At 58.9% G+C, this 46,023-nt stretch carries 43 protein-coding genes and 1 rRNA gene (1 of these 44 only partly in view); 29 read left to right on the plus strand and 15 right to left on the minus strand.

Going from position 1 to position 46,023, the window contains the following annotated elements; all coding sequences use genetic code 11:
- The 4 genes from crcB to ftsK all read right to left on the minus strand — a co-directional run.
- Nucleotides 1–301, minus strand: the 5' portion of a protein-coding gene (gene crcB / locus P406_RS03890; RefSeq protein ID WP_003317947.1) for a fluoride efflux transporter CrcB. It extends 74 nt beyond the left edge of the window; the window shows 301 of its 375 coding nt (coding positions 1–301); it begins with the start codon at nucleotides 299–301; the stop codon falls past the left edge of the window.
- Nucleotides 301–1,623 carry a replication-associated recombination protein A gene (locus P406_RS03895; protein WP_003405078.1) on the minus strand — a complete coding sequence of 441 codons (1,323 nt, stop codon included), beginning with the start codon at nucleotides 1,621–1,623 and terminating at the stop codon, nucleotides 301–303. The genes crcB and P406_RS03895 overlap by 1 nt, the downstream gene beginning before the upstream one ends.
- 18 nt (nucleotides 1,624–1,641) lie before the next feature.
- Nucleotides 1,642–2,265 carry an outer membrane lipoprotein periplasmic chaperone LolA gene (lolA, locus tag P406_RS03900; RefSeq protein ID WP_003371767.1) on the minus strand — a complete coding sequence of 208 codons (624 nt, stop codon included), beginning with the start codon at nucleotides 2,263–2,265 and terminating at the stop codon, nucleotides 1,642–1,644.
- Nucleotides 2,266–2,341: 76 nt separating this feature from the next.
- A complete protein-coding gene (ftsK, locus tag P406_RS03905; protein ID WP_003343466.1) occupies nucleotides 2,342–4,747 on the minus strand; it encodes a DNA translocase FtsK in 2,406 nt (801 codons plus the stop codon).
- Between the two features lie 468 nt (nucleotides 4,748–5,215).
- On the opposite strand from ftsK, the gene aat reads away from it, so the two are divergent.
- The 3 genes from aat to infA all read left to right on the plus strand — a co-directional run bounded on the left by aat (nucleotide 5,216) and on the right by infA (nucleotide 6,980).
- Nucleotides 5,216–5,905: a leucyl/phenylalanyl-tRNA--protein transferase gene (aat, locus tag P406_RS03910; protein ID WP_046235391.1), complete on the plus strand. Its 690-nt coding sequence runs from the start codon at nucleotides 5,216–5,218 to the stop codon at nucleotides 5,903–5,905.
- A gap of 47 nt (nucleotides 5,906–5,952) precedes the next feature.
- Nucleotides 5,953–6,660, plus strand: coding sequence for an arginyltransferase (locus tag P406_RS03915; protein ID WP_003371761.1), 708 nt, complete (start codon nucleotides 5,953–5,955; stop codon nucleotides 6,658–6,660).
- 101 nt (nucleotides 6,661–6,761) lie between these two features.
- Entirely contained in the window at nucleotides 6,762–6,980 is a 219-nt protein-coding gene (gene infA, locus P406_RS03920; protein WP_002553999.1) for a translation initiation factor IF-1, read from the plus strand.
- A gap of 117 nt (nucleotides 6,981–7,097) precedes the next feature.
- Here infA and clpA read toward each other — a convergent pair whose 3' ends face one another.
- Both clpA and clpS read right to left on the minus strand, forming a co-directional pair.
- Entirely contained in the window at nucleotides 7,098–9,371 is a 2,274-nt protein-coding gene (clpA, locus tag P406_RS03925) for an ATP-dependent Clp protease ATP-binding subunit ClpA (RefSeq protein ID WP_003371759.1), read from the minus strand.
- A gap of 30 nt (nucleotides 9,372–9,401) precedes the next feature.
- The gene (clpS, locus tag P406_RS03930; RefSeq protein WP_003405085.1) at nucleotides 9,402–9,764 is read right to left on the minus strand and encodes an ATP-dependent Clp protease adapter ClpS; all 363 of its coding nucleotides are present in this window, start codon (nucleotides 9,762–9,764) and stop codon (nucleotides 9,402–9,404) included.
- A 218-nt stretch (nucleotides 9,765–9,982) separates the two neighbouring features.
- On the opposite strand from clpS, the gene P406_RS03935 reads away from it, so the two are divergent.
- Together P406_RS03935 and P406_RS03940 are read left to right on the plus strand one after the other, a co-directional pair.
- Complete coding sequence (locus P406_RS03935; protein ID WP_046235421.1) at nucleotides 9,983–10,267, plus strand: cold shock domain-containing protein; 285 nt, start codon at nucleotides 9,983–9,985, stop codon at nucleotides 10,265–10,267.
- 617 nt (nucleotides 10,268–10,884) lie between these two features.
- Nucleotides 10,885–13,110, plus strand: coding sequence for an NADP-dependent isocitrate dehydrogenase (locus tag P406_RS03940; RefSeq protein WP_046235392.1), 2,226 nt, complete (start codon nucleotides 10,885–10,887; stop codon nucleotides 13,108–13,110).
- 153 nt (nucleotides 13,111–13,263) lie between these two features.
- Here the strand turns inward: P406_RS03940 and P406_RS03945 are convergent, their stop codons facing one another.
- Complete coding sequence (locus P406_RS03945) at nucleotides 13,264–14,145, minus strand: alpha/beta fold hydrolase (RefSeq protein ID WP_046235393.1); 882 nt, start codon at nucleotides 14,143–14,145, stop codon at nucleotides 13,264–13,266.
- A gap of 303 nt (nucleotides 14,146–14,448) precedes the next feature.
- Here P406_RS03945 and P406_RS03950 point away from each other — a divergent pair, with 303 nt between their 5' ends.
- The 22 genes from P406_RS03950 (at nucleotide 14,449) to nuoN (ending at nucleotide 38,997) form a co-directional block, all read left to right on the plus strand.
- Entirely contained in the window at nucleotides 14,449–15,354 is a 906-nt protein-coding gene (locus P406_RS03950; protein WP_046235394.1) for a LysR family transcriptional regulator, read from the plus strand.
- A gap of 42 nt (nucleotides 15,355–15,396) precedes the next feature.
- On the plus strand, nucleotides 15,397–15,843 hold the full coding sequence (locus P406_RS03955) for an NUDIX hydrolase (RefSeq protein WP_046235395.1): 447 nt from the start codon (nucleotides 15,397–15,399) through the stop codon (nucleotides 15,841–15,843).
- Nucleotides 15,844–15,903: 60 nt separating this feature from the next.
- Nucleotides 15,904–17,034 carry a tRNA 2-thiouridine(34) synthase MnmA gene (gene mnmA, locus P406_RS03960; RefSeq protein WP_024649772.1) on the plus strand — a complete coding sequence of 377 codons (1,131 nt, stop codon included), beginning with the start codon at nucleotides 15,904–15,906 and terminating at the stop codon, nucleotides 17,032–17,034.
- The gene (hflD, locus tag P406_RS03965; protein ID WP_003417603.1) at nucleotides 17,034–17,654 is read left to right on the plus strand and encodes a high frequency lysogenization protein HflD; all 621 of its coding nucleotides are present in this window, start codon (nucleotides 17,034–17,036) and stop codon (nucleotides 17,652–17,654) included. Before mnmA ends, hflD begins: the two co-directional genes overlap by 1 nt.
- A 131-nt stretch (nucleotides 17,655–17,785) precedes the next feature.
- A complete protein-coding gene (gene purB / locus P406_RS03970; RefSeq protein WP_046235396.1) occupies nucleotides 17,786–19,156 on the plus strand; it encodes an adenylosuccinate lyase in 1,371 nt (456 codons plus the stop codon).
- Nucleotides 19,157–19,216: 60 nt separating this feature from the next.
- Nucleotides 19,217–20,383 (plus strand): ribosomal protein uL16 3-hydroxylase, encoded by a 1,167-nt coding sequence (locus tag P406_RS03975; RefSeq protein WP_003405098.1) that lies wholly within the window; start codon nucleotides 19,217–19,219, stop codon nucleotides 20,381–20,383.
- The gene (locus P406_RS03980; RefSeq protein ID WP_003317965.1) at nucleotides 20,376–20,798 is read left to right on the plus strand and encodes a GNAT family N-acetyltransferase; all 423 of its coding nucleotides are present in this window, start codon (nucleotides 20,376–20,378) and stop codon (nucleotides 20,796–20,798) included. The genes P406_RS03975 and P406_RS03980 overlap by 8 nt, the downstream gene beginning before the upstream one ends.
- A 186-nt stretch (nucleotides 20,799–20,984) precedes the next feature.
- Complete coding sequence (locus P406_RS03985; RefSeq protein ID WP_046235397.1) at nucleotides 20,985–21,728, plus strand: secretin N-terminal domain-containing protein; 744 nt, start codon at nucleotides 20,985–20,987, stop codon at nucleotides 21,726–21,728.
- A 528-nt stretch (nucleotides 21,729–22,256) separates the two neighbouring features.
- Nucleotides 22,257–23,582, plus strand: a complete 1,326-nt coding sequence (aceA, locus tag P406_RS03990) for an isocitrate lyase (RefSeq protein WP_016568452.1) — start codon at nucleotides 22,257–22,259, stop codon at nucleotides 23,580–23,582.
- 463 nt (nucleotides 23,583–24,045) lie between these two features.
- A complete protein-coding gene (locus tag P406_RS03995) occupies nucleotides 24,046–24,459 on the plus strand; it encodes an NADH-quinone oxidoreductase subunit A (protein WP_002554011.1) in 414 nt (137 codons plus the stop codon).
- A gap of 10 nt (nucleotides 24,460–24,469) precedes the next feature.
- The gene (locus tag P406_RS04000) at nucleotides 24,470–25,144 is read left to right on the plus strand and encodes a NuoB/complex I 20 kDa subunit family protein (RefSeq protein ID WP_002554012.1); all 675 of its coding nucleotides are present in this window, start codon (nucleotides 24,470–24,472) and stop codon (nucleotides 25,142–25,144) included.
- Between the two features lie 74 nt (nucleotides 25,145–25,218).
- Nucleotides 25,219–27,000, plus strand: a complete 1,782-nt coding sequence (nuoC, locus tag P406_RS04005) for an NADH-quinone oxidoreductase subunit C/D (RefSeq protein WP_046235398.1) — start codon at nucleotides 25,219–25,221, stop codon at nucleotides 26,998–27,000.
- Nucleotides 27,001–27,002: 2 nt separating this feature from the next.
- Nucleotides 27,003–27,500, plus strand: coding sequence for an NADH-quinone oxidoreductase subunit NuoE (gene nuoE / locus P406_RS04010; protein WP_002554014.1), 498 nt, complete (start codon nucleotides 27,003–27,005; stop codon nucleotides 27,498–27,500).
- A complete protein-coding gene (gene nuoF / locus P406_RS04015) occupies nucleotides 27,497–28,855 on the plus strand; it encodes an NADH-quinone oxidoreductase subunit NuoF (protein WP_003395689.1) in 1,359 nt (452 codons plus the stop codon). Before nuoE ends, nuoF begins: the two co-directional genes overlap by 4 nt.
- 136 nt (nucleotides 28,856–28,991) lie before the next feature.
- Nucleotides 28,992–31,709, plus strand: a complete 2,718-nt coding sequence (nuoG, locus tag P406_RS04020; protein WP_003417610.1) for an NADH-quinone oxidoreductase subunit NuoG — start codon at nucleotides 28,992–28,994, stop codon at nucleotides 31,707–31,709.
- Entirely contained in the window at nucleotides 31,706–32,713 is a 1,008-nt protein-coding gene (nuoH, locus tag P406_RS04025; protein ID WP_003411662.1) for an NADH-quinone oxidoreductase subunit NuoH, read from the plus strand. The genes nuoG and nuoH overlap by 4 nt, the downstream gene beginning before the upstream one ends.
- A gap of 11 nt (nucleotides 32,714–32,724) precedes the next feature.
- Nucleotides 32,725–33,273, plus strand: a complete 549-nt coding sequence (gene nuoI / locus P406_RS04030) for an NADH-quinone oxidoreductase subunit NuoI (RefSeq protein WP_002554018.1) — start codon at nucleotides 32,725–32,727, stop codon at nucleotides 33,271–33,273.
- Between the two features lie 10 nt (nucleotides 33,274–33,283).
- Nucleotides 33,284–33,793 carry an NADH-quinone oxidoreductase subunit J gene (gene nuoJ / locus P406_RS04035; RefSeq protein ID WP_003317979.1) on the plus strand — a complete coding sequence of 170 codons (510 nt, stop codon included), beginning with the start codon at nucleotides 33,284–33,286 and terminating at the stop codon, nucleotides 33,791–33,793.
- Complete coding sequence (nuoK, locus tag P406_RS04040) at nucleotides 33,790–34,098, plus strand: NADH-quinone oxidoreductase subunit NuoK (protein ID WP_003317980.1); 309 nt, start codon at nucleotides 33,790–33,792, stop codon at nucleotides 34,096–34,098. The genes nuoJ and nuoK overlap by 4 nt, the downstream gene beginning before the upstream one ends.
- Nucleotides 34,095–35,948, plus strand: a complete 1,854-nt coding sequence (gene nuoL / locus P406_RS04045) for an NADH-quinone oxidoreductase subunit L (RefSeq protein WP_046235399.1) — start codon at nucleotides 34,095–34,097, stop codon at nucleotides 35,946–35,948. Before nuoK ends, nuoL begins: the two co-directional genes overlap by 4 nt.
- Nucleotides 35,949–35,987: 39 nt before the next feature.
- Nucleotides 35,988–37,520, plus strand: a complete 1,533-nt coding sequence (nuoM, locus tag P406_RS04050) for an NADH-quinone oxidoreductase subunit M (RefSeq protein ID WP_002554022.1) — start codon at nucleotides 35,988–35,990, stop codon at nucleotides 37,518–37,520.
- A 7-nt stretch (nucleotides 37,521–37,527) separates the two neighbouring features.
- Nucleotides 37,528–38,997 carry an NADH-quinone oxidoreductase subunit NuoN gene (gene nuoN / locus P406_RS04055; RefSeq protein WP_046235400.1) on the plus strand — a complete coding sequence of 490 codons (1,470 nt, stop codon included), beginning with the start codon at nucleotides 37,528–37,530 and terminating at the stop codon, nucleotides 38,995–38,997.
- A 68-nt stretch (nucleotides 38,998–39,065) separates the two neighbouring features.
- Here the strand turns inward: nuoN and P406_RS04060 are convergent, their stop codons facing one another.
- Complete coding sequence (locus tag P406_RS04060; protein ID WP_046235401.1) at nucleotides 39,066–40,022, minus strand: AraC family transcriptional regulator; 957 nt, start codon at nucleotides 40,020–40,022, stop codon at nucleotides 39,066–39,068.
- A gap of 120 nt (nucleotides 40,023–40,142) precedes the next feature.
- On the opposite strand from P406_RS04060, the gene P406_RS04065 reads away from it, so the two are divergent.
- Nucleotides 40,143–41,066, plus strand: a complete 924-nt coding sequence (locus tag P406_RS04065; RefSeq protein WP_046235402.1) for an alpha/beta fold hydrolase — start codon at nucleotides 40,143–40,145, stop codon at nucleotides 41,064–41,066.
- A 107-nt stretch (nucleotides 41,067–41,173) separates the two neighbouring features.
- On the opposite strand, the gene P406_RS04070 is transcribed toward P406_RS04065, so the two are convergent.
- The 6 genes from P406_RS04070 to P406_RS04090 form a co-directional block, all read right to left on the minus strand.
- Nucleotides 41,174–42,238, minus strand: a complete 1,065-nt coding sequence (locus P406_RS04070) for an AI-2E family transporter (RefSeq protein WP_003411676.1) — start codon at nucleotides 42,236–42,238, stop codon at nucleotides 41,174–41,176.
- A 127-nt stretch (nucleotides 42,239–42,365) separates the two neighbouring features.
- On the minus strand, nucleotides 42,366–42,491 hold the full coding sequence (locus tag P406_RS29665) for a hypothetical protein (RefSeq protein ID WP_370737586.1): 126 nt from the start codon (nucleotides 42,489–42,491) through the stop codon (nucleotides 42,366–42,368).
- Nucleotides 42,492–42,550: 59 nt separating this feature from the next.
- On the minus strand, nucleotides 42,551–43,870 hold the full coding sequence (locus P406_RS04075; protein WP_046235403.1) for a sensor histidine kinase: 1,320 nt from the start codon (nucleotides 43,868–43,870) through the stop codon (nucleotides 42,551–42,553).
- A complete protein-coding gene (locus tag P406_RS04080; protein WP_003395667.1) occupies nucleotides 43,867–44,535 on the minus strand; it encodes a response regulator transcription factor in 669 nt (222 codons plus the stop codon). Before P406_RS04080 ends, P406_RS04075 begins: the two co-directional genes overlap by 4 nt.
- Entirely contained in the window at nucleotides 44,535–44,843 is a 309-nt protein-coding gene (locus tag P406_RS04085; RefSeq protein WP_003411684.1) for a PepSY domain-containing protein, read from the minus strand. Before P406_RS04085 ends, P406_RS04080 begins: the two co-directional genes overlap by 1 nt.
- Nucleotides 44,843–45,151 carry a PepSY domain-containing protein gene (locus tag P406_RS04090; RefSeq protein WP_046235404.1) on the minus strand — a complete coding sequence of 103 codons (309 nt, stop codon included), beginning with the start codon at nucleotides 45,149–45,151 and terminating at the stop codon, nucleotides 44,843–44,845. The genes P406_RS04085 and P406_RS04090 overlap by 1 nt, the downstream gene beginning before the upstream one ends.
- Before the next feature lie 211 nt (nucleotides 45,152–45,362).
- Between P406_RS04090 and queD the strand changes: the two genes are divergently transcribed.
- A complete protein-coding gene (queD, locus tag P406_RS04095) occupies nucleotides 45,363–45,719 on the plus strand; it encodes a 6-carboxytetrahydropterin synthase QueD (protein ID WP_003317991.1) in 357 nt (118 codons plus the stop codon).
- A 182-nt stretch (nucleotides 45,720–45,901) separates the two neighbouring features.
- Here queD and rrf read toward each other — a convergent pair.
- Nucleotides 45,902–46,017, minus strand: a 5S ribosomal RNA gene (rrf, locus tag P406_RS04100).
- Between the last annotated feature and the right edge of the window lie 6 nt (nucleotides 46,018–46,023).

Consider the following 46,023-nt stretch of genomic DNA (forward strand, 5'->3'; position numbering starts at 1 on the left):
GGGCCAGCGGTACCTGCCCGCTTTCCAGCAGGCGCAGCGTATCCAGTGAAAAGGATGAAAAGGTCGTCAGACCGCCTACAAAGCCGACAAGCAAGCCGGCACGAATTTCGATGGGCACTTCCGGACGCAGCAGAAACAGTCCGTACAGTACACCGATGATCAGGCACCCGACGATGTTGACCGCCAGCGTCGCCGCATAAAAATAACGTGGCCAGTTGGCGCTGACCCAGGTACCTGTCGCAAAGCGCAATAATGTACCAGCGATCCCGGCAATCGACACCGCAAGAATAGTCTGAATCATCACTTTCTCCGCTTACGAGGGCTGGCATCGTCCAATGCGTTCAGATGCCTGAGCTTTTCACCGATCTTGAGCTCCAGACCGCGAGGCACAGGCTGGTAATACTGCCGTGGCTCCAGCTCGTCTGGAAAGTAGTCTTCGCCAGCTGCGTAAGCATCAGGCTCATCATGGGCATAGCGATATTCTTCGCCGTAACCGAGCTGCTTCATCAGCTTGGTAGGCGCATTGCGCAAATGCAGCGGAACCTCCAGCGAACCGTGCTCGCCCGCTTCGCGCATGGCCGCCTTGAACGCCATGTAGACCGCGTTGCTTTTTGGCGCGCAGGCGAGATAGACAATGGCCTGTGCGACCGCCAGCTCGCCCTCGGGGCTGCCAAGGCGTTCCTGTACATCCCAGGCGGACATGCACAACGGCAGCGCACGAGGGTCGGCATTGCCGATATCTTCACTGGCCATGCGCACCACGCGGCGCGCCAGATACAGTGGGTCACAGCCACCGTCGATCATCCGCGCAAACCAGTACAGGGCCGCGTCGGGATTGGAACCGCGAATCGACTTGTGCAACGCCGATATCTGGTCGTAGAACGCCTCGCCCCCCTTGTCGAAGCGGCGTCGACTGTCACCCAACAGGCTCTGCAGCAGCCCGACATCGATTTCGCTGCCGTCTTCGGCCAGGTCCGAGGCGTTCTCCAGCAGGTTGAGCATGCGCCGACCGTCGCCATCGGCGGCGGACATCAGAATCGCAAACCCCTCATCGCTGAGGGTCAGCTGCCGCTTGCCCAGCCCGCGCTCTTCGGTCAGGGCACGATTGACCAGCTTGCGCAGCGCCGCCTCGTCCAGGCTTTTGAGCACGTAGACACGCGCCCGGGACAACAAGGCGTTGTTGAGTTCGAACGAGGGGTTTTCGGTCGTCGCGCCGATAAAGATCAGCGTGCCGTCCTCGACGTAAGGCAGGAAGGCATCCTGCTGTGACTTGTTGAAGCGGTGCACTTCGTCAACGAACAGGATGGTGCGCTTGCCGTACTGTCCGGCCTGCTGCCGGGCAACTTCGACGGCCTGACGGATTTCCTTGACCCCGGCCAGCACCGCCGAAACCGTTTCGAAGTGCGCGTCCGACACTTTGGCCAGCAGCTTCGCCAGCGTGGTCTTGCCAACGCCGGGAGGGCCCCAGAAAATCATCGAGTGCAGTGCGCCCTGCTCCAGCGCCTCACGCAGAGGCTTGCCGTGGGCAAGCACATGTTCCTGACCGACATATTCATCCAGGTTGGTAGCACGCAAACGTGCAGCCAGAGGCTGAGCTATCGGTTCGCGGCTAAACAGATCCATGGTCAGAAATCGGCCCTTTTACTCTTGAATGACATCAGCGCCCTTGGGAATCTGGAACTGAAACTTGCTGGCTGCGATCGACTCGTTGGCCTTGACCCCGGTGAACAGGATATTGGTCCGCTGACCCACGCTGTCGATCAATTGCATGTCGTTGATGATGCCGTTGCGAAACGACAGGCGCAGGCTGTCGAACAGCGTGTCCTTGGTCTTGGGCTTGAGCACGAAATCGATCACGCCACCCGCCTCTTTCGCGGTGATGTCGAAGCTTTCACTGATCTTCGATACATCACCGGACAACAGCAAGGCTGGAGTCTGGGTCAGGCGCTGGTCGAGCTTCTTGATCGTGACCTGCTCCAGATCAGGGTCCCACAGCGAGACTTTCTTGCCGTCCGAGACCATCAACTGCTCCTGTGGCGCATCGGTATGCCAGTTGAACAGGCCGGGACGCTGCAAGGCCATTTCGCCGGTGGTTTCCTGCAACTGGGTACCGCCACCGTCCAGCGTCAGTTGCGAGAAGCGCGCGGTCAGGGTCTGGGATTTCTCCAGCAACTGAGTCAGGCGCGCCACGTCTTTGCTGTCGGCATGGGCGGGGATCATGGAGAAGGTCAGTGCGGTGGCCAACAGCATGCGGATAAGGCGCATGGGATTCCTCTTTGAAGTCGATGATGATGCGACAGCGTGGCGTGCACGCCGTCGCCGCAATACGGGGTGATAAAAATCAGTCGCGCACCGGCCCGGGGGCCAGGACTTCGCGCGAACCGTTGGTATTCATGGAGGTCACGACCCCTGCCATTTCCATCGCTTCGATCATGCGCGCTGCGCGGTTATAGCCGATCTTCAGTTTGCGCTGTACGGCAGAGATCGAAGCGCGACGGCTTTCCAGCACGAACTTGACGGCCTCATCGTAAAGCGCGTCGCTTTCGCTGTCTTCACTGCCTTCGCCGCCACCGCCATCGAAGCCGCTGCCGGGCTCTTCGACGCCAGCGAGAATATCGTCGTTGTAGTCCGGGGAACCTCGCAGCTTCCAGGCTTCTACCACACGATGCACTTCTTCGTCGGAAACGAACGCGCCATGCACACGAATCGGCAGGCTGGTGCCTGGCGGCATGTACAGCATGTCGCCGTGGCCCAACAGTTGTTCTGCACCGCCCTGGTCGATGATGGTCCGCGAATCGATCTTGCTCGACACCTGGAACGCCATACGCGTCGGAATGTTGGCCTTGATCAGACCGGTGATCACATCCACCGACGGACGCTGGGTCGCGAGAATCAGGTGGATGCCCGCAGCACGCGCTTTCTGGGCGATACGCGCGATCAGCTCTTCGACCTTTTTGCCGACGATCATCATCATGTCGGCGAACTCGTCCACCACCACGACGATGGTCGGCAGCTTGCTTAGCAGCGGCGCTTCGTCATGAATGCTTTCGCGCTTGTACAGCGGATCGGCAAGCGGCTCACCGGCGTCCTGGGCTTCCTTGACCTTCTGATTGAAGCCGGACAGGTTACGCACGCCCATCTTCGCCATCAGCTTGTAGCGGCGCTCCATCTCGGCAACGCTCCAGCGCAGGGCATTGGCGGCGTCCTTCATGTCGGTAACCACCGGGCACAACAGGTGCGGAATACCTTCGTAGATGGACAGCTCGAGCATTTTCGGGTCGATCATGATCAGCTTGGCGTCTTCCGGGCCGGACTTGAACAGGATCGACAGGATCATCGCGTTCACACCCACCGATTTACCGGAACCGGTCGTACCGGCCACCAGCAGGTGGGGCATCTTGGCCAGATCGGTAATCACCGGCTTGCCGCCGATGTCGTGGCCCAGCGCCAGGGTGACGGGCGACTTGGCGTTATCGTATTCGGGTGTGGACAACACCTCGGAGAAGCGCACGATCTGGCGATCTTCGTTAGGGATCTCGATACCGACGGTGGTCTTGCCCGGAATCACCTCGACCACACGAACGCTGGTCACGGCGAGCGAGCGCGCAAGGTCCTTGGCGAGGTTGGAAATGCGGCTGACCTTGACGCCGGCGGCTGGCTGGATCTCGTAGCGGGTAATGACCGGACCGGGGTGGATGGAGTCTACCGAGACCTCCACACCGAATTCCTTGAGCTTGATTTCCAGCAAATGACCGACGGCAGCCAGAGACTCTGGCGAATAGTTGAGCTGCTTCTTCTCTGCCGGGTCGAGGATGGAAATCGGCGGCAGCGTGCCTTCCACTGCGCTGTCCACGAACAGCGGGGCCTGCTTTTCCTTCATGACGCGCTTGCTGGGCTCTACAGGCTTCGAAGGCGCTGGCGCGATGACCGCTGGCACGTGTTTTTCGCGCTCGGTCATGTGTTTGCTCAACGACGCTTCACGCTCCACCAGACGTTCTCTGGCCTTGGCCTGCTCGCGACGATCGGGAGCCACAGGCGCCACCACATCGTTGACGCGCATGTCCACCTCACGCAACTGCGCAACCATCTGCTTGCGTTCGGCGCGGGCGGTCCACCAGCGGTTCGCAGCGCCCTGAAACAGTTCGAACAGGTCGAGGGTGATCTTGCCGGTGACATCCATCACCTTGAACCAGGACAGGTCGGTAAACACCGTCAGGCCAAACAGAAACAGGGCGATGAACAGCAAGGTGCTGCCTTGAATATTCAGCGCTTTCTTGGCCAGATCGCCGAGCACTTCGCCCAGCACACCGCCTGCCGAGCCTGGGAAGCCTGCCGAGAAATGAAAGTGGATATGCGCCAGCGCAGCGCCCGCGAGGATCAGGAACACCAGCCCGATCAGACGCCAGGAAAACAGCCAGCCGCTCCACTGCCAAGGCTCATGGCGATGGCGAAAGACCTGCCAGGCCTTGATCGCCAGCAACAGCGGGAAGATGTAGGCGAAATAGCCCAGAATCATGAACAGAATATCGGCACAGAACGCACCTGCACGCCCTGCGGCATTCTGCACCTGTGCCGCATTGCTGCTGGTATGGCTCCAGCCGGGATCGCTCTGATCGTAGGTCAGCAAGGCCATCATCAGATACAGGCACAGTGCGCCAAAGGCGATCAGGGCCCCTTCCTTGAGCCGGTAGTGCAATTGCTGCCGCCAAAGCGGGACAGCGCTGGGTGCTGGGGTGGATTTCTTCAAAACGCTTTATTTCCTGCGCAATAGCGCGAACATCTCGTTGATTGACCAGAAACGGCTGTCGGACGGCACTGACTACTCCCGCATGGACAGGGAGCGCAGACAGCGGGAAAGCCTGTCGACAGACGCTTGAATGATAACGCCCAAAACAGGCATTGTACGGTTTTACAGCCACTTGAGTCTGTACGAAAACACACCAGATCCACTTCAGACGGTTCCGCAAGACGGAACACGCTTTCACCTTCACTGACGATGTTCAATTTGAGCATGCATTACGTTTTGTGACAAAGGCTTATGGCGTGTTTCTGTCAACGGCCCGCAACATGAACGACCACATGACCGCTGCGAGGCTCGCGCCCTACCGCATGCACAAGGTACGCGCCATAATGACAACCGCTTGTGACCACGCCTGTCGCACAGAGTTGCACACACAGACAGGTGCGCCCTCCCCTTCCGTAAAGTTGTGATGCCATGCTGACCTGGTTGACCCGCAACAGCCTCGATTTCCCCCCACTGGAAAAAGCCCTTCGTGAACCCAACGGTTTACTTGCCGCAGGCGGAGACTTGTCGGCCGATCGCCTGATCAGCGCCTATCGACACGGCTGCTTTCCCTGGTTTCAGGACGGTCAGCCGATTCTCTGGTGGTCTCCCGATCCGCGCACCGTGCTGTTTCCTGAAGAACTGCACATCTCGCGAAGCCTCGGCAAGGTTCTGCGCCAGTCGCGCTATCGGGTGACCTTCGATCAGGATTTTGCCAGCGTGATCAAGGCCTGCGCGGCGCCTCGCAGCTACGCCAACGAAACCTGGATAACCGGCTCGATGCAGGCGGCCTACGTTGAGTTGCACCGCCGTGGCCACGCGCACAGCGTCGAGGTCTGGGATCAGGATGAACTGGTCGGCGGACTGTACGGCCTGGCAATGGGCCAGCTGTTTTTCGGCGAGTCGATGTTCAGCCGGGCAGACAACGCCTCGAAAGTCGGCTTTGCCACCCTGGTAGAGCATTTGACTGACTGGGGATTTGTGTTGATCGATTGCCAGATGCCCACTCAACATCTGCATAGCTTCGGCGCGCGCGCCATTCCTCGGCAGACTTTTGCCGATTACCTGTCCCGCCATCTGGATCAGCCGACCGACGCCGACTGGTCAGCTAGGCGAGTTTGACAGGCTGGCATACACTCATGGTAAGGATTCACCATTAGGCGACGACCATGACAGAGCTGGCGAGGCTGAAGTTTTATGCCACTCAACCGCACACTTGCAGTTACCTGCCCGAAGAGCAGGCGACGACCCTGTTTCTGGACCCCAGCCAGCCGATGGATGTACAGGTCTATGCCGACCTGTCGGACATGGGTTTTCGCCGCAGCGGTGATCACCTCTATCGCCCGCACTGCCAGAACTGCAGCGCCTGTGTACCTGCACGCATTCCGGTGAGCCTCTTCGTTCCCGACCGTCAGCAAAAACGCATTCTGAAACGCAATGCCGACATTCAGGTGCAAAGCGCCAAACCGGTGTTTACCCAAGAATATTTCGATCTTTATCAGCGTTATATCGAACAGCGTCACGCTGACGGCGACATGTTTCCGCCAAGCCGTGAGCAATTTTCGACATTTCTGGTTCGCGACCTGCCTTTTTCGCGCTTTTACGAGTTTCGGGTCGATCAACGCCTGCTGGCAGTTGCCGTCACCGACCTTCTGCCCAATGGGCTTTCAGCGGTCTATACGTTCTATGAACCCGATGAAGAACGCCGCAGTCTGGGCCGTTACGCGATTTTGTGGCAGATCGCCGAAGCGGCCAGACTGCAACTGCAGGCGGTGTACCTCGGCTACTGGATCAAGAACTGCAAAAAGATGAATTACAAGACCCAATATCGCCCCATCGAGCTGCTCACCAATCAAAGATGGGTCACTCTGTATTGAACCCCTTGGCTTAAACTGGTTTTTTCGGGCACAATGCACGCCGCTTTTGCCTGGCGCCACTTGCACCGGGCCACTCATTTGTATACCGAGGGCTTTACTGCATGTCGAAAGAAGACAGCTTCGAAATGGAAGGCACTGTCGTCGACACCCTGCCCAACACCATGTTTCGCGTGGAGTTGGAAAACGGGCACGTCGTAACCGCGCATATCTCCGGCAAGATGCGCAAGAATTACATCCGTATTCTGACCGGTGACAAAGTGCGCGTAGAGCTGACGCCCTATGACCTGAGCAAAGGGCGCATCACCTACCGCGCTCGCTAAACAGGTATTAACGAAAACGCCCGGCATAAGCCGGGCGTTTTTGTATGCCTGTTTTTTACAGTCGATGTCTTCGACCTGCCCCGCATCCATCAATGATGCGGGGCGAGGCGTCGGCTATCAGGCCATTTCTGCCGTGGTCTCGAAATCGAAGGTGATCTCGCCATCCTTGATATCGATGTGAACCACGCCGCCATGTTCTGACAGTTCGCCGAACAGGATCTCTTCGGCGAGAGGCCGTTTGATCTTGTCCTGAATCAGGCGAGCCATCGGTCTGGCACCCATTGCCGCATCGTAACCACCCTGCGCCAGCCAGCTTCTCGCCGCCTCGGACACTTCGAGCAGTACGCGCTTGTCTTCCAGCTGGGCCTGAAGCTCGGTGAGGAACTTGTCGACCACGCTCTTGATGACTTCGTGGCTGAGGCGACCGAACTGAATGATGGTATCCAGACGGTTGCGGAACTCCGGCGTGAAGCTCTTCTTGATCACTTCCATCGCGTCAGACGAGTGGTCCTGATGCGTGAAACCGATCGAAGCGCGCGCAGCAGACTCGGCCCCGGCGTTGGTAGTCATGATCACGATCACATTGCGGAAGTCCGCCTTGCGTCCGTTGTTGTCGGTCAGCGTACCGTGGTCCATCACCTGCAGAAGCAGATTGAAGACTTCCGGGTGAGCCTTTTCGATTTCATCGAGCAACAGCACGCAATGCGGCTGACGGGTAATGGCCTCGGTCAGCAGACCGCCCTGATCGAAACCGACGTAGCCCGGAGGCGCACCGATCAGACGGGAAACGGTATGCCGCTCCATGTACTCGGACATGTCGAAACGGATCAACTCGACGCCCAGCGCCTTGGCCAGTTGACGAGCCGCCTCTGTCTTGCCGACGCCCGTAGGACCGGCGAACAGGAACGAACCGACCGGTTTGTCAGGCGACTTGAGACCTGCACGAGACAGTTTGATCGCCGTCGACAACGAGTCGATGGCCGCATCCTGTCCAAACACCGTGAGCTTGAGATCGCGCTCCAGATTACGCAGCAGCTCCTTGTCGGAACTGTTGACGTGCTTTGGCGGAATGCGCGCGATCTTGGCGACAATGTCTTCGACCTGAGGCACGTCGATACGCTTGACGCGTTGTTCGACAGGCTGCAGACGCTGATAGGCACCCGCTTCATCGATCACATCAATGGCCTTGTCAGGCATATGACGGTCGTTGATGTAGCGAGATGCGAGTTCGGCGGCAGCGCGCAGGGCCTCGTCGCTGTACTCGATGCTGTGATGCTGCTCGAAACGGCTTTTCAGGCCACGCAGGATGCCGATGGTGTCCTCGACCGAAGGCTCGGACACGTCGACTTTCTGGAAGCGACGCGCCAGAGCACGATCCTTCTCGAAAATCCCGCGAAACTCCTGAAAGGTGGTCGAACCGATACAACGGATCTCGCCGGACGACAGCAGCGGCTTGAGCAGGTTGGAAGCATCCATCACCCCGCCGGAAGCTGCGCCAGCACCGATGATCGTGTGGATCTCGTCAATGAACAGGATCGCCTGAGGACGCTTGCGCAGCTCGTTGAGCAACGCCTTGAAGCGCTTCTCGAAATCGCCGCGGTATTTCGTCCCGGCCAGCAATGCGCCCAGGTCGAGCGAGTAGACGACGCTGTTGGCAAGCAGGTCAGGCACCTGATTGTCGACGATGCGCTTGGCCAGACCTTCGGCGATGGCGGTTTTACCGACACCCGCTTCGCCGACCAGCAAAGGATTGTTCTTGCGACGACGAGCCAGAATCTGTGCCACCCGCTCGACTTCGCTTTCGCGGCCGACCAGTGGATCGATGCGTCCCTGACGCGCCAACTCGTTCAGATTGCTGGCATAGGCATCCAGAGGATTGCCTGAGGAAGATGCTTCACCGCCCTCGTCGTCCTGCATATCCTGTTCACCTTCAGAAGAGTGTTCGCCATGCCCTGGAACCTTGGAGATACCGTGGGCGATGTAGTTGACGACATCGATCCGGGCCACGCTCTGCTGCTTGAGCAGAAATACGGCCTGGCTTTCCTGCTCACTGAAAATCGCAACCAGCACATTGGCGCCGGTCACTTCGCGCTTGCCTGAGCTCTGCACGTGGAAGACTGCCCGTTGCAGCACACGCTGGAACCCGAGCGTCGGTTGTGTCTCGCGGTCCTCGTCATGAACGGGGATCAGCGGAGTGGTGGAGTCGATGAACTCCTGCAGATCATGCTTGAGTTTATCGAGGTTTGCGCCGCAGGCACGCAGGACAGTGGCTGCAGCCTCATTATCCAATAGAGCCAGCAGGAGATGCTCGACCGTCATGAACTCATGACGCTTCGAACGTGCCTCCTTGAAGGCAAGATTGAGGGTGACTTCGAGCTCACGGTTTAACATAGCTTCACCTCATACCCAAGTGGTCGGCGTTTAACCGTCCTTCTCGATCTCACAGAGTAGCGGATGCTGGCTCTCCCTGGCGTATTGATTGACCTGCATTGCCTTGGTCTCGGCGATGTCGCGGGTAAACAATCCGCAGACTGCCCGTCCCTCTGTATGGACGGCCAGCATGACTTTGGTGGCCAGCTCACGATTCAGGTTAAAAAACACCTCGAGTACTTCTACGACGAAATCCATCGGGGTGTAGTCATCGTTGAATAAAACCACCTTGTACATCGGTGGCGCCTGCAGGGTCGGCTTGGCGTCCTGCACCGCAATGCCCGCCGAGTCGTCCTCGTGCGACTGCGGATCATCCTGATTGAATGTTAGTCGAATCTTGCTGAATGCATGCATGGAAAGAAATGTTCGTTTGAGGGCGGATTGAGCAATTTAGTCGCAGTCTGGACGGTTTTTAAATGGGCTGCCACATGACCTTGACTATCAGCTAAACGGTGTTACAAACAATAGAGCCCACATTGGGTAAAAAGGGTCCGCGCAGTCAACCAAAATTTTTTTGGGTGGCAGCGGATTGAAGTGGATGATACTCCTGACGGAGTCCTTTGCAGAGGGAGATGGTGATGATTGAAGGAAAAGTCAAGTGGTTCAACAATGCAAAAGGGTTTGGGTTCATAAACGCTGAAGACAAGAGTGACGAGGATCTGTTCGTTCATTTCTCGGCCATCGAAATGGACGGTTACAAAACTCTAAGGGCTGGCCAGAAAGTCAGATTTGAACGCATACACGGTCCAAAAGGGCTTCAGGCGGTAAAAATCAGCAGTTCGGAAGAAAAAAAGCTGGATCCGGCAAAAGAAACACATCCGCTGCACCAGCAGGACCACGCTCACGCGGACGCCTGATACTCATGTTGAAAAAGTGATTAGACGTATAGTGGCAGCCATCAGAGCCAGCCGAATTAATAGAAACATGCAATGAGCTTTGCCGGAGACGTAAAAAGACAGGGACATTGGTCTGCTTTATATCCGTCACGCTCCACAGGGTGTCGAATTAGCGGTTATTGCACCGCGGATGCCCAGACTCCAATTCAGGATGTTCCGCTCGTCTGCTCCAAACCCTTCTGAGCAACGAAAATCGCCCTTCCCATCCCATCCCCCGCCTCAGCGCTTGCCAAGCCCACATGCAGGCATTCCAGACACCTGTATGGAAGACTGCGCGTTCGACCAACGGCGGATATTCATTTTTCGATAGCTCGCATAGCATTAATGCTTGGTGCCAATGGTTTGATATACTCACGCCGTGACCGCAGAGTCATCAAGGCCGACCCGTCCGAATTCTGACCCTCGGCCTTCCTTATGCGTCGGGCTGCTACCTGACCCGACAGCTTGACGCTCGACTGATGCACCCAACATCACCGCGAATAAACCTCGACCTGGCTCATGGCCGAACCGTGGGCAAGCGCGCTTAGAATGCGCGTATCGAGATTTTGTGCATGCTCAGCAAAAGAGAGTTAATACGAATGTCCAACCGCTCGAAGATCATCTACACCTTCACCGACGAAGCTCCGGCCCTCGCCACCTACTCCCTGCTGCCTATTATCAAAGCGTTCACGGCAACCTCCGATATCGACGTGGAAACACGCGACATTTCTCTGGCGGGCCGTGTTCTTTCCAGCTTCCCGGAGTCGCTTGGCGCCGATCAACAAGTGCCGGATCATCTCGCCGAGCTGGGCAAACTGGCCACTACGCCAGAAGCCAACATCATCAAGCTGCCTAACATCAGCGCCTCGGTCCCGCAATTGAAGGCGACCATCAAGGAGCTTCAGGATCAGGGCTACAAGATTCCTGACTACCCTGAAAACCCTGCCACTGACGCGGAAAAAGAAACCCGCGCACGCTACGACAAGACCAAGGGCAGCGCCGTGAACCCGGTTCTGCGCGAAGGCAACTCCGATCGCCGTGCCCCACTGTCGGTCAAGAACTACGCGCGCAAGCACCCACACAAGATGGGCGCCTGGTCAGCTGACTCCAAGGCTCACGTTGCACACATGAGCAACGGCGACTTCTACGGCAGCGAAAAAGCCGCCGAGATCGCAGCCGACAACACCGTCAAGATCGAACTCGTCGCCCAGGACGGCACTACCACCGTCCTGAAGGAAAAAACCTCCGTCAAGGCTGGCGAAGTCGTCGACTGCTCGGTCATGAGCGCCAAGGCCCTGCGCAGCTTCATTGCTGCCGAAATCGAAGACGCCCGCAAGCAGGGCGTGCTGTTTTCGGTGCACTTGAAAGCCACCATGATGAAGATCTCCGACCCGATCATGTTTGGCCAGATTGTCGACGAGTTCTACAAGGACGCGCTGACCAAGCACGCCGATACGCTCAAGCAGATCGGCTTCAGCCTGAACAACGGCATCGGCGACCTGTACGAGCGTATCACTGCCCTGCCCGCTGACAAGCAGGCAGAAATCAAGGCTGACATCGAAGCGGTCTATGCCGTTCGTCCACAGCTGGCGATGGTCAATTCCGACAAGGGCATCACCAACCTGCACGTGCCGAGCGACGTTATCGTCGACGCCTCGATGCCAGCGATGATTCGTGACTCCGGCAAGATGTGGGGCACAGACGGTCAGCTGCACGATGCCAAGGCCGTCATTCCGGATCGCTGCTACGCCACCATTTATCAAGCGGTCATCGAAGACTGCAAGAAAAATGGCGCATTCGACCCGACTACCATGGGCAGCGTACCGAACGTCGGCCTGATGGCTCAGAAGGCCGAAGAGTATGGCTCCCACGACAAGACGTTCCACATTCAGACCAACGGCGTGGTTCGCGTAACCGACAGCCAGGGCAACCTGCTGATGGAACAGAACGTCGAAGCCGGCGATATCTGGCGTATGTGCCAGGCCAAGGATGCGCCGATCCAGGATTGGGTGAAACTGGCCGTCAACCGTGCCCGCGCCAGCAACACCCCGGCTATCTTCTGGCTGGACTCGTCCCGCGCCCACGACAGCGTGATGATCGAGAAAGTGCGCAGGTACCTGGGCGATCACGACACGTCGGGCCTGGATATCCAGATCCTGTCACCTGTCGACGCGATGAAGCTGACCCTGGAACGCACTCGCGCAGGCAAGGACACCATTTCGGTGACCGGCAACGTTCTGCGCGACTACCTGACTGACCTGTTCCCGATCATGGAACTGGGCACCAGCGCGAAGATGCTGTCGATCGTTCCGCTGATGAACGGCGGCGGTCTGTTCGAAACCGGCGCGGGTGGTTCGGCTCCGAAGCACGTGCAGCAGTTCGTCGAGGAAAACTTCCTGCGCTGGGATTCGCTGGGCGAATTCCTGGCTCTGGCGGCGTCGCTCGAGCATCTGGGCCATGCTTACAACAATCCGAAAGCGCTGGTTCTGTCCAAGACCCTCGACCAGGCCACTGGCGAGTTCCTGGACCGCAACAAGTCGCCTTCGCGCAAGGTAGGCGGTATCGACAACCGCGGCAGCCACTTCTACCTGACCCTGTTCTGGGCTCAGGCACTGGCTGCTCAGAACGACGATGCAGACCTCAAGGCGCAGTTCGCACCTCTGGCCAAGACCCTGACCGACAACGAAGAAAAAATCGTTGCCGAGCTGAACGCCGTTCAGGGCAAGCCGGTGGACATTGGCGGCTACTACTTCCCTAACCCGGAAGTCACCAGCAAGGCCATGCGCCCGAGCGCCACGCTCAACGCGGCCATCGCCGCGCTGTAAGAGGCAATCCGAGGCGGTGCATAAAAATGCACCGCCTCACAAAAAAATCCCCGGCTTGTTGCCGGGGATTTTTTTTACCCATGAAAAATTTCAGCTACAGGTGTGATCTCTCGCGACTGGGAGATCCCAGCTCAAGAACATGATCACCCCCTTTCAACTTTTCAGCGTGCGCGAAAGAAAGTCGCGAATGTATTCGGCGACCTCAGGCGCGTGTGTTTCCAATGCAAAGTGCCCTGCATCCAGCAGATGCACTTCAGCAGCCGGGACGTCCTTGCGATAAGCATGCGCGCCGGGCGGTATGAACGCCGGATCGTGCTTGCCCCAGACCGCCAGCAAGGGAGGCTGATATTTGCGCAGGTATTCCTGAAACGAGGGGTAAGCCGCTACGTTACTGCGGTAGTCAAGAATCAGGTCAAGCTGGATCTCCTCTGCGCCCGGCCGCGTCATATACAGAATGTCGAGGTTGTAGCCATCGGGAGAAAGCTTCTCTGGATCGGCTCCCGTACCGTATTGCCAGTCCCGAATGACTTCAGGTGATAACGAGGCGCGGCAGGCTTCGCGATTGGCCGCCGAAGGCTCGCGCCAATAGGCTTGCCACGGGCCCCATTGATCGCTGAATCCTTGCAGATAGGCGTTGCCGTTCTGACTGATGATTGCAGTGACCTTCTCCGGGTTCGCCGCTGCGAGCCGCAAACCTGTCGGTGCGCCATAGTCGAATAGGTATAACGCGTACTTCTTCAGGCCCAGCGCCTCGGTGAAGCCCTCGATCACCTTGTAAAGGTTTTCGAATGTGTAATCGAACTGCCCGCGCGGTGGAGCCTTGGTATTACCGAATCCAGGCAAATCGGGAGCGATCAGGCGGTACTGACTCGCCAGCAAGGGCATCAGGTCGCGAAACATGTGGCTGGAACTCGGAAAACCATGAAGCAACAGCAGCACCGGGGCGTCCTTGGGCCCGACTTCGCGATAGAACACATTGACGTCCCCTACCTGCTGAGTGTGAAACGTCACGCGGAAGGCATCATCACTGTTCATTGCATTTTCCCTGGATAGAGGTTTATTGCTTGCAGAAGCGGCGCTCACCAATGACGCCCCGAGAGCAGAAGCAGCGCCTAACGCTGACACCTGTAAAACCTTGCGCCGACTGACACCGGATGCGGCATTTTCAGCGTCGGCTGAACCGAAATTTTTCATAGAAGAGTCTGACCGGGCTGGATGAATGAGTCGCCATCCTAATCATTGCGTCTGAAATGCAGAATCAACGCAAAAATCAATTCACCATTTCAAAATCTGAAATGCTGATACGATTTCACATCTCTCGTGGCAAGCAGGCAGCCTATGGACCGTATTCAGGAAATGACGCTTTTTGCCGGACTTGCCGAGCAAACCAGTTTTGCCGGGGTAGCCCGCCACTTTGGCCTGTCGACCGCCACGGTAACCCGGGCTGTCGCAAGTCTGGAGAGCCGCCTGGGCATCCTGCTGGTGGTGCGCACCACTCGCAACATGCGGCTCACCGAGGCAGGCCAGCGCTTCGCCGCTGATTGCCGCCGACTGCTTGCCGACCTTGATGAGGCTGAAAGCGCGGCAGGCGGCTTGCATGCAGTGCCAGGCGGCCTGCTGACGATCACCGCACCTCAGATGTTCGGCGCGCTGCATGTCGTGCCCGTAATGACGAGCTTTCTCGAGCGGTTTCCGGCTGTGGACATCCGTGCCATTCTGGTCGACCGGGTAGTGTCCATGCTCGATGAGGGCGTCGACGTGGCGGTCAGGATCGGCACCCTGCCCGATTCGTCTCTTACCGCAATTCCGACAGGTAGCGTGCGGCGCATGGTTTGCGCCTCCCCTGCCTATCTCGAAAAACATGGAGCCCCGCAGCATCCCGACGATTTGCGACAGCATTCGACAGCTTCAACCACCACCGCCGAACGCTCGCCTCACTGGCTTTTCCGGATCGATGACAAGAATTATTCAGTAGACGTCGCCTCAAGACTCAGTCTGACGTCTTATCAGGCGGCGATCAGCGCAGCGTTACAGGGCTGGGGACTGACCCAGGTGCCGTACTATCAGATACGCGAGCACCTGCAGGAAGGCAGGCTCAAGTGCGTTCTGGAGACGTTCGAAATAATCCCGGAACCGGTTCACGTTGTTTACCTGGAGGGCCGTCGTCGCTCATCCAAAGTGCGAGCCTTTGTGGACTTCTGCGTCAGCGCCCTGAGGCATGATCTGCATTTCGAGCAACAATAAGCTGTTACGGCTGACTCATTACCCTGCAAGGAGACCCTTATCATGACCTGGCAAGCCCACGTTACCGTCGCCACCATCGTCGAAGATCAAGGCCGCTTTCTGTTCGTCGAAGAAATCAAAGGCGGACGCGCCGTACTCAACCAACCCGCCGGGCACCTCGACCCGAACGAGAGCCTGCAACGCGCTGCCGTGCGTGAAACCCTGGAAGAAACCGGCTGGGACGTCGAATTGACCAGCGTGGTGGGCATCTATCTGTACACCGCACCGAGCAATGGCGTGACCTACCAGCGCATCTGCTTTGCCGCCAAGGCCCTGCGCCACCATCCGGAATATCAACTTGATGAAGGCATCGTCGGCGCAGTCTGGCTGACTCGCGATGAACTGGTAGCCCAGCAGGAGCGCTGGCGCAGCGAGCTGGTATTGCGCTGCCTGAACGACTACCTCGATGGCGAACATTTCAGTCTCGACCTGCTGCGCGACAAGGCGTGAGACTCGACGCCCTCAGCCTGATAGAATCGCGTCCTTTTACAGGTCAGCCGTTGAATCCCCATGCGTGATCCAGCCCCCTCGAACTCAGAAATGAAGCGCGTCATAGTCGGCATGTCCGGCGGCGTGGACTCTTCCGTTTCCGCCGTACTGCTCATGGAGCAGGGTTATCAGGTGGAAGGCTTGTTCATGAAGAACTGGGAAGAAGACGACGGAACGGAATACTGCACCGCCCGCGAAGACCTGGCAGATGCCCAGGCCGTGTGCGACAAGATCGGCATCAAGCTGCACACGGCCAACTTCGCAGCCGAGTACTGGGACAACGTCTTCGAGCACTTCCTGGAAGAGTACAAGGCCGGGCGCACGCCGAACCCGGACATCCTGTGTAACCGCGAAATCAAGTTCAAGGCGTTTCTCGACTACGCACTGATGCTCGGCGCCGACCTTATTGCTACAGGCCATTACGTACGCCGCCGTGATATCGATGGACGTACCGAGCTGCTCAAGGGCCTGGACCCGAACAAGGATCAGAGCTACTTCCTGCACGCCGTTGGCGGCGAGCAGATTGCCCGCACCCTGTTCCCGGTTGGCGAGCTGGAAAAACCGGAAGTGCGCGCCATTGCCGAAAAGCACGGCCTGGCCACTGCCAAGAAGAAGGATTCCACCGGAATCTGCTTCATTGGCGAACGCCGCTTCACTGATTTTCTGCGCCAGTACCTGCCCGCCCAGCCCGGCGAAATCAAGACCACCGAAGGTGAAGTCATCGGTCGTCACAGCGGCCTGATGTACCACACCATCGGCCAGCGTCAGGGTCTGGGCATCGGCGGTCTCAAGGATGCCAGCGATGATCCGTGGTACGTGCTGGTCAAGGACCTGGACAACAACGAACTGATTGTCGGTCAGGGTAACGATCACCCCTGGCTGTTTTCCCGTGCGCTGGTCTCTTCGGAAATCTATTGGGTCAACCCGATCGATCTGAGCAGCCCGCGCAGGCTCACCGCGAAGGTCCGTTATCGTCAGGGCGACCAGCCATGCACGCTGGAAAAAACCGCTGACGGTTACCGCGCCACATTCGATGACCCGCAACGCGCCGTCACTCCCGGTCAGTCCGTGGTGTTCTACGACGGCGAAATCTGTCTGGGTGGCGGCGTGATCGAAATTGCCGAACCCTGGACCAGCAAGGACAAGCGTTGATGAGCCCGACTCAGGAACAACTGATCGCTCTGGGTGGTGTATTCCAGGCCGCCGTGCTGGTCGACCGGATCGCCAAGACCGGTCAGATCAGCGAAGCGGCCCTGAGCTGCATGCTCGGCAGCCTGCTGGTGGTCGACCCCAAGGACACACTGGACGTCTTCGGCGGCGACGACCTCAATCTGCACGAAGGCTATCGCGCCATGGCCAGCGCCCTGGAGCGTGACCCGGCCACCTTGCAACGCGAGCCATTGCGCTACGCCCTGTCGATGCTCGGCCTCGAGCGTCAGTTGGCCAAGCGCGATGACCTGCTTGAAGTAATCGGCAAACGCATTCCGGTGATTCAGTCCCAGGTCGAGCATTTTGGCATCGCCCACGAGAACGTGATTGCCGCGACCGGTGCGCTCTATCAGGACACCCTGAGCACCTTGCGCCAGCGCATTCAGGTACAAGGCGACATGCGCAACCTGCAGCAGCCGAACAATGCCTCGAAGATTCGCGGTATTTTGCTGGCCGGTATTCGCTCTGCCCGGCTGTGGCGGCAAGTTGGCGGTCATCGCTGGCAACTGGTGTTCAGCCGCCGCAAGTTGTTGAAAGAACTCTACCCATTGCTGCACGGCTGACCCGCCGCGCGCCAATGACCTTCACCACCCCAGGCACGACGCTGTCTACGCTGGTCAGCGGGCTCCGGTCCGACTGACTTTTCATGTATGATATGCGCCCTTTTCGTCGCCCGACTGTCCGAGAGCATCCCATGCAGCTTTCTTCGCTCACTGCGGTTTCCCCTGTTGATGGCCGCTACGCCGGCAAAACCCAGGCCTTGCGCCCTATTTTCAGCGAATACGGCCTGATCCGTTTCCGCGTGATGGTTGAAGTTCGCTGGCTCCAGCGTCTTGCGGCTCACCCGCAGATCACCGAGGTCCCGACCTTCTCCGCGCAAGCCAACGCCATCCTGGATACCCTGGCCGAAGACTTCTCCGTGGAGCATGCCGAGCGCGTCAAGGAAATCGAGCGCACCACCAATCATGACGTGAAGGCTGTGGAGTATCTGCTCAAGGAGCAGGCTGCCAAATTGCCAGAGCTGGAAAAGGTCAGCGAGTTCATCCACTTCGCCTGCACCAGCGAAGACATCAACAACCTGTCTCACGCATTGATGCTGCGCGAGGGCCGCGACACTGTCGTGCTGCCGCTGATGCGCCAGATCGCCGACGCTATCCGCGAGCTGGCGATTCGCTTCGCAGACGTGCCGATGCTGTCCCGTACCCACGGCCAGCCCGCTTCCCCGACCACACTGGGCAAGGAACTGGCCAACGTCGTCTACCGCCTCGAGCGTCAGATCAGCCAGATCGCGGCAGTCCCGTTGCTCGGCAAGATCAACGGCGCAGTCGGCAACTACAACGCCCACCTCTCTGCCTACGCAGACATCGACTGGGAAGCCAACGCGCGCGCCTTCATCGAAGACGAACTGGGCCTGGGCTTCAACCCTTACACCACGCAGATCGAACCGCACGACTACATTGCCGAGCTGTTCGACGCCATTGCGCGCTTCAACACCATCCTGATCGACTTCGACCGCGACATCTGGGGCTACATCTCGCTGGGCTATTTCAAGCAGCGCACCATCGCTGGCGAAATCGGCTCCTCGACCATGCCGCACAAGGTCAACCCGATCGACTTCGAAAACTCCGAAGGCAACCTGGGCATCGCCAACGCACTGTTCCAGCACCTGGCGAGCAAGCTGCCTGTCTCGCGCTGGCAGCGTGACCTGACCGACTCCACCGTGCTGCGCAACCTGGGCGTCGGCTTTGCCCACAGCGTCATTGCCTACGAAGCCAGTCTCAAGGGCATCAGCAAGCTGGAACTGAACGAACAGCGCATTGCCGCCGATCTGGACGCCTGCTGGGAAGTTCTGGCGGAGCCGATTCAGACTGTCATGCGTCGTTACAACATCGAAAACCCGTACGAAAAACTGAAAGAACTGACACGCGGCAAGGGCATCGGCCCTGAAGCGCTGCAGACTTTCATCGACGGTCTGGACATGCCTGCCGAAGCCAAGGCCGAGCTCAAGAAGCTCACGCCGGCCAATTACATCGGTAACGCAGCCGCTCAGGCCAAGCGCATCTGACACGCAAAAAAATTGCACACGCCCGGCTGTGCCGGGCGTTTTCATTTCAAGGGCTTACACATGAATCCTGATATTCCTCTGCAACTTCTGGGCGGCATCAGTGCTCGCGTTTTCCTGCGTGACTACTGGCAGAAAAAACCGCTGCTGATCCGCCAGGCTCTGCCGGACTTTCAAAGCCCGATCGACGCGGACGAGCTTGCCGGCCTCGCCCTGGAAGAAGAAGTGGAGTCGCGCCTGGTCATCGAAAACGGCGAGCGTCCGTGGGAGCTGCGTCGTGGCCCGTTCGCTGAAGACGAGTTCAGCAAGCTGCCCGAGCGCGACTGGACGCTGCTGGTCCAGGCCGTGGACCAATTCGTTCCGGAGGTCAGTGAGCTGCTGGAAAACTTCCGTTTTCTGCCCAGCTGGCGGATTGACGACGTGATGATCAGCTACGCTGCGCCTGGCGGCAGCGTCGGCCCGCATTTCGACAACTATGATGTGTTCCTGCTGCAGGGACACGGCAAGCGTCACTGGCAGATCGGCCAGATGTGCGATGCAGAAAGCCCGCTGCTGCAGCATGCCGACCTGCGCATCCTTGCCGAATTCGAGAAGACCGAAGAGTGGACGCTGGAACCGGGCGACATGCTTTATCTGCCGCCACGTCTAGCGCACTGCGGCGTCGCCGTCGACGACTGCCTGACCTACTCGGTCGGTTTCCGGGCGCCAAGCGCTGCCGAAGTCCTGACCCACTTCACCGACTTCCTCAGCCAGTTCATCCCGGACGAAGAGCGCTATACCGATGCTGACGCCCAGCCGGTCAGCGATCCTCACCAGATCCAGCATGACGCGCTCGATCGCCTGAAAACGCTGCTGGCCGAGCACATGAGTGACGAACGCCTGCTGCTGACCTGGTTCGGCCAGTTCATGACCGAGCCGCGCTACCCGGAACTGGTGACCGGCCCTGAGCTGGACGAACAGGACCTGCTCGACAGCCTCGAGCAGGGCGCGGTGCTGATTCGTAACCCGAGCGCACGGTTGGCCTGGTCTGAAGTCGACGACGATCTGCTACTGTTTGCCAGTGGCCAGAGCCGCCTGCTGCCGGGCAGTCTGCGTGACCTGCTCAAACTGATCTGTGCCGCCGATGCGTTGCACAGCGAAAACCTTGGCCAATGGTTGGCCGATGACGAGGGGCGCAATTTGCTTTGCGAACTCGTAAAACAAGGAAGCCTGGGATTTGCCGATGAATAAAGTCACTGTAGCTGTCGCCCAATGGCAGAAGAACAACGCCGATATCCGGCGCATACGCGATTCGGTATTCATTGCCGAACAATCGGTGCCGCCGGAACTGGAGTGGGATGCCGAAGACGCAGGTGCCGTGCACTTTCTTGCGTACGAAGGTGAATATGCGGTGGGCACTGCCCGACTGCTGCCCGATGGCGAGATCGGCCGCTTGTCAGTCCTGAGAGACTGGCGTGGCCTGAAGGTCGGCGAGGCTCTGTTGGGTGCCGTGATCCATGAAGCTGAACAGCGTGGCCTCAAGCCGCTCAAGCTGAGCGCTCAGGTGCAGGCCGTCGAGTTTTATCAGCGCTTCGGCTTTTCGGTTATCAGCGACGAGTTTCTCGAAGCCGGCCTGCCACACGTCGATATGCTCCGCGAAGCGTGATCAACGCGATTATGTAGGCGCTCACCGCGGCACTACATAATGATCGCCCTGCCCTTTTTCGCTCGACACACTCAAGGTCGAACCGAAAAGCGGCAGGGCTTTTTCATGCCTGACCATTCAGCTTGATTGCCTGCAGCCGACACAGTGAGACAATCATGCTTTACGCGCTTACCGCGGAGAATGAACATGTCAGTACGCAACTTGCTCAATGCAGCACTCACCTCGATGCTGATCGTCTTCAGCGCTCACGTCTTTGCGGCGACGGAAGTCGTGCCGCTCAACTACCGCACCAGCGCCGATCTATTGCCGGTCGCCAAATCTTTTCTGGGGGACGAAGGCACCGTCAGCGCCTACGGCAATCAACTGATCGTGAATGCAGAATCACGCAAGATCGAAGAACTTCGCGCCTTGATCTCGCAACTCGATACCGCACCGAAACGCTTGCTGATCAGCGTTGACACCAGCGATAACGCGACGCGCAACAGCAGCGGCTCGCGAGTGATCGAGTACGGTACCGCCAGTCGTGAAGGCGGCGTGCAACAAGTGCAAACCAGCGAAGGCACCCCTGCACTCATTCAGGTTGGCCAGAGCGTACCGCTGACGTCCTCCTCCACGGACGCGTACGGATACTCCCGAAGCGACACCGAGTACCGCAATGTCACCCAGGGGTTTTACGTCACAGCCAGCGTGATGGGCGACACAGTTCACCTGAGCATCAGCACCAATCATGACCGCATGAGCCAGGAGCGCCCTGACGCCGTCAAAGTGCAGAGTACCGACAGCCAGGTGAGCGGCAGACTGGGAGAATGGATCACACTGGCGAGCAACAGCAATGAATCCGTCGCGGATCAGAGTGGCCTGGCGCAACGCTATTCCACCCAGGGTCGTGACGATATGATTTTGCGCGTAAAGGTCGAAACCCTCGAATAGTCTGTGCGGGCTGAAAATCCAATACTTACGGGCCTTTTGATGACTGACCGGTCGACTCCTCACAAATATGTAGTGATTTTAAAAAAGCACTACAAAACGTTTGACGCCCCCTGGAAGTGCGAGGCATGATTGCCTCGCTCCCGCTAATCAGAGGCTTTGCAAAGAGCCTTCGAATCACCGCTCTCACACACCCGAAGAGCCGATTCGTGTCCGCACCGCCCACAAGGCAGTTTGACGAGGTTGCGACTGGAACGAAGTTGTCCCGAGGGACGGAAGCGTAAACGGTAACCCGGCAAGGCCGACGGTGATGCACAACGCCACTGCAGGCCCGACTGTCCACCTGACAGCCTCATGTCCGGACGCCCGCTCTCCCCTCGAGCACATCGTTCACCCGTCGCGACCCACGTAACGTGCGGCTTCAAGCAAACCCCCGGATCAGCGAGCAGCCATCTACCGTGCCTTCGATAAACGAGGCGTTTTGGCGGAGCAGGACTTTCCAACGAGACCTACTTCTAGAGGTTTATCACCATGGCACTGACACGCGAACAACAAATAGCGGCTCTCGAGAAAGACTGGGCTGAAAATCCGCGCTGGAAAAACGTGACCCGTACTTACTCCGCTGCAGATGTGGTGCGCCTGCGCGGCTCGGTTCAACCCGAACACACCTTTGCACGACTGGGTGCAGACAAGCTGTGGAATCTGGTGACCCAGGGTGCCAAACCGTCCTTTCGACCGGACAAGGATTTCGTCAATTGCATGGGCGCTCTCACTGGCGGCCAGGCCGTGCAGCAGGTCAAGGCCGGTATTCAGGCCATCTACCTGTCCGGCTGGCAGGTCGCTGCCGACAACAACTCTGCCGAGTCCATGTACCCGGATCAGTCGCTGTACCCGGTCGACTCGGTGCCGACCGTGGTCAAGCGCATCAACAACTCGTTCCGCCGTGCCGACCAGATCCAGTGGAAAGCCGGCAAGGCGCCGGGCGACGAAGGCTACATCGACTACTTCGCCCCGATCGTGGCAGACGCGGAAGCCGGATTCGGCGGTGTACTCAATGCCTATGAGCTGATGAAAAGCATGATCGAAGCCGGCGCCGCCGGGGTGCACTTCGAAGATCAACTGGCTTCAGTGAAGAAATGTGGCCACATGGGCGGCAAGGTGCTGGTCCCGACTCAGGAAGCCATACAGAAACTGGTCGCTGCACGCCTGGCCGCCGACGTGGCCGGTGTACCGACCATCATTCTGGCCCGGACTGACGCCAACGCTGCCGACTTGCTGACATCCGATTGCGATCCGTACGACAAGCCATTCGTGACCGGCGAACGGACCCATGAGGGGTTCTACAAGGTTCGCGCCGGCCTCGATCAGGCCATCTCACGCGGCCTGGCGTACGCGCCCTACGCCGATCTGATCTGGTGCGAAACAGCCAGGCCGGACCTCGACGAGGCACGCCGCTTCGCCGAAGCGATCAAAAAGGAATACCCGGATCAGTTGCTGTCCTACAACTGCTCGCCGTCCTTCAACTGGAAGAAAAACCTCGACGACGCAACCATTGCCAAATTTCAGCGCGAGCTGTCGGCCATGGGTTACAAGCACCAGTTCATCACCCTGGCGGGCATTCACAACATGTGGCACAGCATGTTCAATCTGGCGCACGACTACGCCCGCAACGACATGACCGCCTACGTGAAGCTGCAGGAGCAGGAGTTTGCCGACGCTGCCAAGGGCTACACCTTCGTCGCCCACCAGCAGGAAGTGGGCACCGGCTATTTCGATGACATGACGACCGTGATCCAGGGCGGCGTATCGTCGGTAACCGCACTGACCGGCTCGACCGAAGAAGAGCAATTCCACTGATACACCGCGCAACGCGTTGAAAAGACAGGCCGTCCGTAAGGGCGGTCTGTCTTTTGTGTAAGAAGGTGCCGGTATTGATTTCGGACAATATGCAGTTGCCGGGCGAATGCTACAAAAGGCGCACTTTATAAGCAGTACCGTTACCCACTATGCGCCGACTACCGCACTCTGAACTATCAAGGCCCCTTCAAATGATATTAATTATCATTCAAATTGCCTTTCCTTACATTTCGTGCTCCAGAAACATAATTAACGAAATCCCCGCTGACGCCCGCCTGGCAGGCCCTGCAGCCTCCGTGAAAGGCCTTGGGCAATTGATTCCTTAAATAAATTTGATGTAGAAAATTTACTTGCCAACTGTTTGCACATAAAATCAATCCGTTGACCGCACTGCGACATTTCGTCACTGCCTCGACTCTTTATCAAGCACAGAGACCTTTGCTCTCTAACAAGGACTGACAGCATGCCCGAATCGACAGGTCTGATTGCCCACAACTGGGGCTTCGCCATTTTCCTTTTGGGTGTTGTCGGCCTTTGCGCCTTCATGCTCGGTCTGTCCAGCCTGCTCGGAAGCAAGGCCTGGGGCCGCAGCAAGAACGAACCTTTCGAATCCGGCATGCTGCCTACCGGCAGTGCACGCCTGCGCCTCTCCGCAAAATTCTATCTGGTCGCGATGCTTTTCGTGATCTTTGACATTGAAGCCCTTTTTCTCTTTGCCTGGTCTGTGTCCGTTCGCGAAAGCGGCTGGACCGGATTCGTCGAAGCTCTCGTTTTCATAGCAATTCTGTTGGCAGGTCTTGTCTACCTATGGCGGGTTGGCGCTCTTGACTGGGCTCCTGAAGGTCGCCGTAATCGGCAAGCGAAGCTGAAACAATGAGGCTTTGGCGATGCAATATAATCTCACCAGGATCGACCCGGACGCTCCTAACGAGCAGTACCCCATCGGCAAACGAGAAACCGTTTCCGATCCGTTAGAAGATCAAGTCCACAAAAACATCTACATGGGCAAGCTGGAAGACGTGCTGAACGGTGCGGTCAACTGGGGACGTAAAAACTCCCTGTGGCCCTACAACTTCGGCCTGTCGTGCTGCTATGTGGAAATGACCACCGCCTTCACGGCCCCCCACGACATCGCGCGCTTTGGCGCTGAAGTCATCCGGGCGTCGCCACGGCAGGCGGATTTCATGGTTATTGCCGGTACCTGCTTCATCAAGATGGCGCCGATCATCCAGCGTCTCTACGAGCAAATGCTCGAACCCAAGTGGGTTATTTCCATGGGTTCGTGTGCCAACTCCGGTGGCATGTACGACATCTACTCAGTGGTCCAGGGGGTGGACAAATTCCTTCCCGTGGATGTCTACGTGCCCGGCTGCCCGCCCCGCCCCGAGGCGTTTCTGCAAGGCTTGATGCTGTTGCAGGAATCCATCGGCAAGGAGCGTCGCCCTCTTTCCTGGGTCGTTGGCGATCAAGGCGTGTATCGCGCCGAGATGCCGTCGCAAAAGGAACAGCGCCGCGAACAGCGTATTCAGGTGACCAACCTGCGCAGCCCCGACGAAGTCTGATCCAGCCCGTTCTTCTTATAAAAAAGACAAGAACCGGGGTTGATTCTGTACGTTGACCGAAGTGATTGAGACCTATGACTGCAGACAACGCTCTGTACATCCCGCCTTACAAGGCTGACGACCAAGATGTCGTCGTTGAACTGAATAACCGTTTTGGTGCAGAGGCTTTCACTGCCCAGCAGACTCGCACCGGCATGCCCGTGCTGTGGGTCGAGCGCGCCAGACTGTTTGAAATTCTGACGTTCCTGCGCAACGTGCCCAAGCCCTACTCCATGCTTTATGACCTGCATGGCGTGGACGAGCGACTGCGCACAAACCGCCGTGGCCTGCCCGGCGCAGACTTCACCGTGTTCTATCACCTGCTGTCGATCGAGCGAAACAGCGACGTGATGATCAAGGTCGCGCTTTCCGAAAGCGACCTGAGCGTACCGACGATTACCAGCATCTGGCCCAACGCCAACTGGTACGAGCGTGAAGTCTGGGACATGTTCGGCATCGACTTCCCAGGCCACCCGCACCTGAGCCGCATCATGATGCCGCCGACCTGGGAAGGCCACCCGCTGCGCAAGGACTTCCCTGCCCGTGCAACGGAATTCGATCCGTACAGCCTGACCCTCGCCAAACAGCAACTGGAAGAAGAAGCCGCACGCTTCCGTCCGGAAGACTGGGGCATGAAACGCTCTGGCGCCAACGAGGACTACATGTTCCTCAACCTGGGGCCGAACCACCCTTCTGCTCACGGTGCGTTCCGTATCATTCTGCAACTGGACGGCGAAGAAATCGTCGATTGCGTTCCGGACATCGGCTACCACCACCGTGGTGCCGAGAAAATGGCCGAACGCCAGTCCTGGCACAGCTTCATTCCCTATACCGACCGTATCGATTACCTGGGCGGGGTGATGAACAACCTGCCTTATGTGCTCTCGGTCGAGAAGCTCGCAGGCATCAAGGTGCCGGAAAAGGTCGACGTCATCCGCATCATGATGGCCGAGTTCTTCCGTATCACCAGTCACCTGCTGTTCCTGGGTACCTACATTCAGGACGTGGGCGCCATGACACCGGTGTTCTTTACGTTCACCGACCGCCAGAAAGCCTACACCGTGATCGAAGCGATTACCGGCTTCCGTCTGCACCCTGCCTGGTACCGCATCGGCGGCGTCGCTCACGACCTGCCGCGCGGCTGGGAAAAACTGGTCAAGGACTTCGTCGACTGGCTGCCCAAGCGTCTCGACGAATACACCAAGGCTGCGCTGCAGAACAGCATCCTCAAGGGTCGTACCGTCGGCGTTGCCGCCTACAACACCAAGGAAGCCCTCGAGTGGGGCGTCACCGGTGCAGGCCTGCGCTCCACCGGTTGCGACTTCGACCTGCGCAAGGCTCGCCCTTACTCGGGCTACGAGAATTTCGAATTCGAAGTGCCGCTGGCCGCCAATGGCGATGCCTATGACCGCTGCATGGTCCGCGTCGAAGAGATGCGCCAGAGCATCAAGATCATCGACCAGTGCATGCGCAACATGCCGGAAGGCCCGTACAAGGCGGATCACCCGCTGACCACGCCGCCGCCGAAAGAGCGCACCCTGCAGCACATCGAAACCCTGATCACGCACTTCCTGCAGGTTTCGTGGGGCCCGGTCATGCCGGCCAACGAATCCTTCCAGATGATCGAAGCGACCAAGGGTATCAACAGCTATTACCTGACGAGCGACGGCGGCACCATGAGCTACCGTACCCGGATCCGCACCCCGAGTTACCCGCACCTGCAGCAGATCCCTTCGGTGATCAAAGGCAGCATGGTCGCGGACTTGATCGCGTACCTGGGTAGTATCGATTTCGTTATGGCCGACGTGGACCGCTAAGCATGAATAGCCCGCTAATCCAGACAGACCGTTTCGCCCTGAGCGAAACCGAGCGCTCGGCCATCGAGCATGAGATGCATCACTACGAGGACCCGCGCGCGGCGTCCATCGAAGCCCTGAAAATTGTTCAGAAGGAACGCGGCTGGGTGCCCGACGGCGCCATTTACGCGATCGGCGACCTGCTGGGCATCCCTGCCAGCGACGTCGAAGGCGTTGCCACCTTCTACAGCCAGATCTTCCGCCAGCCGGTCGGGCGTCACATCATTCGCGTCTGCAACAGCATGGTGTGCTTCATCGGCGGCCACGAAAACGTGGTCGACGAGATCAAGAGCTCACTGGGCATCGGCCTGGGTCAGACCACCGCCGACGGTCGTTTCACACTGTTGCCGGTCTGCTGCCTCGGCAACTGTGACAAGGCGCCGGCCGTGATGGTCGACGACGACACTTTCGGCGATGTACAGCCTGCTGGCGTTGCCAAGATGCTGGAGGGTTACCTATGACCATCACTTCCTTCGGCCCTGCCAACCGCATTACGCGCACGGCAGAAACCCATCCGCTGACCTGGCGTCTGCGCGACGACGGCGAGCCGGTCTGGCTCGACGAGTACCAGACCAAGGACGGCTACGCGGCAGCGCGCAAGGCGCTGACGCAACAGGCGCCTGACGATATCGTCCAGTCGGTCAAGGATTCCGGCCTCAAGGGCCGCGGCGGCGCAGGCTTCCCCACCGGTGTGAAGTGGGGCCTGATGCCCAAAGACGAGTCCATGAACATCCGCTACCTGCTGTGCAACGCGGACGAGATGGAGCCCAATACCTGGAAAGACCGCATGCTGATGGAGCAACTGCCCCATCTGCTGGTCGAGGGCATGCTGATCAGTGCCCGCGCGCTGAAAGCCTATCGTGGCTATATCTTCCTGCGCGGCGAATACGTCACCGCGGCCAAGCACCTCAATCGCGCAGTGGCGGAAGCCAAGGCTGCCGGTTTGCTGGGCAAGAACATTCTCGGCACCGGGTTCGACTTCGAACTGTTCGTGCACACCGGTGCCGGTCGCTACATCTGCGGCGAAGAAACCGCGCTGATCAACTCGCTGGAAGGCCGCCGCGCCAACCCGCGCTCCAAGCCACCCTTCCCTGCGGCAGTGGGCGTGTGGGGCAAGCCGACTTGTGTGAACAACGTCGAGACCCTGTGCAACGTGCCTGCCATCGTCAACAACGGCAACGACTGGTACAAGTCGCTGGCCCGCGAAGGCAGTGAAGACCACGGCACCAAGCTGATGGGTTTCTCCGGCAAGGTCAAAAACCCCGGTTTGTGGGAGCTGCCTTTCGGCGTACAGGCTCGCGAACTGTTCGAAGACTACGCCGGCGGCATGCGCGATGGCTTCAAGCTCAAGTGCTGGCAACCCGGAGGCGCCGGTACGGGTTTCCTGCTGCCGGAGCATCTGGACGCCCAGATGTATGCAGGCGGTATCGCCAAGGTCGGCACCCGTATGGGGACTGGGCTGGCGATGGCGGTCGACGATTCGGTCAACATGGTCTCGCTGCTGCGCAACATGGAAGAGTTTTTCGCTCAGGAGTCCTGCGGCTTCTGCACGCCATGCCGCGACGGTTTGCCATGGAGCGTGAAAATGCTTCGCGCCATCGAGAACGGTCAGGGTCAGCCGGGGGATATCGAAACCCTGCTGGGTCTGGTCAATTTCCTCGGCCCTGGCAAGACCTTCTGTGCCCATGCACCGGGCGCCGTTGAACCCTTGGGCAGTGCGATCAAGTATTTCCGTTCCGAGTTCGAAGCCGGTATCGCGCCAGCCAGCGCAACCACGCTCGTTCCGGGCAAAAGTCCGACAGTGGTCGGCGCATAACAAGACACAACGGTCGGCGGCTGTTCGGGCTGCCGTCCTCGTACCTGCTGACGCCCTCCGGGCTGAACGATACGGGTACTACCGAGATTCCATTAGCCACGCCCGCTGACAACGGGCCAACGAAGACCTTTGAACCATGGCTACTATTCACGTAGACGGCAAAGCGCTCGAAGTCGATGGTGCAGACAACCTGTTACAGGCATGTCTGTCGCTGGGCCTCGATATTCCTTATTTCTGCTGGCACCCCGCCCTTGGCAGCGTTGGCGCCTGTCGCCAGTGCGCGGTCAAGCAGTACACGGACGAGAACGACACACGCGGTCGTATCGTCATGTCCTGCATGACGCCAGCCACCGACAACACGTGGATTTCCATCGAAGACGATGAGTCCAAGGCCTTCCGGGCCAGTGTCGTCGAATGGCTGATGACCAACCACCCGCATGACTGCCCGGTCTGCGAGGAAGGCGGTCACTGCCACCTGCAGGACATGACGGTGATGACCGGCCACAACGAGCGCCGTTATCGCTTCACCAAGCGTACCCACCAGAATCAGGAACTGGGGCCGTTCATCGCGCACGAGATGAACCGCTGCATCGCCTGTTATCGCTGTGTACGCTTTTATAAAGACTACGCGGGCGGCACCGACCTGGGCGTCTACGGCGCCCATGACAACGTGTACTTCGGTCGCGTTGAAGATGGCACGCTGGAAAGCGAGTTCTCCGGCAACCTCACCGAGGTCTGCCCGACCGGTGTGTTCACGGACAAGACCCACTCTGAGCGCTACAACCGCAAGTGGGACATGCAGTTCTCTCCAAGCATCTGCCACGGCTGTTCCAGTGGCTGCAACATCAGCCCGGGCGAACGCTACGGTGAATTGCGCCGCATCGAAAACCGTTACAACGGCTCGGTCAACCAGTACTTCCTCTGCGACCGCGGACGTTTTGGCTACGGCTATGTCAACCGCAAGGATCGCCCGCGTCAGCCATTGCTCGTCGACGGTCAGGTCAAACTGAGCCTGGACGAGGCGCTGGACAAGGCGGCGGACCTGCTGCGCGGCCGTAACATCGTCGGTATCGGCTCTCCTCGCGCCAGCCTTGAAAGCAACTACGCGCTGCGTGAGCTGGTGGGTGCCGAGCATTTCTACAGCGGTATCGAAGCCGGTGAGCTGGAGCGTATCAGGCTGATCCTCAAGGTCCTGAACGACAGCCCGCTGCCGATCCCTACCCTGCGTGATATCGAAGATCACGATGCCATCTTCGTCCTCGGTGAAGACCTGACCCAGACAGCGGCGCGTATGGCCCTGGGCTTGCGCCAGGCCGTCAAAGGCAAGGCAGAAGACATGGCAGCGGCGATGAAAGTCCAGCCGTGGCTCGATGCAGCCGTGAAGAACATCGGTCAGCACGAACTGAATCCGCTGTTCATCGCCAGCCTCGCCGAGACCCGTCTCGACGACGTGGCGGAGGAATGCGTACATGCAGCGCCCGATGATCTGGCGCGTATCGGTTTTGCCGTGGCTCATGCCCTGGACGCCAGCGCACCTGCCGTCGAAGGACTGGACAGCGAGGCGCTGGAACTGGCGCAACGCATTGCCGACGCACTGCTGGCTGCCAAACGACCGCTGATCATTTCCGGCAGTTCGCTGGGTTCGACAGCGCTGATCGAAGCTGCTGCCAACATCGCCAAGGCCTTGAAGCTGCGCGACAAGCAGGGTTCCATCAGCCTGATCGTGCCTGAAGCCAACAGCATGGGCCTGGCGATGTTCGGCGGCGAGTCCGTAGATGCCGCGCTGCAAGCCGTGATCTCCGGCAAGGCCGACGCTATCGTGGTGCTGGAAAACGATTTGTATCGTCGTGTGGACGCCAGGATCGTCGACGCCGCGCTGAGCGCTGCGAAGGTCGTGATCGTCGCTGACCATCAGAAAACCCCGACCAGCGACCGCGCCCACCTGATCCTGCCAGCTGCCAGCTTCGCTGAAGGCGACGGCACACTGGTCAGCCAGGAAGGCCGCGCCCAACGCTTCTTCCAGGTCTTCGATCCGACCTATCTGGATGCCAGCATTCTGGTTCACGAAGGCTGGCGCTGGTTGCATGCCCTGCGTGCCACCTTGCTGAACAAGCCGGTTGACTGGACGCAACTCGACCACGTCACCGAAGCCTGCGCCGGCAGCACGCCGCAGCTGGCGGGTATCGTCAACGCCGCGCCGTCTGCGTCGTTCCGCATCAAAGGCCTGAAACTGGCTCGCGAACCGCTGCGTTATAGCGGCCGTACCGCGATGCGAGCCAACATCAGCGTGCATGAGCCGCGCACCTCGCAAGACATCGACACAGCGTTCTCGTTCTCCATGGAAGGCTACTCGGGCTCGGCCGAGCCTCGTCAGCAGGTGCCATTCGCCTGGTCGCCAGGCTGGAATTCGCCGCAGGCCTGGAACAAGTTTCAGGACGAAGTCGGTGGTCACTTGCGTGCTGGCGACCCGGGCACTCGCCTGATCGAAAGCCAGGGCGATGGTCTGTCGTGGTTCTCCAGCGTGCCACGCGCGTTCTCTCCAGAGCGCGGCACCTGGCAGGTCGTACCGTTCTTCCACCTGTTCGGCAGCGACGAAACCTCGTCTCTGGCCGCGCCGGTTCAGGAACGCATCCCGCAGGCCTATGTCGCAGTGGCCAAATCCGAAGCCGATCGCCTCGGCGTCAACGACGGTGCCCTGCTCTCCTTGAGCATCGGCGGCGAAACGCTGACCTTGCCGTTGCGCATCAGCGAAGAACTGGGCGCGGGCCTTGTGGCATTGCCGGCAGGACTGCCTGGCATTCCGCCGGCACTCTTCGGCAAATCCGTTGACGGTCTGCAGGAGGCAGCGCAATGACCTGGTTTACCCCTGATGTGATCGACGCAATCATTGCAGTGGTCAAGGCCATTGTGGTGTTGCTGGCCGTCGTGGTCTGCGGTGCGCTGCTGAGCTTTGTGGAACGTCGTCTGCTGGGCTGGTGGCAGGACCGTTATGGTCCGAACCGCGTGGGTCCGTTCGGCATGTTCCAGATCGCAGCCGACATGCTGAAGATGTTCTTCAAGGAAGACTGGACCCCACCGTTCGCCGACAAGGTGATCTTCACCCTGGCGCCGGTGGTTGCCATGAGCGCCTTGCTGATCGCCTTCGCGGTCATCCCGATCACCCCGACCTGGGGCGTCGCGGACCTGAACATCGGTCTGTTGTTCTTCTTCGCCATGGCCGGTCTTTCCGTGTATGCGGTGCTGTTCGCCGGCTGGTCGAGCAACAACAAGTTTGCCCTGCTGGGCAGCCTGCGTGCTTCGGCACAAACCGTGTCCTACGAAGTGTTCATGGGCCTTGCGCTGATGGGTATCGTGGTTCAGGTCGGCTCGTTCAACATGCGCGACATCGTTGAATATCAGGCGCAGAACCTGTGGTTCATCATTCCGCAGTTCTTCGGCTTTTGTACGTTCTTCATCGCAGGCGTGGCGGTGACTCACCGCCACCCGTTCGACCAACCGGAAGCCGAGCAGGAACTGGCTGACGGCTACCACATTGAATATGCCGGCATGAAATGGGGCATGTTCTTCGTGGGCGAATACATCGGGATCATTTTGATCTCGGCGCTGCTGGTGACGCTGTTCTTCGGCGGCTGGCACGGCCCGTTCGACATTCTGCCATCGCTGGCATTCTTCTGGTTCGCCTTGAAAACCGCGTTTTTCATCATGCTGTTCATTCTGCTGCGCGCCTCCATCCCGCGCCCGCGTTATGACCAGGTCATGGATTTCAGCTGGAAGTTCTGTCTGCCGCTGACCCTGATCAATTTGCTGGTGACTGCTGCGATTGTGTTGTTGAACACACCGGCAGGCTCGGTTCAGTGAGGATTTGACCCATGTTCAAATATATTGGTGACATCGTTAAGGGTACGGGTACCCAGTTGCGCAGCCTGGTCATGGTCTTCGGCCACGGCTTTCGCAAGCGCGACACCCTGCAATACCCCGAAGAGCAGGTTTATCTTCCGCCCCGCTACCGTGGCCGCATCGTTCTGACCCGCGACCCCGATGGTGAAGAGCGCTGCGTGGCGTGCAACCTGTGTGCGGTAGCCTGCCCGGTCGGCTGCATTTCGCTGCAGAAGGCCGAGACAGAGGACGGACGCTGGTATCCCGACTTCTTCCGCATCAACTTTTCGCGCTGCATCTTCTGCGGCCTGTGCGAAGAAGCCTGCCCGACGACCGCGATCCAGCTAACGCCGGACTTCGAGATGGCCGACTTCAAGCGTCAGGACCTGGTGTACGAGAAGGAAGACCTGCTGATCTCCGGACCCGGCAAGAACCCTGACTACAACTTCTATCGCGTTGCCGGTATGGCCATCGGCGGCAAGCCCAAGGGCTCCGCACAGAATGAAGCCGAGCCGATCAACGTCAAGAGCTTGCTGCCTTAAGGAAGTAAAGATGGAATTCGCTTTCTACTTCGCATCCGGTATCGCTGTTGTGTCCACCCTGCGGGTGATCACCAACACGAACCCGGTGCACGCCCTGCTCTACCTGATCATCTCGCTGATCGCCGTAGCAATGACGTTCTTCAGCCTCGGCGCGCCGTTCGCCGGTGTGCTGGAAGTCATTGCCTACGCGGGCGCGATCATGGTCCTGTTCGTGTTTGTGGTGATGATGCTCAACCTCGGCCCGGCCTCGGTTCAGCAGGAACGTGCCTGGCTCAAACCCGGCATCTGGATCGGCCCGGTCATTCTCGGCGCGCTGTTGCTGGCCGAGTTGCTGTATGTGCTGTTCGCCAACCCGACCGGCGCTGGTGTCGGTCACACCACGGTCGACGCCAAGGCAGTCGGCATCAGCCTGTTCGGGCCCTATCTGCTGGTGGTGGAACTCGCCTCGATGCTGTTGCTTGCAGCAGCCATCACGGCCTTTCATCTGGGCCGCAACGAGGCCAAGGAGCCAAGCCAATGAATGCTATCCCTCTTGAGCACGGTCTGGCGGTCGCCGGGGTCCTGTTCTGCCTGGGTCTGGTCGGCCTGATGGTGCGCCGTAACATTCTCTTCGTGTTGATGAGCCTGGAAATCATGATGAACGCCGCTGCACTGGCGTTCGTCGTGGCCGGCAGCCGCTGGGGGCAACCGGACGGGCAGGTGATGTTCATCCTGGTGATCAGCCTTGCGGCAGCCGAGGCCAGTATCGGCCTGGCGATCCTGATGCAACTGTATCGCCGCTTCCACACTCTCGATATCGATGCTGCCAGCGAGATGCGCGGATGAATCTTCTCTTTCTGACTTTCGTATTCCCCCTCATCGGCTTTCTGCTGCTGTCGTTCTCCCGTGGACGCATCTCGGAAAACCTCGCTGCGCTGATCGGCGTCGGCTCCATCGGCCTGTCAGCCATCGTCACGGCCTGGGTCATCTGGCAGTTCAACGTGGCGCCACCCGAAGGCGGTCACTACACCCAGGTGCTGTGGCGCTGGATGGATGTCGATGGCTTCCAGCCCAACTTCGCGCTGTATCTGGACGGACTGTCCGTCACGATGCTGGGCGTCGTGGTTGGCGTCGGCTTCCTGATCCACCTGTTCGCGTCCTGGTACATGCGCGGTGAAGCGGGCTACTCGCGCTTCTTCTCCTACACCAACCTGTTCATTGCCAGCATGCTGTTCCTGATCCTGGGCGACAACCTGCTGTTCATCTACTTCGGTTGGGAAGGCGTGGGCCTGTGCAGCTACCTGTTGATCGGTTTCTATTACAGCAACCGCAACAACGGCAACGCAGCGCTCAAAGCGTTCATCGTCACCCGTATCGGTGACGTGTTCATGGCTATCGGCCTGTTCATCCTGTTCCAGCAGCTGGGCACGCTCAATGTGCAGGAACTGCTGGTCAGGGCGCCGGAACACTTCAAGGTCGGCGATTTCTGGATCGTGCTGGCGACGTTGATGCTGCTGGGCGGTGCGGTCGGTAAATCTGCACAGCTGCCACTGCAAACCTGGCTGGCTGATGCGATGGCCGGTCCTACTCCGGTTTCGGCGCTGATCCACGCAGCAACCATGGTCACGGCGGGCGTTTACCTGATCGCGCGTACTCACGGCCTGTTTGCACTGGCACCTGACATTCTGCATCTGGTCGGCATTGTCGGCGGCGTCACGCTGGTTCTGGCGGGTTTCGCCGCACTGGTACAGACCGACATCAAGCGTATCCTCGCCTACTCGACCATGAGCCAGATCGGCTACATGTTCCTGGCACTGGGTGTCGGCGCCTGGGAAGGCGCGATCTTCCACCTGATGACCCACGCCTTCTTCAAGGCGCTGCTGTTCCTTGCTTCCGGTGCGGTGATCGTTGCCTGCCACCACGAGCAGAACATCTTCAAGATGGGCGGCCTGTGGAAGAAACTGCCATTGGCCTACGCCAGCTTCATCGTCGGTGGCGCTGCTCTTTCCGCCCTGCCGCTGCTGACGGCGGGCTTCTACTCCAAGGACGAAATTCTCTGGGAAGCATTTGCCAGCGGTAACAACGGTTTGCTGTATGCCGGTCTGGTGGGCGCGTTCATGACGTCGCTGTACACCTTCCGTCTGATCTTCATCGCGTTCCATGGTGAAGCCAAGACCGAAGCACACGCAGGTCACGGCATCGCTCACTGGCTGCCACTGTCGGTGCTGATCGTGCTGTCGACATTCGTCGGCGCGCTGATCACGCCGCCCCTGGCCGGTGTGCTGCCGCAGAGCGTCGGCCATGCCGGTGGCGAAGCCAAACACAGTCTGGAGATCGCTTCCGGCGCCATCGCGCTGGCCGGTATCCTGCTGGCAGCGTTGCTGTTCCTCGGCAAGCGCCGCCTGGCGACGGCTATCGCCAACAGCGCTCCGGGCCGTTTCCTTTCGGCCTGGTGGTTCGCGGCCTGGGGCTTCGACTGGATCTACGACAAGCTGTTCGTCAAGCCGTATCTGGCGATCAGCCATGTACTGCGTAGCGACCCGTTCGACCGCACCATCGGCTTGATCCCACGTCTGGTCAAAGGCGGTCATGACACCATGAGCCGCACCGAGACCGGCCAGTTGCGTTGGTATGCTGCCTCGATCGCCGTGGGTGCCGTTCTGGTACTCGGTGCCGTCGTTCTGGTTGCGATCTGATATGAACCTTGCGAATTTGCGAAAGGAATTGAGCCCGTCATGATTCTGCCCTGGCTAATCCTGATCCCCTTCATCGGCGGCCTGCTGTGCTGGCTGGGTGAGCGCTTCGGCTCTACCCTGCCGCGCTGGATTGCGTTGCTGACAATGACCCTGGAACTGGTTCTCGGCCTCTGGCTGTGGGCTACCGGCAACTTCGGCTACGCGCCGGTGCCGGGTGCCGATCCGACCTGGACCCTGGAATTCCACCACCCGTGGATCACCCGCTTCGGCATCGACGTGCATCTGGCACTCGATGGCCTGTCGCTGCTGATGATCCTGCTGACCGGCCTGCTGGGCGTGCTGTCGGTGCTGTGCTCGTGGAAGGAAATCCAGCGCAAGGTCGGTTTCTTCCACCTTAACCTGATGTGGATCCTGGGCGGTGTCGTCGGCGTATTCCTCGCCATCGACCTGTTCATGTTCTTCTTCTTCTGGGAAATGATGCTGGTGCCGATGTATTTCCTCATCGCGCTCTGGGGTCACAGTTCTTCGGATGGCAAGAAAACCCGTATCTATGCGGCCACCAAGTTCTTCATCTTCACTCAGGCCAGCGGCCTGATCATGCTGGTGGCGATCCTGGGTCTGGTGCTGGTGCACTTCAATCAGACCGGCGTGATCACCTTTGCCTACGCCGACCTGCTGAAGACCAAACTGGCACCGGGCACCGAGTACATCCTGATGCTGGGCTTCTTCATTGCCTTCGCCGTCAAGCTGCCGGTGGTGCCATTGCACTCCTGGCTGCCGGATGCGCATGCCCAGGCACCGACCGCAGGCTCCGTCGACCTGGCGGGTATCCTGCTGAAGACGGCGGCTTACGGCCTGCTGCGCTTTGCCCTGCCGCTGTTCCCCAACGCATCGGCCGAGTTCGCACCGATTGCCATGACGCTGGGCCTGGTCGGTATCTTCTACGGCGCATTCCTCGCGTTTGCCCAGACCGACATCAAGCGTCTGATCGCGTTCTCCAGCGTTTCGCACATGGGCTTCGTACTGATCGGTATCTACTCGGGCAGCCAGCAAGCCCTGCAAGGCGTACTGATCCAGATGATCGCCCACGGTCTGTCGGCCGCGGCACTGTTCATTCTCAGTGGTCAGTTGTACGAGCGTCTGCACACTCGCGACATGCGTGAGATGGGCGGTCTGTGGTCACGCATCGCCTACATCCCGGCCATCAGCCTGTTCTTTGCCGCCGCCTCTCTGGGTCTGCCGGGCACCGGCAACTTCGTCGGCGAGTTCCTGATTCTGCTGGGCAGCTTCGCCAGCTCACCATGGATCACGGCGATCGCCACCTCCGGTCTGGTGTTTGGTTCTGTCTACTCGCTGATCATGATCCACCGCGCCTACTTCGGCCCGTCGAAGTCCGACGAGGTTCTGAAGGGCATGGACGGACGGGAAATGATCATGGTGCTGGGCCTTGCCGTGTTGCTGGTCGTGCTCGGGGTGTTCCCGCAGCCGTTCCTCGACACATCGGCGGCGACCATGCATGGCGTGCAGCAATGGCTAGGCACTGCCTTCACTCAACTCGCTTCGGCCCGGTAAGAGCGCTATGGACCTGACGATTCAACACTTTATTGCGCTTGCGCCACTGCTGATCACCAGCCTCACCATTGTCGTGGTGATGCTTGCGATCGCATGGCGCCGCAATCACTCGCAAACGTTCCTGCTTTCGGTAGCAGGCCTCAACCTGGCCCTGCTGTCGATTTATCCGGCATTGAAAGTCGCCCCTCTGGTCGTGACGCCACTGCTGCATATCGACAACTTTGCCTGCCTGTACATGGCGATCATCCTCGCCTCTACCCTCGCTTGCGTGACCATGGCGCACGCCTATCTGGGTGACGGCAAGGTCGGGTATCCGGGCAATCGCGAAGAGCTTTACCTGCTGATCCTGCTGGCAGCTGCCGGTGGACTGGTGCTGGTCAGCGCTCAGCATCTGGCGGGCCTGTTCATCGGTCTGGAACTGCTGTCGGTACCGGTCTACGGGCTGGCGGCTTATGCCTTCTTCAACAAGCGTTCGCTGGAAGGCGGCATCAAGTACATGGTGCTGTCGGCTGCAGGTTCGGCGTTCCTGCTGTTCGGTATGGCGCTGCTGTATGCAGAGGCAGGCTCGCTGAGCTTCGACGGTATCGGCAAGGCCATCGCAGCGACCGGCATGCCGAGTCCGATTGCCAGCCTGGGTCTGGGCATGATGGTCGTCGGCCTGGCCTTCAAGCTGTCACTGGTGCCTTTCCACCTGTGGACCCCGGACGTTTACGAAGGCGCTCCTGCGCCGGTCGCAGCCTTCCTGGCAACTGCCAGCAAGGTGGCGGTATTCGCGGTACTGGTGCGTCTGTTCCAGGTTTCACCAGCAGCCAGCAGCGGTGTCCTGCATGACGTACTGGCAGTCATCGCCGTCGCGTCGATCCTGGTTGGCAACCTGCTGGCGCTGACCCAGACCAATCTCAAGCGTCTGCTGGGCTACTCCTCCATCGCTCACTTCGGTTACCTGATGATTGCTCTGGTGGCCAGCAAAGGCATGGCGGTCGAGGCGATCGGCGTCTATCTGGCGACTTACGTCCTGACCTCGCTGGGCAGCTTCGGTGTGATCACCATGATGTCTTCGCCTTACAGCGGACGTGATGCCGATGCAATGTTCGAATACCGTGGTCTGTTCTGGCGTCGCCCTTACCTGACGGCAGTCATGACCCTGATGATGCTGTCGCTGGCGGGTATCCCGCTCACCGCAGGTTTCATCGGCAAGTTCTATATCATCGCCACCGGTGTCGAATCGCAGCTGTGGTGGCTGGTCGGGGCTCTGGTAATCGGTAGCGCCATCGGCGTGTTCTATTACCTGCGCGTGATGGTCACCATGTATCTGGTCGACAACAAGCTTCCTCGCCACGACGCAGCCATCAACTGGGCACAGCGCACGGGCGGCGTGATGCTGCTGGCCGTTGCGATCCTGACCTTCGTGCTGGGTGTCTACCCGCAACCGCTGCTCGATCTGGTGCTCAACGCCGGTCTGCACGTAGCGGGCTGATCCTGCGCAAACGCAAAGCCCTGCTCTCGAGCAGGGCTTTTTTTTGTCTTCGAAAATGGCTGGAACGGCTACCCGGCAACGCTTTTCGCGGCACGAACAGCGCCAGGGGATAGGCCCATCGTTCTTTTGAATGCACGGCTGAAGGCAGCCAATGAACCGTAACCCAGTTGACTGGCAACAGCCTCCAGAGAACAGTGTTCACGGCTCAGCCTGTGCAATGCCAGGCGCATTCTCAGCTCCGTCAGGTACTGCAATGGCGGCATACCCGTTGCCTCGAGAAAGCGCTGTGCGAACACAGAGCGGGAATGCCTGGCCTCATGGGCAAGCGTGGCCACCGTCCAGTTTCTGCCTGGGTGCCGGTGCATCATGACAATGGCCCGGCTCAGCCGAGGGTCTTGCAAAGCACCGAGCCAGCCTGTGGCATTCCCACAGCCGCCTGCAACCCAACCACGCACCAACAGCGCGGCCACGACTTCAGCAAGACGTGCCAGAATCCCCGCATGCCCGGCCTGCAGCATCAAGCTCTCACGCTCCATTGCCGCAAGCATGGGCCGCAGCTCGGGACATGTCTCCAACAGAGTGCTGACCTGCATGACATCCGGCATGGCGGCAACAAGCGGTTGCATGCCGCCCAGCTCCAACTCCATGCAACAGCTGAAGATGATCGCGTGATCAAAGACTCCGCCCTCCTCGTCGTATGCCCCATTGTGAACGCCATCGACAATGCCGGTAGACGGGTCAAACAGCTGTATATCGCTCGTAGCCGTGTCTTCAGCCGACAAAATGGCATGGTGCCCACCGCGCGGAATCAGAACCGCGTCTCCGGTATCGAGCCTGTACAGAACGTTCTCAGCGCTGCGTAGCCAGACCGGCCCACGTCCGACGAAATGAAACTGTGCTCGCCCGATTGCGTTACTGAAGCCAACACCAAGAGGCGGTACGACTTTCAACCTGCGGAATTGAACACCGAATAGACGCATACCGAGCAGCAGTTCGCTGATGGGGTCATTTGAGCAGGTTGGCATGGAGAACGGTCATCGCGAATTCAGGATGATTAATCAATTTTTCCGGATCCTACGCCATAGACCGTCCTGCGTCATCGACCTACAGTGCGCCCATCACTTCTGCCGCAGGGAAATCGCCTCATGAATCACATTCGCTTCGTTCGCCTACTGCGTAATACCTGGCTTGTCGCGCTGTTAAGCGGACTATCGTCGATTGCCCTGGCAATAGACAAAAGCTACACCGTCACAGCCCCTGACGGCGTCAAGCTCGCTGTGCAGGAATCAGGAGATCCGAGCGGCCCGGCGCTGATTTTCATCCACGGCCTGCTGGGCAGTCACCTCAATTGGGAAAAGCAGATCGGTAATCCTCAGCTACAGCGCTACCGGATGATTACCTATGACCTGCGCGGTCACGGGCTTTCCGACAAGCCCGGGAATATCGAGGCGTACCGCAATGGACGTCATTATGCGGACGATCTGGCAGCGGTAGTTGAAGCCACTGCAAGCAAGCGTCCGGTGCTGGTTGGCTGGTCAATGGGGGGCGTGGTCATGTCCAACTACCTCGCCGCCTATGGCGATGCGAAGATCGGCGGGGTTGTGTATGTCGATGGTGTCATCGAGCTCAACGCTGCTTTGATTACAGCCCATCCTCAAGTGTATGCAGGCCTGAGCTCAGAGGACCTGAAGACCCACCTTGATGCAGTACGTACTTTTCTCGGACTGTGCTTCCAGACAAAGCCGGATGCACTGATCTTCGAGCGGCTGCTGTCGAGTGCCGCGATGGCATCGTGGGCGATGACCCGTGCTACGCCTGCAATGACTGTCGATGCGGCAGAAGGCTTGCCCAGGGCAAAGGTGCCGGTATTGATGCTGTATGGCGGCAAGGATGAGCTGGTCAATGTTCAGCCCAGCATCGCACGTGCCCGGCAACTCAATGCGCGGATTCAATCCAAGGTGTACGAAAATTCAGGCCACGCGCCATTTCTGGAAGAAGCATCGCGCTTCAATACCGATCTGACAGCCTTCATGGACTCGGCTGCCATCGCGGCAAAAGGCTCAGAATGAGACCTGCTCCGGGGGTTATGTCCTAACAAAAAACCCGCGCATGCCCCCTGCCTGATAAATGGCAGGAGGCATGCGCGGGTCTGTGTCGGCTGCGCCTTCTTACGATATCAGCCAGGCAGTTTTACGGGCTTCTTGGCGCCGCTGAACAACCCCCAGCTGGACATGAACAGCGCCGCCACCAGAGGTCCGATCACAAAGCCGTTCAGACCGAAGACCGACATGCCGCCCAGCGTGGAAATAAGGATCAGGTAATCCGGCATTTTGGTGTCTTTGCCCACCAGGATCGGGCGCAGTACGTTATCCACCAGACCGATCACAAAGACGCCAAACAAGCCCAGTACCACACCTTGCCAAATCATCCCACTAAGCAGGAAGTAGATGGCCACTGGCGCCCAGACAATCCCGGCTCCCACCGCAGGCAACAGCGACAGGAATGCCATGATCACCGCCCAGAGCAGTGCACTCGGGATGTCCAGCACCCAGAAGATGAAACCGCCCAGCGCACCTTGCGTGACCGCGACCACCACGTTGCCTTTGACCGTGGCACGTACCACTCGGGTGAACTTGAGCTGCAGACGACGCTTCTGCTGTTCGCCCAACGGGAAGGCCGTGCGGATCTTGCGTACCAGTTCCTGTCCGTCTCGCAGGAAGAAGTACAGCAGGTAGAGCATGATGAAGACGCTGACGACAAAGTCGAAGGTGCCCTGCCCGAAGCTGAATGCCTGGGTCGCCAGGTACTGACTGCCCTGCATCGCGCCCTTGGCGATCTTGTCGCGCAACCCTTCCAGGTCGCCCATGCCCAGACGATCGAGCAGCGCCTGCATGGAGTGCGGCAGCAGGTCCTTGAACTCGGCCAGATAACCGGCGATATCCAGTTGCCCGGTCTCGACGTTCTTGTACAGCGTGGTGCCCTCCTGAACCAGCAAGGCGCTGATCACGATCACCGGCAGAATGGCGATGACCAGACAGATCATCAGGGTGCACAGGGAAGTGAGATTGCGTGACCAGTTGAACTTGATCTGCAATTTGCGCTGCACAGGCGCGAAGATGATTCCGAGGATGACCGCCCAGAACACTGCGCCATAGAACGGCAGCAGAATCCATATGAAGGCAATGGTCACCAGTACCAGTAGCAGAATGAGGGTTTTGTATTGCAGCGTGGTTTCGTTCATGTCCTGTCCATGTCATTAGACCGCGCGTCGCGCCCGGTCTAGAGCTTAGTCAGCACACGAGCGCACGAGTGCCATCTTCCATGAAGGCAATATGACGGCGACGTCAGTCGCGGGTGATGGCAGGGATTCACCCCCCTGCCAGACAGGCATCAGACCCGGAACTGACCACCAGGTTGTCCAGGCGCGCACCCGGTTCTGCCAGGCTGCGTGAGGTCTCGGCGCTTTGCCGGGTTTCATCGGCGACGCGCTCCACTGCACCCGCGATCCGATGAGCGCTGCGATTGATTTCTCTGAAAGATGCCGGCTGACGTACTACGGGGCAGTCCGCTCTGGCAGGTCTATGCGTACCCGCAATCCCCCTGCCGGACTCTCCAGCAATTGCAATTGACCGCCCCACGCCTCGACGATGTCGCGCACGATACCCAGACCCAGCCCGTGGCCAGTAATCTGCTCGTCAAGACGAGCGCCCCGACTGAACACTTCTGCGCGTTGCGCCTCGGGAATACCAGGCCCATCGTCATCCACCAACAGACAGAAGCCCTGATGCTGACTCAGAATGTCCAGACGCACCTCGCTGTCGGCCCATTTGCAGGCGTTGTCCAGCAGGTTGCCGAGCAGTTCGAGAATGTCCTCTCGATCCCACGGCAGGTACATGCCCGCCTCGACATCGTTGATCAACTGGAGGTGGGCACCATGAATCATACCCAGTGTGGAGAAAAGCCCGGGCAGTTCGGCGTCACAATCGAAGCGGGCTCCCGGTAGAGCGTCGCCGGAGAGGCGTGCGCGATTGAGCTCGCGTTCCAGACGCAGACGGATATTTTCCAGCTGCTCCTGCAGCGTCCTGCGCAAGGCCGGGTTGGCGTCCAATTGTCCGCTGAGGGCCAGGCTGAGCAAGACCGCGAGCGGTGTCTTCAAGGCATGTCCAAGATTACCCAGTGCATTGCGTGAGCGTTTCAGGCTGTCTTCGGTATGCGCGAGCAAGTGGTTGATCTGCGCCACCAGCGGCTCGAGTTCGAGGGGAACCTGATTATCCAGTTGTGAGCGCTGGCCCTGCTGGAGCTGAAAGATCTGCTCGCGAACGGTTTCAAGCGGACGAAGCGCTCTTCGCACGGTGATGCGTTGTAACACCAGCACCAGGATCAGCGCGGCAAGCCCAAGTCCCAGTCCGATCTGCTGCATGAGACGAAAACTCGCCCTGACCGGCGTGTAATCCTGTGCGACGGTGATTGAAACCTGCTTGCCGAACTTGCGGTATTCGCTGGTCAGCATCAACAGCGACTGCCCGGTTTTGCCGAGCTCAAGATTGGCATGCAAACCCACCCCGGGCTGGGGCAGCTCGAAATCCCACAGGGAACGGGATCGCCAGTGCCCCTGCGGCAAATCCATGCGGAAATAATGGCCGGACAACGGCCGCTGATAGGCACCCGACAGGCGATGATCATCCAGTTGCAGCCCGGCCGGTCCTCGTACCAGCGCTACCAGCAGGTTTTCACTCTCGTTGCGCAGACCTGACTCAAGGTAGCGCTGCAGGCCCACTTCGAACAGCCAAAGACTGGTCTGCGCCATCACCAGACCGACAACGACCATGACGGCGATCAGCCCCAGACTCAGACGTCGCTGTATGGACTTCAACCGCCGGCTCCACCGTACAAATAGCCCTGACCGCGGCGTGTCTCGACGACTGCGCGGCCCAACTTGCGCCTCAGGTGATTGACATGGACTTCAATGACGTTGGAATCACGCTCGTTTTCGCCATCGTACAAGTGCTCTGAAAGATGGCTTTTAGAGAGAATCTGTCCCGGGTGGAGCATGAAATAACGCAGCAACCGAAACTCAGCTGAGGTGAGCTGGATATCCACGCCATCCCGGCTGACGCATTGCCGGCCTTCATCCAGATTAAGGCCGGCCGATTCCAGCGTGGGCTGGTTGGCCAGCCCGTGCGAACGTCGCAGCAGTGCCTGAATACGCAGTTGTAGCTCTTCAGGATGAAAAGGCTTGGTCAGGTAATCGTCGGCGCCTGCCTTCAAGCCTTCTATACGCTCTGACCAGGAGCCTCGCGCGGTCAGAATCAACACAGGGGTCGCCAGACCTTTGCTGCGCCACTGTTGGAGAACCTCAAGCCCTGGCATGCCAGGCAAACCCAGATCCAGAACGATCAGGTCATACGGCTCGGTTGCGCCTTGATGAACCGCATCGCGCCCGTCAGCCAGCCAGTCGACCGCGTAGCCTTGACGCCCCAGCGCAGCGAGCAGCTCATCGGCAAGGGGAACATGGTCTTCAACCAGTAGCAGGCGCATCAGTCATCGTCCTCGTCTTTCAGCAATCGGCTATCACGTGCATCGAACTTGAGCTCGCGGACAACGCCCTCAGGGGTCAGCAACTCAAATTCATACACGTACATATTATTCTTTTCCTCGAGCTCGGCCTCCAGCAGGCGAGAGCCCGGATGAAGGCCCATCGCGCGCTCGATGAACTGCTCGAGAGGCAGGATGACCCCGCGCTGCCGCAAACTGAGCGCTTCATCCTGATTCAGATCTCTGGCATACACAAAAGAGCAGGTCAGGCTCAAACCAAGGATGACACAGAGACGCTTGTCGACATTCATTAGTTATCCTGATGATTCCTGTAGACCTGGCCCGTGGCGGCGTCCATTTCGAGAACCCACTCAATACCCTGTTTGTCACGCAGCTCGACAGTGTAAACGTACCTGCCGTAGATGTTCTTGAACTGCGTGCCAATGATACTGGCATCGGGGTGTTTGCTCAGCGCTTTGGCATCAAGCTTTTCAGCCGAATGAAGCGTACCTGCATCACTGAGGCGCAGCACTTCCTGTGGGTCGACGCTACGCGCCTGAATGAAACAGGACGTCAAAAAAAATGTAAGGGCCGCCAGCAGGGTGGTCAGCGTTTTCATAGGGGGTATCCATAGCGATCGGTGCTTCTATGGCGTCCACCTTAACCGGTACAACTTAACTCAAACTGAATAGATCTGGCCGAGTGCCATCAATCACTCCTGGCAGGGTCATCCCGGCCAACCCTTGCATGGAGTTTCAGGCCATTGCTGTTAAACTCGTCGATTGCATTTATCGCGTGAGCGATCGCCATTTTTCCGGGGCCAATACACAGTGGAAATCTTCAAAGAGTTTACCTTCGAGTCAGCACACCGCCTCCCCCACGTTCCTGAGGGGCACAAGTGTGGACGTCTGCACGGCCATTCGTTTCGTGTCGGCATTCATCTGGCCGGAAAGGTTGATCCCCATACCGGCTGGATCCGGGACTTCTCGGAAATCAAGGCGATCTTCAAGCCGCTGTATGAACGCCTCGATCATAACTACCTGAATGACATCCCGGGCCTGGAGAATCCAACCAGCGAAAACCTGGCGAAATGGATCTGGAATGAATTGAAGCCTCTGCTCCCGGAGCTGTCGGCGGTCCGTATTCACGAGACCTGCACCAGCGGATGTGAATACCGCGGCGACTGATTGCCCTGACAATAAAAAAACCACCTTATCGGTGGTTTTTTTGTGCCTGTCGATCGGCGGCAGATATAGCCACGCAGAAGCATGATGCATAGAAACGAAAACGTCTTTTCACGCTGGTTTTTACAGGCACCAGACAAACAAAAACCCTCAACGCGTAAGCGATGAGGGTTTCTGGAATTTAATCTTGACGATGACCTACTCTCACATGGGGAAACCCCACACTACCATCGGCGATACATCGTTTCACTACTGAGTTCGGGATGGGATCAGGTGGTTCCAATGCTCTATGGTCGTCAAGAAATTC

Source organism: Pseudomonas syringae pv. coryli str. NCPPB 4273, from assembly GCF_000972175.1.
GTDB classification, from domain to species: Bacteria; Pseudomonadota; Gammaproteobacteria; order Pseudomonadales; family Pseudomonadaceae; genus Aquipseudomonas; species Aquipseudomonas syringae.

Coding starts and splice junctions, on each gene's coding strand:
- nuoN (WP_046235400.1), top strand. CDS start 37,528: ATGGACCTGACGATTCAACACTTTATTGCGCTTGCGCCACTGCTGATC.
- nuoH (WP_003411662.1), top strand. CDS start 31,706: ATGACCTGGTTTACCCCTGATGTGATCGACGCAATCATTGCAGTGGTC.
- clpA (WP_003371759.1), bottom strand. CDS start 9,371: ATGTTAAACCGTGAGCTCGAAGTCACCCTCAATCTTGCCTTCAAGGAG.
- nuoJ (WP_003317979.1), top strand. CDS start 33,284: ATGGAATTCGCTTTCTACTTCGCATCCGGTATCGCTGTTGTGTCCACC.
- nuoL (WP_046235399.1), top strand. CDS start 34,095: ATGAATCTTCTCTTTCTGACTTTCGTATTCCCCCTCATCGGCTTTCTG.
- P406_RS03980 (WP_003317965.1), top strand. CDS start 20,376: ATGAATAAAGTCACTGTAGCTGTCGCCCAATGGCAGAAGAACAACGCC.
- purB (WP_046235396.1), top strand. CDS start 17,786: ATGCAGCTTTCTTCGCTCACTGCGGTTTCCCCTGTTGATGGCCGCTAC.
- P406_RS04000 (WP_002554012.1), top strand. CDS start 24,470: ATGCAATATAATCTCACCAGGATCGACCCGGACGCTCCTAACGAGCAG.
- clpS (WP_003405085.1), bottom strand. CDS start 9,764: ATGCATGCATTCAGCAAGATTCGACTAACATTCAATCAGGATGATCCG.
- P406_RS03995 (WP_002554011.1), top strand. CDS start 24,046: ATGCCCGAATCGACAGGTCTGATTGCCCACAACTGGGGCTTCGCCATT.
- nuoF (WP_003395689.1), top strand. CDS start 27,497: ATGACCATCACTTCCTTCGGCCCTGCCAACCGCATTACGCGCACGGCA.
- P406_RS03950 (WP_046235394.1), top strand. CDS start 14,449: ATGGACCGTATTCAGGAAATGACGCTTTTTGCCGGACTTGCCGAGCAA.
- P406_RS04080 (WP_003395667.1), bottom strand. CDS start 44,535: ATGCGCCTGCTACTGGTTGAAGACCATGTTCCCCTTGCCGATGAGCTG.
- P406_RS03985 (WP_046235397.1), top strand. CDS start 20,985: ATGTCAGTACGCAACTTGCTCAATGCAGCACTCACCTCGATGCTGATC.
- nuoE (WP_002554014.1), top strand. CDS start 27,003: ATGAATAGCCCGCTAATCCAGACAGACCGTTTCGCCCTGAGCGAAACC.
- P406_RS03945 (WP_046235393.1), bottom strand. CDS start 14,145: ATGAACAGTGATGATGCCTTCCGCGTGACGTTTCACACTCAGCAGGTA.
- P406_RS03915 (WP_003371761.1), top strand. CDS start 5,953: ATGACAGAGCTGGCGAGGCTGAAGTTTTATGCCACTCAACCGCACACT.
- P406_RS03935 (WP_046235421.1), top strand. CDS start 9,983: ATGGTGATGATTGAAGGAAAAGTCAAGTGGTTCAACAATGCAAAAGGG.
- aat (WP_046235391.1), top strand. CDS start 5,216: ATGCTGACCTGGTTGACCCGCAACAGCCTCGATTTCCCCCCACTGGAA.
- P406_RS04065 (WP_046235402.1), top strand. CDS start 40,143: ATGAATCACATTCGCTTCGTTCGCCTACTGCGTAATACCTGGCTTGTC.
- mnmA (WP_024649772.1), top strand. CDS start 15,904: ATGCGTGATCCAGCCCCCTCGAACTCAGAAATGAAGCGCGTCATAGTC.
- P406_RS03940 (WP_046235392.1), top strand. CDS start 10,885: ATGTCCAACCGCTCGAAGATCATCTACACCTTCACCGACGAAGCTCCG.
- aceA (WP_016568452.1), top strand. CDS start 22,257: ATGGCACTGACACGCGAACAACAAATAGCGGCTCTCGAGAAAGACTGG.
- P406_RS03955 (WP_046235395.1), top strand. CDS start 15,397: ATGACCTGGCAAGCCCACGTTACCGTCGCCACCATCGTCGAAGATCAA.
- P406_RS03895 (WP_003405078.1), bottom strand. CDS start 1,623: ATGGATCTGTTTAGCCGCGAACCGATAGCTCAGCCTCTGGCTGCACGT.
- P406_RS03975 (WP_003405098.1), top strand. CDS start 19,217: ATGAATCCTGATATTCCTCTGCAACTTCTGGGCGGCATCAGTGCTCGC.
- nuoG (WP_003417610.1), top strand. CDS start 28,992: ATGGCTACTATTCACGTAGACGGCAAAGCGCTCGAAGTCGATGGTGCA.
- lolA (WP_003371767.1), bottom strand. CDS start 2,265: ATGCGCCTTATCCGCATGCTGTTGGCCACCGCACTGACCTTCTCCATG.
- nuoK (WP_003317980.1), top strand. CDS start 33,790: ATGAATGCTATCCCTCTTGAGCACGGTCTGGCGGTCGCCGGGGTCCTG.
- P406_RS04090 (WP_046235404.1), bottom strand. CDS start 45,151: ATGAAAACGCTGACCACCCTGCTGGCGGCCCTTACATTTTTTTTGACG.
- P406_RS04085 (WP_003411684.1), bottom strand. CDS start 44,843: ATGAATGTCGACAAGCGTCTCTGTGTCATCCTTGGTTTGAGCCTGACC.
- nuoC (WP_046235398.1), top strand. CDS start 25,219: ATGACTGCAGACAACGCTCTGTACATCCCGCCTTACAAGGCTGACGAC.
- infA (WP_002553999.1), top strand. CDS start 6,762: ATGTCGAAAGAAGACAGCTTCGAAATGGAAGGCACTGTCGTCGACACC.
- nuoI (WP_002554018.1), top strand. CDS start 32,725: ATGTTCAAATATATTGGTGACATCGTTAAGGGTACGGGTACCCAGTTG.
- P406_RS04060 (WP_046235401.1), bottom strand. CDS start 40,022: ATGCCAACCTGCTCAAATGACCCCATCAGCGAACTGCTGCTCGGTATG.
- nuoM (WP_002554022.1), top strand. CDS start 35,988: ATGATTCTGCCCTGGCTAATCCTGATCCCCTTCATCGGCGGCCTGCTG.
- hflD (WP_003417603.1), top strand. CDS start 17,034: ATGAGCCCGACTCAGGAACAACTGATCGCTCTGGGTGGTGTATTCCAG.
- P406_RS04070 (WP_003411676.1), bottom strand. CDS start 42,238: ATGAACGAAACCACGCTGCAATACAAAACCCTCATTCTGCTACTGGTA.